We start from the raw sequence: 54,920 nt of genomic DNA, 5'->3' as shown, positions 1-54,920 counted from the left end.
TACCTTCATTCGACATCGATTCACCGGGTGGTGTTGGTTGCCTACAACGACGCTGTTGAATCCGCGTTCCACAAGGCCTTCGACACTCCGCGCACCGAGAGCGAGCTCGTCCACGGGCCATAGCGCCCGTCGGCGCTCCGGCCGCACATGTTTTCCCCAGGGACTCCCCGCGCAATCTGCCCGGGGAGTCCCTGGGGCCATTAAGGGCTCGGCCCGGTTGCTGCGGCACGCGAATCCGCGCGCGCTGGCTCAGCCCAACTTGGCCGCTTCGACCAGCTGCACTTCAAAGCCCGCCTTCAAGCCGCGAATGTAGTCGCTTGCCGGCACCAGCCCACCCAGGACCAATTCGAAAACGATCTCCCTGCCGTCGCGGCGGCTCTTGGCGAGGCCGGCATCGACAAGGATGCGCAGGTGCTTGGCCGTGGCCTGCCGACTGATACCCAGTGGCGCACTCAGTCGCGAGGCACTGCTCGCATTCTCACCTAGGAGCTTGAGCATCCGGCGACGCGTGGCGTCCGAGAGTGCTGCAAAAATCAATTGTGATTCGGCCGCTTCCGGCTGCCCAATCATTTTCCGCCCAGATAACGCTGCGCCGCGAGCATCTCGGCTTCCCACCCGCGGGTGTTGGCACTAATGGCATGCCGATGCGCCTCGGCATCGAAGGCGGCGAATCCACTCTCCATGACCCGCAGCCTTACCGCGCCGGAATGTGTGGGTTCGATCCAGAACTCGACGAGCGTGTTGGGCACCGGATCGTCCCACTCATGACCGCCCAGGGAACGGAACGCCGCGTAGCGCGGGGCATCGAGGGTGACGGTCTCAAATTCGAATTTCCCATAGATCGCGTCGCAAACGGTGGAGAATGCACCGTCGGTTTCGATCCGATGCGTCGTGATGGCCCCGCCGTTGATGAACCACCCCGGTTCGCTGACCAGCCCCCAAACGGATTCGGCAGTGGCATCGATGTCGATGGTTGCCTCGATGGCATCCTGCAGTGTGGCGTCCATGTGCATCCCCTCAAAACGCAAAGCCCTTGTGCAACAAAATGGTTGCACAAGGGCTTTGGTTCCACAAGGGTTACCGCACGGTAGCCGCAATGGGTGCCGGATGGGTCCAGCCGTTCGCGGGACCGGCGAGCATGCCGCTTGTCCCGACGATGATGCCGGCGAGGATCGCCAGCAGGACCAGGGCAGCCAGGATCGCACCGAGTATTGCTGCCTTCTTGGACGGATCCATCCGTGCCTCCGGAGTCCCAGGTTGGTGCGACTGGTCGATTTGGCTACTGCGGGTCGGCCAGTGCCAGGAAGCGCGCGGCGACCTCGGCACCGCCATCAACGTCGCGGGTCACCAGCATGACGGTGTCGTCCCCGGCGATGCATCCCAGGATCTGCGGCATTGTTGAATGGTCGATGGACAGGGCCAGGAAGTTTGCCGCACCCGGCGGGGTGCGCAGCACCACGATGTTGCCCGAGGCCTCGGCGGTGATCAGCAATTCCGCGCATTGCTTGGCCAGCTTGGCGTCGTGGACCTCGTGGCTGACGCCGGCCTGCGGGCTGCGGTCCCCGCCCTCCTGGCGCACCGCGTAGACGAGTCCCCCGTCGGCGCCGCGCACGCGCACCGCACCCAGCTCCACCAGGTCGCGCGACAACGTGGCCTGGGTGACGGCCATGCCTTCCTCTGCCAGCAGGGCCACCAGCTCGGCCTGCGAACGCACGGTGCGGGTCGAGAGGATGGCACTCACCCGCGCCTGGCGGGCGATCTTCGTCGTGGGCTGGAACGATGCGGGAGTGCTCATCGGTTCGGGTTCACTCCCGGCACGACAGCCAGGTCCGACTTGGCCATCAGCCAGCCCATGATGGCCTTCTGGGCGTGCACGCGGTTTTCGGCCTCGTCGAAGACCACCGACTGCGGTCCGTCAATGACGTCCGCCGAGATTTCGTAGCCGCGGTAGGCCGGCAGGCAGTGCAGCACGATGGCGTCCTGGTGCGCGTGCGCCATGGCCGCGGAGTCGACGGCGAATTCGCGGAACAGCTCCATGCGTTCGGTCTTCTCGTCTTCCTGGCCCATGGACACCCAGGTGTCGGTGGCAACCACGTCTGCACCGGCAAGGGCCGCTGCGGCGTCGGTGGTGACTGTCACGGAGCCGCCGGTTTCCGCCGCGCGAGCCTCGGCCGCGGCAATGATGTCCGCGGCAGGCAGGTAGCCCTCGGGTCCGGCAATGCGCACGTGCATCCCGGCCGTGACGCCGGCCAACAGGTAGGAGTTGGCCATGTTGTTGGCCGAGTCGCCGAGGTAGGCCATGGACAGTCCTGCCAGCGTGCCCTTGTGCTCGCGCACGGTGAGCAGGTCGGCCAGCAGCTGGCAGGGGTGGTAGTCGTCGGAGAGGGCGTTGATGACCGGGACGTTCGAATTCTCGGCCATTTCCTCCAGGCCGGCCTGGGCGTAGGTGCGCCACACGATGGTGGAGACCATGCGCTCGAGGACCTTGGCGGAATCGGAGATTGACTCCTTGTGGCCCAGCTGCGATTCGGCGGAGTTGATGATCAGCGGCGAACCGCCAAGCTCCGCGATGCCCGCGGCAAAGGACACCCGGGTGCGGGTGGAGGTCTTGTCGAAGAACACGGCGACGGTCTGCGGTCCGGCGTACGGCTTGTATCCGTACTTGTCCTTCTTCATGGCCAAGGCCAGGTCAAGGACCTCAGTCTGTTCGGCCTGGGTGAGGTCGAGGTCGGTCAGGAAGTGGCGAACTGTGCTGGTCATTTTTTGGTCCTATTCCTGGGTGCCGGCAACGGCCGCGGCATAGATCGCGGGCAACGCTGCTACGAAGGTGTCGAGTTGTTCGGTGGTGATGATCAGGGGAGGCGCAAGGCGCAGCGTGTTGGGACCCGGGGCATTGATGATGAACCCGGCCTCCAACGCCGCGGCCACCACCGCCGGGGCCACCGCGGCGGCCAGGTCGAACCCGATGAGCAGCCCCCGGCCGCGGACGGCCGTGACGAAGTCCAGCGCGGCAAGTTTCGTCCGCACATCCGCGCCCACCCTTCCCACCTGCGCCAGGAGGTCCTGCGACTCGATGACATGCAAGGTGGCCAACGCCGCGGCGGTTGCCACGGGGTTTCCGCCGAAGGTGGTGCCGTGCTGGCCGGGGGTGAGCAGCCCGGTGGCCTCGGTGCCGAAGACGATCATCGCGCCAATGGGGAATCCGCCGCCCAGGCCCTTGGCCAGGGTCATGGCGTCGGGGAGGACCCCGGCGGAGGCGAACCAGGCGCCGGTGCGGCCGATGCCGGTCTGGACCTCGTCGAAGACCAGCAGCGCACCGGCCGCAGCGGTGAGCTCGCGTGCAGCCTGCAGGTAGCCGGGGCCGAATTCGATGACGCCGGCCTCCCCCTGGATCGGTTCGATGAACACCGCGGCGGTGGTCTCGTCGACCGCCGCACGCAGGGCCTCGATGTCCCCGGCCGGAATCCATTCCACTCCCCCGGGGAGCGGTTCGAAGGGTGCCCGGTAGGCCTGCTTCCAGGTCAGGGCCAGCGCACCCATGGTGCGGCCGTGGAACGCGTGTTCAAGGGCGATGATCTTGGTGCGCGGGGCCTCGGGCGTGCCGGCGTTGCGGCGGGCCAGCTTGAAGGCCGCCTCGTTGGCCTCGGTGCCGGAGTTGGTGAAGAACACCTTCGAGCCCGCGGGAGCCTCGCTGAGCCCCAGGAGCTTTTCGGCCAGCGCGATTTGGGTGGGGCTGGTGAAGAAGTTGGAGATGTGTCCCAGGGTGGCCAGCTGGGAGGAAATCACGGAGGTGACCAGAGGGTGGGCGTGGCCCAGGGCGTTGACGGCGATCCCGGAGAGCAGGTCCAGGTATTCCTTGCCGTCGGCGTCCCACACGTGGCAGCCGGCCCCGCGCACCAGCACCTGCTGCGGGGTGCCGAAGACGCCCAGCAACGAATTGTTGTAGCGGGCCAGCAATTCGCTGCCCTGCAGGGCGTCCAGCGCGCCCGTTTCCTGTTCAATGATCTCGTTCATGCCTTGTCCTTGGGAATGACTTGGGTTCCGACGCCGGCGGAGGTGAAGACCTCCAGCAGCATGGAGTGTGGTTGGCGGCCGTCGACGATGTGGGCCTGGCCCACGCCCTCGTCCACGGCCTTGAGGCAGGCGGCCATCTTGGGGATCATCCCCGATTCGAGCTTGGGCATCAGGTCGCGCAGCTGCTCGGAATCGAGCGAGGAGATCAACGAGGACCTGTCGGGCCAGGCCGCGTACAGCCCCTCCACGTCGGTGAGGATCACCAGCTTGGAGGCACCCAGGGCACTGGCCAGTGCCGCGGCGGCGGTGTCGGCGTTGACGTTGAGCACCTGGCCGGTGGGGTTGTCCTTCTCGTCGACCTCCGGGGCGACGGTGGAGACCACCGGAATCTTGCCGGCGGCCAGCAGGTCGAGGATCTGGTCGGGCTTGACCCCCGTCACCTCGCCCACGAGCCCCAGGTCCACGTGCTGACCGGCAATGTAGGTCCCGGTGCGCACGGCGCGCAGCAGGGCGCCGTCCTCTCCGGAGAGTCCCACGGCGTAGGGGCCGTGGGAGTTGATCAGGCCGATGAGTTCGCGCTGAACCTGACCGGTGAGCACCATGCGCACCACGTCCATGGCCTCGGGGGTGGTCACCCGCAGCCCGCCCTTGAACTCTGACTCGATGCCCAGGCGGCTGAGCATGGAGTTGATCTGCGGGCCGCCGCCGTGCACGACCACGGGGTTGATGCCCACGTGGCGCAGGAAGACGATGTCCTCGGCGAAGGCGCGGCGCAGGTCCTCGTTGATCATGGCGTTGCCGCCGTACTTGATGACCATGGTGGTTCCGGCAAAGCGCTGGATCCAGGGCAGTGCCTCGATCAGGGCCTCGGCCTTGCGCTGTGCAACGTCCATTGGCGTGGGCGTGGGTTTGTTCTCAGTCATGCTCTTCGGTGTTTCCTCACTGAAACGTTGGACCGGGTGGTGGTGCCCCGTGGGGGGTGGCAGGTTCGAATCCCGCTAACCCCACGGCGCACCGCCGCCTAGCTGCTGTAGGCCGAATTCTCGTGGACGTAGTCGTGGGTCAGGTCGTTGGTCCACAGGCTGGCTTCCTGCATGCCGGCGTTGAGGTCGATTTCCACCAGGACGTTGCGCCCGGAAAGGTCCACGAGGTTGCGGTCCTCGCCGACCCCGCCCTTGCGGCAGACCTGGACGCCGTTGATTGACACGTTCAGCTCGTCGGGTTCGAAGGCCGCCTGGGTGGTTCCCACCGCGGAGAGCACCCGCCCCCAGTTGGGGTCCTGGCCGAAGATCGCGGTCTTGAAGAGGTTGGAGCGGGCCACGGTGCGCGAGACCTCGACGGCGTCGTCCTCGGTGGCGGCATTGAAGGTGCGGATGGTGATTTCGTGGGCGGCGCCCTCGGCGTCGGAGATCAGCGCCTGGGCCAGCTCGACGCAGACCTCGGTGAGTCCGGTGGTGAATTCGGCGACGTCGGGCGTCGTTCCGCTGGCACCGGAGGACATCAGGATCACGGTGTCGTTGGTCGACATGCAGCCGTCGGAATCCGCCCGGTCGAAGCTGACGCGGGTGGCCTCGCGCAATGCCGCGTCGAGCTGCGCCGGTTCCAGCACCGCATCGGTGGTGATGACCACCAGCATCGTTGCCAGCCCGGGGGCAAGCATGCCGGCGCCCTTGGCCATGGCACCGATGGAGTAGCCGGCACCGGCGAACCCTGCCTGCTTGCTCACGGTGTCGGTGGTCATGATGGCGGTGGCGGCAGCCGCTCCCCCGTCGAATTCGCTGCCGTCGCCCAGGGCCGCGGCGGCCGCGTCCACGCCGGGCAGGATCTTGTCCATCGGCAGCTGCTCGCCGATCAGCCCCGTGGAACAGACCAGCACGTCGCCGCTGGAAAGGCCCAGGACCGTGGCGACATGTTCGGCGGTGGCGTGGGTGTTGGCAAAACCCTCGGGGCCGGTGCAGGCGTTGGCGCCGCCGGAGTTCAGCACCACGGCGTCGGCCCGGCCGTCCGAGATCACCTGGCGCGACCAGTGCACCGGGGCCGCGGCCACGCGGTTGGAGGTGAACACCGCGGCAGCGTCAAAGCGCGGTCCGTTGTTGCGCACCAGGGCAAGGTCCGGGTTCCCCGAGGCCTTGAGTCCGGCGGTGACGCCCGAGGCGCTGAAGCCTGCGGGGAAGGTGATTCCGATGGGTGCGTTGCTCACGGTGCTACTCCTTCGAGTGCCAGGCCGGCGGTTTCCTTCAGGCCCAGGGCGATGTTCATGGATTGGACGGCCCCGCCTGCGGTGCCCTTAGTGAGGTTGTCGATGACCGCGGAGACGATCACGCGGTTGGCGTGCGGGTCGAATGCCAACTGGATCTGAGCGTGGTTGGAGCCCATGACCGAGGAGGTGGCGGGCCATTGGCCCTCGGGCAGCACGTGCACGAACGGTTCGTCCTTGTAGGCAGCCGTCCACGCGGCGCGCAACATGTCCGCGTCCACGCCGGGCTTGACCTTTGCGGTGGCGGTGGTGAGGATGCCGCGGGGCATCGGCGCCAGGGTCGGGGTGAAGGAGATGGTGACCGGGACACCGGCGGCCTTGGACAGGCCCTGCTCCATTTCCGGGGTGTGCCGGTGGGAGCCGCCCACGCCGTAGGGGTTCATGGAGCCCATGACCTCGGAGCCGATCAGGTTCACCTTGGCGCTCTTTCCGGCACCCGAGGTGCCCGAGGCGGCAACCACGACGACGTCGTCGGCTTCCAGCAGGTCGGCGGCGAAACCGGGCACGAGGGCAAGCTGGACCGAGGTCGGGTAGCAGCCGGGCACCGCGATGCGCTTGGCACCGGCCAACAGGTCACGGGCACCGGGCAGCTCGGGCAGGCCATAGGGCCAGGTGCCCGCGTGCGCGGATCCGTAGAACTTCTCCCAGGCCTCCGGCGATTCCAGGCGGTGGTCCGCACCGGCGTCGATGACCAGTGTGTCCGCGGGAAGCTGGGCGGCGATTTCGGCGCTGGCGCCGTGGGGCAGAGCCAGGAAGACCACGTCGTGGCCGCGCAGCTGCTCGACGGTGGTTTCCACCAGCACCCGGTCGGCCAGGGAATGCAGGTGCGGGGCGAGTTCGCCCAGTCGCTGCCCGGCGTTCGAGTGTGCGGTGATGGCACCGATGGTCACATCTGGATGGTTGGACAGCAGGCGCAAGACCTCGCCGCCGGCATACCCACTGGCTCCGGATACAGCTACTGAAATCGTCATGAATCAACCCTACTACGCATTTATGCATGATAACTAATAAATATTCATAATTTGGAGACCCGCGACGCAACATCGCCGCCCGGGACGGGGGTCCGCAGGACCCGAACGCTAGGGTGGAAACAAAGCATTGAGCAGAACCAAAGGAGTCCCACACGTGAGTTCCCAAGCAATTATCGCCCGCCAGGCCGGCGGACCCGAAGTATTCGAGTATGTCGCCTCCCCGATTCCCTCCCCCGGCCCCGGACAGCTGCTGGTCAAGGTCGCTGCCGTCGGCCTGAATTTCATCGAGACATACCAGCGTTCGGGCGTCTACAAGGTCCGCTACCCCTTCACCCCGGGCAGCGAGTGCGCCGGCACCGTCGAGGCAATCGGCACGGGCGTCACCGATTTCGCCGTCGGCGACCGGGTGGCCACCACCGAGGGGTCGCAGACCTATGCCACCCACACACTGCTGGATGCCGACAAGGCCCTTCCCGTCCCGGAGAACGTGTCGCTGGAAACCGCCGGGGCCCTGCCGCTGCAGGGCATCACGGCCCACTACCTGATCAACTCCAGCTACAACGTGCAGCCGGGCGACACCGTGCTCACCTATGCCGGCGCCGGCGGCGTGGGGCTGCTGTTGATCCAGCTGCTCAAGCTGCGCGGGGCCACCGTCATCACCACCACCTCTACGGAGGAAAAGGCGGAACTTGCGCGCGCCGCAGGGGCCGACCACGTCCTGTCCTATGACGAGGTACCCACCCGCGTCCGCGAGATCACCAAAGGGCGGGGAGTCGACGCCGTGTACGACGGCATCGGCAAGGACACCTTCGACGGTTCCCTGGAGGCGCTCAAGATCCGCGGCACCCTGGTGCTCTTTGGCGGAGCATCGGGCCAGGTCCCGCCCTTTGACCTGCAGCGCCTGAACGCGCACGGTTCGCTGACCGTGACGCGCCCCAAGGTCGCCGACTTCCTGCTGGATGCCGAAGAGCGACGCTGGCGTTCCGGCGAACTCTTTGAACTGGTTTCCGCCGGCAAGCTCGACGTCCGCATCGGCGCGCGATTCCCGCTGGCCGAGGCCGGAGCCGCCCACACCGCCCTCGAATCACGCGCCACCACCGGAAAGACCATCCTGGTCCCCTAGCCCGGACCGTTCCATCGCCCGGCCCGAGGGGCTGCTGCCCGGGGATCGCGAGATCCCCGGGCGCACCGCAGCTCGAAGGCGCGCCGGCTCATTCACCGCCCGCCCAACGATGGGTTTCCCGGCCCGGTCGGCGGTTTCTGGCGCAACGCCCGAAGATAGCGGCGGCGGACGATCCGCTGCACCACCAGCAACAGCGGAAAGAGCGCGCGCCAGGGCCGCTGCGGCGCCGCGCGCGTCAGGGAACGCACGGTGAGGCGCACCTCATCCCCGTGGCGGCTCACCACAAAAGCCTCCTCGCCATGCACCGGGTGACCGGGCAGGGTGCGGTAGGAAAACCCGACGCGCTCCAGTTCCTGAACGACGGCAACAACTTCCACCGGCTCAAGGACGCTGATGCCGAACAGTCGCGCCGTGACCTCTACGCGGGCCCCCGGCTCCACCACAGCGGTTGAACTCACCGTAAAGCCGCTGGCGGTCTTCACTCCCCAGCGCAGGACTTGGGCGGCGGCGTGGTCCCACACCTGCTCCCCGACGCCGATCAGCGCGGAGACCTCACTGCGGCGGAAGCCGTCCCCACCGGGCGGCCAATGGCCCAGATCCGGATTCGTCATGCGCCGTTCCCCCTTTAGGCGGTCAACAGGCCCCATTGCAGACCCTGGTCCATTCCTACTACAGTCCCGGGCGCGGAGGCGAGCCACACGTCTGTCGACGCCCGCCTTTCGGCACTCGGCCCGCGGCATTCGGTGCAGGTCCTGCCCTCATGCCGCCACGAGGCAATTGCCTTCAAGAAAAAGGATGACTCATTAATCTTGAGTTAATGTCTTGACCACAAGAGTCCCTGTGACGCACGCTACTAGGCATGAGCGCAGACCAACGCAACTCCACCGCCGGAACGAACCCCGGTTCGCAGTCGGCACTGCGCGGCCTGAACGAAGAGCGGGTCATGGCGATGCTGCGCAGCCACGGGACACTCACGCAGGCGGCGCTGGCCCGCGCGACGGGACTTTCCACCGCCACGATCTCAAACATCGTCAAAAGCCTGGTGGCCGCCAACCGTGTGGAGGCCACCCCCACGACCAGCTCGGGACGCCGCGCGCTGGGCGTCAGCCTCATCGATGCCGCCGACGTGGCCGTTGGCATCGACTTCGGCCGGAGCCACGTGCGGGTCGTGCTCGCCCGCTCCGGATTCCGCCTTCTGGGCGAGAACCACACGGCACTGCCCGTCGGGCACCGTGCCGAGGAAAGCATCTCCGTCGCCGCCGGCATGCTCAGAAAACTCCGTGAGGAACTCGGCATCGAACACGGACAGCTGCTGGGCGCGGGAATCGGCATCCCCGGACCCATCGACCACCGGACCATGACGGTGATCCGCGGCGCGATACTCCCGGAATGGGTGGGAATCGACATCGAATCCCAGCTGCAGGCCGCCCTCGATTTGCCCGTGTTCATTGACAACGACGCCAATCTGGGGGCCCTGGCCCAGATCACCTGGGGCGAGCACCAGGTTTGCCCCAACCTCTGCTTCCTCAAGATCGGAAGCGGCATCGGATCCGGCCTCATCCTCAATGGCTCCCTGCATTACGGGAGCCTGGGGGTCACCGGGGAGATCGGGCATTCAACGATCTTTGACCAAGGCCTCATTTGCCGCTGCGGCAACCGCGGCTGCCTGGAGACGGTGGCCTCGACCGGCATCATCATCGAGCTGCTCAGCCGCGCCCACGGCGCCCCCGTCACGATCGAGGGAATCATCGAACAGGCCCGCGCGGGAGACTCCGCCACTCTGCGCATCATTGGGGACATGGGCGCCGCAGTTGGCCACGCGCTGGCCAATGTCGCCAACCTGCTCAGCCCCGAGGTCATCGTCATCGGCGGGCCGCTTGCACCCTTGGGAGAGATCCTCCTGGAGCCCATCCGGCGCGGCCTGCTGCGCCATGCCATCCCGGTGATTGGCGAGAACACCGTTGTCCGGATGGCGCTGCTCGGTGATCGCGCCGAGGCGCTCGGGGCCGCCGCCCTGGTGCTGCGGCACAGCCATTCCCCGGCGGGGACTGCACCGCAACCTTCCCCGCTTCAGGAAAGTTTGCGTTAAGTAGTTGACGACAAAGTGTGATGCGGGTAACCATTAGGTGATCACCGACACACCTCTCCACAATTCCTCACATTTCCAAACAACCTCTTGGAGGCAGATATGCGACGTCGTCTTACGCTCATCGCAGCGGCAGCAACATTGGGACTCACCCTCGCCGGATGCGGCGGCGGCGGCGAGACGCCTTCCGGATCGGGCGCCCCGGCCAGCGAGGCCACCGGCAGCGTCGGAGTGTTCACCTGGTGGGCCGACGGATCGGAGAAGGTCGGTCTTGACGCCCTGGTCAAGGTCTTCAACGAGGACTACCCGAACCTGACCTTCGACAACCTTGCAGTGGCCGGCGGGGCCGGTTCGCAGGCCAAGAGCGTGCTGGCCGCGCAGCTGAAGGCCGGCAACCCGCCGGATTCCTTCCAGGCCCATGCAGGCGCGGAACTGCAGGACTACATCGATGCCGAACAGCTTGAGGACCTCACCGGCTTCTACACCGAAAACAAGCTCGCCGAGCAGTTCCCCAAGGACCTGGTCGACCGGCTCACCGTGGATGGAAAGATCTACTCGGTTCCTTCCAACATCCACCGCTCAAACGTCGTCTGGGCCAATGTCGAGGTCCTGAAAGATGCAGGACTGGACCCGAACAAGCCCGCCGAGACCCTGGATGCCTGGATCGCGGACCTGGAAAAGGTCAAGGACAGCGGCAAGACCCCGTTGGCCGTCGCCGGATCCTGGACCCAGGTCCAGCTCTTCGAAAACGTGCTGCTCTCCAGCCTTGGCGTCGACGGCTACAACGGCCTCTGGGACGGGACAACGGACTGGAAGGGCGCTGACGTCACCAAGGCCATCGAGTCCTACAAGAAGGTCCTGGGCTACACCAACTCGGACCGCGATTCCCTCAGCGACTGGGCGCCCGCCACGCAGCTGGTCCAGGACGGCGCCGCTGCCTACAACCTCATGGGTGACTGGGCCGAGGCCAAGTTCGCCCAGGACGGCGACGTGGCCGGCACCGACTACGCCTACTTCCCGATGCCCGGCACCCAGGGCGTCTTCAACTTCCTGGCCGATTCCTTCACCCTGCCGATTGGCGCGCCCAACCCGGACGGGGCCAAGGCCTGGCTGACAACCATCGGCTCGGCCGAGGGCCAGACCGCCTTCAACAAGGCCAAGGGCTCGATCCCGGCCAACACGACGGCCAAGACCGATGACTTCTCCGAGTACCAGAAGAGCGCCATCAAGGACTTCTCGCAGGACAAGATCGTCTCCTCGCTGGCTCACGGCGCTGCGGTGCCAGTGGCATGGCTCAACGAGCTCAGCACCGCAGTGAGCAAGTTCGGCGGCGACACCAACGTGGCGACGCTGCAGGAATCCGCTGCGGCCACCGCGGAGAAATTCGGCAACTAGGCACACTCCACCGGACATGTGGGGGCGGTCACGGCCAGCACGGTTGGCGGACACCGCCCCCACATGTTTAAGACGCCAACTTCCCTCCGAGAGGACACCATCTTGCGGCGCCTAAAACACTGGGGACCGGGGCTTTTGCTCCTGGCTCCCACCATCATCCTGGTTGGCGTGTTCGTCTACTGGCTCATCATCGAGAACTTCCGCGTCAGCCTCACCAACCAGCACACCGCCAAGCCGAGCGACGACTACGTCGGCTTTTCGAACTACACGAATCTTTTGGCCGACCCGAACTTCCAGCACTCACTGTGGAACCTGCTGATCCTCACCGTCGTTTTCCTCGCCGGCACCCTGGTCTTCGGCTTCCTCTGGGCCTGGATGCTGGACAAGCCGGCCAAGGGCGAGGGCTTCTTCCGCGCCGTGTACCTCTTCCCCATGTCCGTCTCGTTCATTGCCTCGGGTGTGGTGTGGCGCTGGCTGCTCTCCAGCCTCCAGACCGACCAGCCCGGCGGGGAACGCACCACGGGCCTGAACCGGCTGCTCGATTCGGTGGGGCTGGGATTCATGCAGAACGACTGGTGGTCCAACCCCACCTGGGGCATCGCGGCCATCGCCGTCCCCGCCATCTGGCAGCTCTCCGGCTACGTCATGGCCCTCTTCCTGGCCGGCTTCCGGGGCATTCCCGAGGAGCTGCGCGAGGCGGCACGCATTGACGGCTGCAGCGAATGGAAGCTCTACCGGCACGTGATCTTCCCGCAGTTGAACCCCGTGATGCTTTCGGCGGTCATCATCATCGGCCACATGTCGCTGAAGCTCTTCGACCTGATCCGCGCCATCGTCCCCGACGCCAACACCTACGACGTGCAGGTCCCGGCAACCATGATGTGGGTCAAGTACATCGGCAGCGACTACGCCGACGCCGCGGCGATCGGCATGATCCTGCTGGTGCTCGTGGCACTGGTCGTGGTTCCCTACCTCATGTACACCTCGCGAGCGGAGAAGCGCTAATGGCCACCTCGATCCTTGACCGTTCGGCGAAACCGGCACCGCTGCCCGCGGCGATCGCCCCGAACCCCGGGCGCCGGAGGATGAACCGCACGCTGAAGTACGCCCTGCTGCTGCTCTTCGTGATCGTGGTCCTGATTCCCGCCTATGTCCTGTTCATCACCAGCTTCAAGGGCACCGCCGACGCGGATCCGTCCCGGGCCTGGTTCCTGCCCACCGCCTGGGAAACCGGCGGGTGGACAAAGGCCTGGACCACCCTGGCCCCGGCGCTGGGGCGGACCTTCGCCCTGGTGATCCCGGCCGCCGTCATCTCGGCGACGCTGGGCTCCATCAACGGCTACGTGCTCTCCAAGTGGCGTTTCCCCGGCGCCAACGTGGTGTTCACGCTGATCCTCTTTGGCATGTTCATCCCCTACCAGGCGGTCATGATCCCGCTGACCCAGCTGATGAGCGACATCGGGGTGCCCCAAGGCATCCCCTCGCTCATGGTCCTGCACATCGTCTACGGGCTGCCGATCTGCACGCTGATCTTCCGCAACTACTACGAATCGGTCCCCGGAGAACTCATCGAGGCAGCCCGCATGGACGGGGCGGGAATCCTGCGCACCTACGCCTCGGTGATCTTCCCGATCTCGGCGCCGGGCTTCGTGGTCGTGCTGATCTGGCAGTTCACCTCCGCCTGGAACGACTACCTGTTCGCCGCGTTCTTCTCCTCCGGACGCAACGGGCCCGTCACCATCGCCCTGAGCTTCCTGGCCGGCGGCCAGCTCACCGACTATGCCGCTTCCATGGCCGGTGCCCTGATCGCCTCGGTGCCGACCCTCATCGTCTACATCCTGCTGGGCAAGTACTTTGTCGGCGGGCTGATGAGCGGCTCGGTCAAGGGCTAGGACCGGGGAATCCGACGCCGGACGGGCGGGGCTTGCCGGGATCGGCGAGCGCCGCCCGTTGCGTGTTCAGGCGCCCGGGGCCTGGACGACGGCTCCCACCAGATGGGCAGGCAACACGGCTCCCAGGGAGTCAACGGCCTCGGGCGCCAGTTCCAGCACCCGGATCCCGGGGCCGGAGAGCACCGGGTGGCGGTTCGCCCCGGAGACCACGGGAATGCCGCCCTCCCCCGCCAGGCCCTCCCCGCTGGCCTTGGCCACGGCTTCCTTCAGTGCCCACCACCGCGCCCGAAGACGAATCCTTTCGGCCTCGGGCAGCAATTCGAGTTGTGCGCGTTCCTGCGCGGAATAGGCGTAGCCCTCCAGCAGCTCCCCGTCCCCCGGGGAAAACGCCGGGTCGTCCAGGTCCGCCAGGTCCACGCCGAGCCGGTCGCGGACGGGGGCCACGGCCAGCAGCAGCCAACCCGCGGTCCGTGCATAGGACACCGAGAAGCCCTCCCCGGTCGCCGCGATCCGGAGCCGCGGGGCCCCGTGCGCCCTCGAGCCGCAGTGCGGACAATGCTGGGCGAGTTCGAGCTCACCTGGAAGGATCCGGCGGCCGGGGCCCAACGCACGGTTCAACAACCGGGCGGCGAGCACGCGTACCAGGATCCGCCCGGATGCGAAGTCCTCGCGCGGGCGCCCGTCCAGGTATCCGCCGGCGCGTTCCAGCTCGCCCGGGGGCAGGTGGAGTCCGGTGTGCGCCGCGGCCTCCGCCAACGGGGCGGCCGCCCACTTCAGCGCAGAGAGGCCGGCTTCACGGGAGGTTTCGGGCACATGCCGCATTCGACCTTCCCCCCTTATTCTCAGACATCGGCTGCATCGATTATCGCGCATCCGGGAAGATGGCGGGAATTGCGCCAATCGCTCCCACCTGGCGGAGACACCATGAAACGCCATGAACCGGCCTCCTTCAAGTTCGCCACGGCCACCGGCAGCCTCTCCCTCCTGGAGGTCACCGCCGAGGGCGCGACGCTGACCCGCCTGCCCCGGGAACTGAGCCTTCCAAGCGGTTTTCGTGAGGCATCACACGTCCATGAATGTCCATGTGACGCAGGGTCACCGCGAACCCTGTGAACGGCGTCCCTTGGACACCTTCCGTTAACCTTTCGCGGTTACGGTAACCCCGTACGTGCCGACCGGGCGGGGGCGGACGCCTTGTTGGTGTGCCACCGGACCATGGTTGGGCTCCATCGTCCTGGCCCGTCCCCTACAGGGGGCAGGGCCGAGCACCACTTCCAGAAAGCCACAGTGGAACCGACTCCCAGCATTTCCGACAATGGAACCACCGCCGCCCTGTTCCTGCCGCAATACCCGGGCAGCAACCTGGCTCCGACGCCCCGCACCCTCATGGACATCCTTGAGGCAAGTGCCGTTGCCCACCCCGAGGCCCCCGCCCTTGATGACGGCGAGCGCTCCCTGACCTACGCGGACCTGCTCGTTGCCATCGACGAAATGGCAGGACGCCTGCGGGCAGCCGGACTCGGCGCCGGGGACCGCATCGGCATCCGCGTCCCCTCGGGCACCCGCGACCTCTACATCGGTATCCTCGCCACTATGAAGATCGGCGCTGCCTACGTCCCCGTCGATGCGGACGATCCCGAGGAACGTGCCAAGCTGGTCTTTTCCGAGGCCAAGGTCGCCGCCATCATGGGCGAGAAGGGAAAGATCACCTTCCTGCGCGAGCAGGCGAACCCGGAGCCTGCCCGCGACGCCGGACTGGACGACGACGCCTGGATCATCTTCACCTCCGGATCCACCGGAACGCCCAAGGGCGTAGCCATCACCCAGCGATCGGCAGCCGCCTTTGTCGACGCCGAGGCGCGGATCTTCCTGCAGGGCGAACCGCTTGGTCCCGAGGACCGTGTGCTGGCAGGGCTCTCCGTGGCCTTCGACGCCTCCTGCGAGGAAATGTGGCTGGCCTGGCGCCACGGCTCTTGCCTGGTGCCCGCACCGCGCGCGCTGGTGCGTTCGGGCATGGACCTGGGACCCTGGCTGGTGACCCGCGGGGTCACCGTCGTCTCCACCGTCCCCACGCTCGCCGCGCTCTGGCCAGCCGAGGCCCTGGAAAACGTGCGCCTGCTGATCTTCGGCGGCGAGGCCTGCCCGCCCGAGCTTGCCGCCCGCCTTGCGGTTCCGGGACGCGAGGTCTGGAACACCTACGGCCCGACCGAGGCCACCGTCGTGGCCTGCGCCGCGCAGATGGACGGCACCGATCCGGTGCGCATCGGCCTGCCGCTTCAGGGCTGGGACCTGGCGGTCGTCGATGCCTCGGGCTTCCCCGTGGCCCCCGGGCAGAGCGGTGAACTGATCATCGGCGGCGTTGGCCTCGGACGCTACCTGGACCCGGCCAAGGACAAGGAAAAATACGCGCCCTTCGAGACCCTGGGCTGGGAGCGTGCCTACCGCTCGGGAGACCTGGTGCAGGCCGACCCCGAGGGCCTGGTCTTCCTGGGCCGGATGGACGAGCAGGTCAAGCTCGGCGGCCGACGCATCGAACTGGGAGAGATCGATGCGGCCCTGCAGTCCCTGCCCGGGGTCTCCGGCGCCGCTGCCGCGGTGAAGACCACCGCCGCCGGAAACCAGATCCTCGTCGGATACCTGGCCGCGGCCCCCGACTACGACACGTCCGCCGCGCGCGGCCGGCTGGCCGACATGCTTCCGGCACCGCTGATCCCGCTGCTGGCAATCGTCGACACCCTGCCCACCAAGACCAGCGGCAAGGTCGACCGCAACGCGCTGCCCTGGCCGCTGCCCGGCGCCACCGCCACCGGGCCCGAAGGGGTGCTGCCGGACCTCGGGGAGGACGCTGCCTGGGTGATCGAGCAGTGGACCCGCGTGCTGGGGACCCCGGTCGGCAGCCTTGACACCGATTTCTTCGCCTCCGGCGGCGGTTCGCTCTCGGCTGCCCAGCTGGTCTCCGCCCTGCGCGTGCGCTACCGCACCGTCACGGTGGCCGAGGTCTATTCCCACCCGCGCATCGGGTCCCTGCTCGAGGCCCTGGGCACGGAATCCCGGGAACCGACCGAGGTGCGCACGGTTGAGCGCACCACCCGCCGCGCCCAGGTCTTCCAGACGCTGATGGGCATTCCCACCTTCATCTTGGTGGGCATGCGCTGGCTCGTCTACCTGGCCGCCGGCAACAACGTGCTCGGTGCCCTCGGGGTCTTCGCCGACGCACCGCGGCTCTCCTGGTGGGCGGTTGCCGCCCTCTGGCTCGTCTTTGTCTCCTCCCCCGGGCGCATGGCGCTGTCCGTCATCGCCGCCCGCACGCTGCTGCGCAACCTGAAGCCAGGGAACTACCCGCGCTCGGGCAAGGTGCACCTGCGGCTGTGGATGGCCCAGCAGATCGCCGACCTGGTTGATCCCGTCTCCCTGGGCAGCGCGCACTGGATCCAGTTCTACGCCCGCGCCCTCGGCGCTAAAATCGGCGCCGACGTACAGTTGCACTCGATCCCGCCGGTTACTGGCCTGCTCACCGTGGGCCGCGGCGCCAGCATCGAACCGGAGGTCGATCTCACCGGCTACTGGATCGACGGCGACCGGGTCCATGTGGGTGCCATCGAGGTCGGCGCCGAGGCCACGGTCGGGGCACGCAGCACGCTGATGCCCGGCGCAGTGGTCGCCGACGGCGTGGAGCTGGCGGCCGGCTCAGCCCTGGCCGGCGGCACCCGGGCGTTCTCCGCCTATTCCGGCTCCCCTGCCCAGCGCAGCGGCAAGTCCAAGCCGTCCTGGCCGCAGGAGCCCCTGCCTGCCCGCCGGGTGCGCAACGCATTGTTCGCCGTGGCGTCCTCGGCCCTGGGCGCGATCCCACTGCTCTCCATCCTGGGTGCCATCATCGTGGCGGCCCTGCTGCTGCGCGGGCAGGCCTCGCTGCACGAATCCCTGCTCCGGCTCACGCTGGTGATTCCCGTGGCGGCACTGGTGTGGTTCGGGCTCAACATGCTGTTCGTGCTGGTCGCCACCCGGTTGCTGGGCATTGGGCTGCGCGAGGGCTGGCACCGGGTCGACAGCCGGATCGGCTGGCAGGTCTGGGCCACCGAACGCCTGCTGGACATGGCCCGCGACCTGCTTTTCCCCATCTACGCCTCGCTCTTCACCCCGGTGTGGCTGCGCCTGCTCGGCGCCAAGGTCGGACGCAACGTCGAGGCCTCCACGGTGTTGCTGATCCCCAAGATGACCACCATCGGCGCCGGCGCGTTCCTGGCCGATGACACCATGGTGGCCACCTACGAACTCGGCGGCGGCTGGATGAAAGTGGGCCGGGCCAAGATCGGCAAGCGCGCCTTCCTGGGCAACTCCGGCATCGCCGGGGCCGGGCGCCGCGTCCCGCGCAACGGCCTGGTCGCGGTGCTCTCGGCCACCCCGGCCAAGGCGAAGGCGGGGACCTCCTGGCTGGGCAGCCCGCCGGTGCGCCTGCGCCGCACGGCCGTGGCCTCCGATGACTCGCTCACCTACGCCCCGCCGCTGCGCCTGAAGTTTGCCCGCGCCCTGTGGGAAATCTGCCGCGTCGTTCCCGTCGTCGTCACCGTCGGCGTCGCCGCCCTGGTGCTGGCGCTGCTGGACTTCCTGGCCGCCGAATACGGCTACCTGCTTGCCGCGTTGCTCAGCGGCGCGGTGATGCTTGCCGCAGGTGCCGTCGCCGCCACCTCCGCGGTCGTCGCCAAGTGGCTGCTGGTCGGTCCCATCCGCCCGGGCGAACACGCCCTGTGGAGCTCCTTCATCTGGCGCAACGAGGTCGTTGACACGTTCATCGAGATGGTCTGCGCCCCGTGGTTCGCCCACTCCGCCGCCGGCTCCCCCGCCCTGGTCTGGTGGCTGCGCGCCCTGGGCGCCAAGATCGGCCACGGCGTCTGGTGCGAGAGCTACTGGCTGCCCGAGGCCGACCTGGTCACCCTCGGGGACTCCTCGACGGTCAACCGCGGCACGGTGGTCCAGACCCACCTCTTCCACGACCGGGTCATGTCAATTGATACGGTGGAACTCTCCGCGGGATCGACGATGGGCCCGCACGGGGTCATCCTGCCCGCCGCCTCGCTGGCGGAAGGCGCCACCGTGGGCCCGGGTTCGCTGGTGATGCGCGGAGAATCCGTTCCCCCGTCAAGCTACTGGATGGGCAACCCCGTCCAACCCTGGAGCCAGCCGCGCGCATGAGCCACACCCCACTGAACGCCACCGCCACCGCCGCGGCGGCATCCTTCATCCCGGATGCCTACCTGCCCCGCTCCGGCAGCGCCGACTACCGCGTCGCGCACTACGACCTCGACCTTGACTGCAAGCTCGGCGGCAACCGGCTCGACGGCCGGGCCACCATCACCGCGGTGGCCGTCACCGAGCTGCAGCGCATCGTTCTGGACCTCTCCGGGCTGCGTGCCTCCCGCTGCCAGGTCAACGGCTCCAAGGTCGCCCGCTCCACGCAGAAGGCCGGCAGGTTGGAACTCCACCTGGCGACCCCGGTGCCGGCCGGGGAGCAGTTCAGCGTGGAGATCCGCTACGGCGGTGTCCCCAACGTGCGCCAGGGAACCTGGGGCGAGGTCGGCTGGGAGGAACTGACCGACGGCGTGCTCGTGGCCGGCCAGCCGAACGGGGCACCCACCTGGTTCCCCTGCAACGACCACCCCAGCCAAAAGGCGACCTACCGCATCAGCGTCAACACCGATGCCGGGTACCGCCCCGTCTGCAACGGGCAACTGGTTGACCGCCAACGGCGCTCAAGCCGCGAACGCTGGACCTACGAGGTCAACGAGCCGATGGCCACCTACCTGGCGACTTTGCAGATCGGCCGCTACGAGCTGCGCTCCCTCGCCGGCACCGAGGTCGCCGCAGCCCCGCTGGGCGGACGGCACTCCGGAGCCCCCACGCCGGTGCCGCAACTGGTGGCCGCGAACACCTCCCAGCTGCGCCGGGCCTCGTCCGCGCTGGCCGACCAGCCGCGGATGATGGAAACCTTCATCGAGGCCTTCGGTCCCTACCCGTTTGCTGACTACACGGTCGTGGTCACCGAGGACGACCTGGAAATCCCGCTCGAGGCCCACGGGATCTCCATCCTGGGCAACAACCACCTGCTCCCGGGGTGGGAACAGCAGCGCCTGATCGCCCACGAGCTGTCCCATCAGTGGTTCGGCAACTCGCTGACCGTCGGGTCGTGGGAGGACATCTGGCTGCACGAGGGCTTCGCCTGTTATGCCGAATGGATCTGGTCCGAGGCCTCCGGCGGCCCGAGCGCCGATGCGCGCGCCAGGGAAGCCTGGGCGATGCTCGATTCCCTGGAGCAGGACCTCCCCATCGGGGACCCCGGGCCCCAGGACATGTTCGACGACCGGGTCTACAAGCGCGGCGCGCTGACCCTGCACGCCCTGCGGCTTGCCGCCGGCGACCGCGCCTTCTTCGCGATGCTGCGGGCCTGGACCGGGGCACGGCGCCACGGAACGGTCACCTACGGACTTTTCCGGGACCACGTCGACACCCATTTGCCCACCGCCCTTTCCGCCGAGGCCTTCCTGCGGCCCTGGCTCTTTGAAAAGGCACTGCCGGTGTTGCCGGCCCCGGCCGCAAACTGATCCTGCGGGCAAAGGGCCGGCCGCCTCCGCGGCCGGCCCTTTCATCGGGTGTGACATAGTCGCAACTCCACCCTCCGGTCCCCCAATGTTCATCTCGCGTTCACCGCGTCCGCATACTCTCATCCCATGCAATTGCTTGATTTGGCCGCCCACGGCTACTCCGTCCGCGACGACGACGATGACGACCCGGTGCTGTTGACCTCCGCCGGGGACGTCGTTGACACCTGGCGCGAGGGCTACCCGTACTCCTCGCGCATGGACCGTGCCCAGTATGACCTGGAGAAGCGGCTGCTGCAGATCGAGCTGCTCAAGCTGCAAGTCTGGATCAAGGCCACCGGCCGCCGCCTGGTGGTGCTCTTCGAGGGCCGCGACGCAGCCGGCAAGGGCGGGACCATCAAGCGCTTCACCGAGCACCTGAATCCGCGCGGGGCGCGGGTCGTGGCGCTGGAAAAGCCCAGCGAGCGCGAGTCCACCCAGTGGTTCTTCCAGCGCTACATCGCGCACCTGCCGGCAGCCGGGGAGATGGTTCTCTTCGACCGCTCCTGGTACAACCGTTCCGGCGTCGAGCGCGTGATGCGCTTCTGCACCCGCGAGCAGTTCGACCGTTTCATGCACCAGGCGCCCGCCTTCGAGCGGCAGCTGGTGGACGACGGGATCACCCTGGTGAAGTTCTGGTTCTCGGTCTCCCGCCGCGAACAGCTCACCCGCTTCACCATTCGCCAGATCGATCCGGTGCGGCAGTGGAAGCTCTCCCCCACCGACCTCGCCTCGCTGGACAAGTGGGACGCCTACACCGAGGCCAAGGAAGAGACGTTCCGCAGCACCGATACCGACTGGGCCCCCTGGACCGTGGTGAAGTCCAACGACAAGAAGCGCGCCCGCGTCGAGGCGATGCGCCATGTGTTGAGCCTCTTCGACTACGAGGGCAAGGACCATGAGCTCGTGGGGTCCCCCGATCCGCACATCGTAGGGCCCGCCGCCGCGGTCGTCGCCGACGGCGAGGAGTTCTAGGCTTCGGCGTTTCCCTTTCCGTGGGGCCAATCCGGCTTGGGAAGCCGCGCATTGCGACTGGGGACCTTGGCGCGACGTCCTGCTGCAGAACCTTGTCCACGGCATCCCTGCGGCCGGCAGTCACTTTCGGGCTGACGGGCAGATGGTCTCTGGTGATGGACGCATATCGAATTCACCCGAGCCTGGTCACGCAATGGCCCGATGGCGTTTTGGAACCCTTGCCGGATAGTGCGGCAGCACGTGAAACTGTCTCCTTCGCCTTGCCGAAGGACGAAGACGGATTTCAATACTGGGAGGGTCTCAACGGGAAGATCGAGACCGATGGTTCCGTGGCTGCCTGCCTTGGCGTCCCGAGGTGCACTCCCACAAGGATCGAGAATGGTTCGGACAGCGAATGCACTGCCAAAAATGCGTGCCCCTTACGGTTCCGCTGCCCAGGCGTCGGCCACCGCCGTGCCTTGGGCATCCAGGTACCTGGAGCTGCTTCTCCTGGAAGCCAAGGTCACTCATACGGAGGTTCATGCTCTTTGGGCTTCTGATGTAGATTCGTCGTGAATCCCTGTTTGCCGGCCAGCATCATCCCGGCACCAGCAGGAAGAACCAGGAGCAGGGGAAGCCACTGGGTAAAGGCGAATACAACCAAGACGACCACCACGAGGATCAGCGGAGCACTCTGGTAGATTTTCGTCATTACGACACCTCCGTCGCCTTGGATCGGTGTTGGCCCTTGAGCCTACCCGCAATCCACGCCGGCCGGGTCGGACCCCTGAAATCCTTCTCCACTACGTGTCCGCCCAGGACACCTCCCTCGGATCAGCTGCATTCAGATACCGCCTCGATTGGCCACCAAATGTCGCTCGGCACCCGCTTCCGGGAGGGTGGACTATTTGCGCGGCGCGAGAGGAGTCCGCCGGAACACGAGCAACGCATCGGACACCAGATCGTGGGGGTAGCGATCCCACACGATCTCGGTGACGCCCACGTAGGTGAGGTGCTGCTCGAGCACGCGCGCACAGTCGCGGATCAGGTGCGTGGTGAGGCCCATGTGGTGGATGTCGGCCAGGTTCCACACCACGAAGCCGCCGGGCACAACCGCACGCGCGCACTGCGCGGCGACGAGGCCGAGCTCGTCCAGGTAGCGGCCGTAGTCCCCGTTGTCCTCCTCATAGGCGGTCAGCGGGTCGGCCTCGTGGTTTTCCGCGGTCATGTACGGCGGGGAGGTGAGAATCAGGTCAATGCCCGCCTCGGGTTGGGGCGGTTCGATGCGGCGGATGATCCTTAATAGCTCCCGTGCGTCGCCCTCGACAATGCGCGCGCCGGGCACCCGTTCCCGCAGGTAGTCCACGCGCTCGGGGAGCAGCTCAATGCCAAGGGCCTTCCGCCCCAGCGCGACGGCCCGCTCGATGGTGGTGCCAAACCCTGCGAAGGGGTCGAACACCAGATCGCCGGGCTTGCTGCACCGTTCAATGACGTGATCCACGATGGCCGGGAGCATGTGTACATCTTCGTCGGCACCCGGCGGGCGCTCGGACAGAAACGTGTCGTGCAAGGCAGCCAACCGGGAATCCAGTGGGGACGTGTGGGGCATGCCCTCGTTCAATTCTTTTCCAAGTCCTTCATCATGCGAATTTTACCCGCCGGGGGGCGACCCCGGGCGCATCATCGATCGCGGAAGCGAGGACACGGAGGCAGTTCCATGCCCGCTGGGCCCCGTTCCGGGTCTGTATTTCAGAACGAGTACAACGACACAAGGGGCCAAGCCATACGATGGTTCCGTTGCCCGGACAATAGCCCAGTAGCGGGAATTCGTTGCGCCTCACCACTGGAATAACTCGGTCTGTATTGGTAGCTTTCAACGCATGGCCATCAAACTTGAGAACGTCGGCATCGCCGTCCGCGACTTGGAAGAGGCAATCTCCTTTTTTACCGATCTCGGCCTGACCGTCATCGGTCGTGACACCGTCAGCGGCGAGTGGACAGACACCGCCGTCGGACTCGACGGAAACCACGCCAACATCGCGATGCTCGAGACCCCGGATGGCCAGGGCCGACTCGAGCTCTTCGAATACATCCACCCGGCGGCCATCGAGTCGCACCCCACCCGTCCCAACGACATCGGCATGCACCGCGTGGCCTTCTCCGTGGACGACATCGACAAGGCCCTCGAAATAGCCGCGAAGCACGGATGCCACCCGCTGCGCGGCGTCGCAACCTACGCCGATGTCTACAAACTCACCTACCTGCGGGGCCCGAGCGGAATCCTGGTGATGCTCGCCGAGGAACTGAAGAAGAACTGACACCCCAAGGTCGCGGGTGCCGTCTCTTTTTTGCGTGCAGCACGACGGAAACGAAGCCCAAATCTGCACCCCGGTGGCAAATACGTCGATTGCGGTTATGGTTCAAGGAGACACGCCAAGCCAGGGAGCATGCATCATGACCTCCGAACATTCCTGCCAGAGCTGTGGTCGTGACATCAGTGGCCACGATCGGCACATACGTTTCTCGCTTCCCGACCGTGTCCTCGAAAGCCCTGAACAGCACCACACCCCGGGCGCATGGCTCAGCCACGAGGAACCGACGACGTCGGTCATGATGCAAATTCCAACGCTCGGCGATTTTGTAAGGGCACTTTTGCCGGTGTCCCTCAGCGAGGGACACAAGCTCACCTTTGGGGTGTGGGTGGCCATCAGCACACCCGAACTCCACCGGTCATTGTCGGTCTGGTGGGCACCTGAGTATGCTGACCTGCGCTTGACCGGAACCATCGCGAATACCGTCATGCCTTGGGGCCTGCTGGGGGCACCGGTCAGCCTTGAAGTGAGAAACACCGACCAGACACCATATTGTGCGAGCAGTCCACAAAAAGATCTCGCGGACGTCCTGCAGAAGGAATGGCCACACGAAGTCCTCGACGGGCAATTCCCATAGGGTTCGGGCACCGACCTTGACCACTGGAAGGAACAACAATGAACGGTTCATCACCGCTTGTGTCGACCCATCAAGATCCGGTTTGGCGGGAACGGTCCAATTTCATATTCGGTGCCAACTTGATCGAGGAAGGCCGGTGGGAGCAGCTCTGGGGACGACAAGTCGGCGACTTGAAGTTCGAGATCTGCTGCATCCCTTTTTTCGTCTACGGCATGGCGCTGGGCGATGTGGTTGAAACGGACGAGGACTTCATGGCCTTAGGTGTAGTCAAGGCAGCCAACCGCGCCGTTTTCAGGGTCTGGTTCGGAGGGTCTTCGTACCCGAAGGATGACGTCGAAAACAGGGTCCGCGCGCTCGGCGGTCTTGTCGAATGGTCTTCAAGTAACCTGATGGCCGTGGACGCGGTCGAAGGCGAAATCGCCGAAAATGTCTTCACCCATCTCGCGGCCCACCACGCCCAGGACCATTTGGCGGTCGAGACCGGACGGTGGAATCGCAGGTAGCACGCGCCGTTCATCCCGACGCGGGCACCGGCAATCACCACGTCAGGTGTTAGTCCGCTTTCGACGCCTGAGCAGGGACTACTGGTAGGAGACGAACCACGGCTTCGGGTCGACGTCGAAGGTCTGCTTGGGGGTGAAAGTCGGGGAATCCTCGTCGATGAAGTTCTTCCACGCCATCCTGATCCCGCCGGGCAGGTCGCGGCGGAGGTTGTTCCACGTCGCCATCTTCATCCCGGGCGTGCCGTTGCCGTCGGCATGCACGAGTATCGCCAGCTCGGGGTGCGAGGTGTCCAGCGCGGAACGGTTGCGGATCATGCTCTGCGTGAACTGGTGCAGGATCACAACCTTCTGCGGAAGACGGTGCTTGCGCGTCAGCTCGGCCAACCACGCGTTGGCGCGGTTGAGTTCGGCGGCATCCACGGAACCGATCTGGGCCATGTGTCGCTGGCCGGGCTTGAGCCTCCATTCGGGGTCATAGGCGATGCCGACGTTCGGGTAGGCCAGCAACTTCTCGTAGTATTTGGCCTGGGTCAGGAAGTCGTTGCGACCCGGCTGCAGGTCGAGCACCACGTAGACCCCCGCCTTCTGGGCCGCCTTCACCCAGGATTCGAGGCGCTCCACGGGAACGTAGCTGGAGTATTTCCCGTCCTTGCCGGCGGACGCCGAAGCGACAGTCGCGATGATCTCGAAGGCCGGCTGCACCTTCTCCTTGCTGTGCGCCTGGTAGTCCGCGGCATACTTCTTGGCGCGCTTGATGGCCCCCTCGACGTCCTGTTCGCCCAGCAAACCCAGTGAAGACGTCCCGGGCGTGCCGTACAGGGCGACCATGCGCCGGTCCGGGAACACGATCTGCCCGCCGCCGGGAAGCTGCTGTCCGCCGGCCGCCGTTTCCGCCATCGCGGCGAAATCCGTGGCATTGCCAAACCCGTTTCCGATCGCGTACAGGTCCGCGTCGGCGTGGTGCTGGAAGAACTTCTGGTTCGTCGCGGCCCGAGGGTCGGCCGATTCCATGGTGTGGATTTCCGCCCCTGCGGCCTGGGCCGTGGCCAGTGCGGGACCCGATGCTTCCGCTTCCTTGTCATCCGGGCGAACGACGACCGCGAAGCCGGAATCCGCGGCGGCTTCGGCCGGGTCGATGTCGGGCAAGCCGGAATCGGGGGTGGATCCGTCGACGACGTCCAGGCTTCCCGCCAGCGATTCGGGCACGGCTCCGTGGGTGATGAGGGTACGTGCCCCCAAACGCTCCAGCTCGGCAGCAAGGCCATCCTGCTTCGACGAATCCACGGGTGCCACGAGGAGCGGGACGCCAAGTTCCCGGGCCTGCCCGATGGCCGCAGATTGTTCTCCGCCGTCGCCCAGCAGGACGACGGCCGGGGCCTTTTCGAAGAACGCCCGGCTGGACTCCAACGCCATCTCCTCGGAGCCGCCGCCGATTCGGCCAATGCCCGACTCGGGTTGGGCCAGCACCACGCGGTTCTGGTTCTCCTGTGCCTGGGCACCGGATTTGTTGATTCCGTCGGCCTGATCGGCCGCGGTGCACCCGGTTGCGACCAAGAGGAAAGCCAGCCCGGTAGCGGCCGCCGCGAGGCGGCCCTTGTGCCGATACATCATGTTTTTCATTACTCGTCGCCCGCCATCCACAGATTCTTGCCGGCAACGCCTATCGTCCCGCCGTACGGAAAACGCCTCGGATCCGGTCGTTCGGCACCGGATACGGATTCCGCCGCGACCGAGTGTTTCCCATCAACGACCCTAGCAACAACTTCCCGTCGATACCCGCACTACCCTTGCCGGAGACTTCATGGCTACCTCCATGTCCGGCTTATTGGCCAACGGTGTCCGTTATGGAGAGATCCGCAACATTCACGCGGGCAATGGAAAGGTCCCGGTTTAAGACATACGCCCGATCTTGGTCGCGACTGAAGACGATTGCCTGGCGGGGCTCCTTGAATCCCTCAATCTTCTTAACGATCGCGTTTTCGGTAACGTCTATGACGTCAATAGTGTTGTCTGCCTTGTTGCTGGCAAAAAGCAATTTGCCGCCCGGCGACAGGGCAGCCCCATACGGTTCGCGACCGACTTTGATTTCCTTCGTCGCGGCGCCCTTCCCCAAGCCGACCACTGAGATACTGTTTCGCCCGCTGTTTGCGGCATACAGCGTGTTCCCGTCGGCCGCCACGGAGATTCCCCGGATCTTGGAGAATCCGGCCAATTCGCGGAGAATCTTCCTGCTGTCGGCGTCGAAAACGGAGACCTTGTCGCCCTCGAAGTTTGTCACAAAAACGTGCTTACCGTCCTGAGACACCTTGATGCCTTGCCTGGGCCGGGAAAAACCCGTGATGACGTCGGTCGGTTTGCGCTCCTCGAGATCGACGACCGTGACGGTGCTATGCGCCTGGTTGTTCACATAAAGGGTCTTTCCATTTGGACTTACCGCGGTTCCGAATGCTCCGGGGCCCACCACGACCTCATCCTGCAGCGTGTAATCTGCCGAGCTGTAGAAACGGAGGGTGCCGAGGCTGCTGTCAGAGACGACAAATTCCGAGCCGTCATTAACGAACACAATGTTTCGCGGGGTGCCGAAGCCTCCGATCTTCTTGCGCAGCTCACCTTGGGCCAGGTCATAGACCAGGACTGACTTTTCGCGGCTGTCCGAGACCACTGCGGTTTTCTCATCCGGGCTCACCGCAAGCGAATTGTTGGTAATGTCCGCATCGAATCCGGATTTATTGTCTTTGAGGGCCGCCGGGGCCGAGTTGGTCGCGGCACCTGCGGACGGGGATTCTGCGCCGCGGGCGGTATCTGTTGCCGTGTCGCATCCGGCAAGGGCCAGCGCGATCAAGGAGAGCGCTGCCATGGTTGTACCAATTCTTTTGTTCATGAAATGTGGCTCCTCTGGGAGTTGGTTCTTGAAATCAGGACCTGGGTGTTGTCTGGGGCGCGACAGGAAAAACGGCTGACGTCCTTCATCGATTCCGGAGGGGATTCATGGCCAGTTCCGGCCCAGGAACCCAACCATCGCGCCCAGGTTCCCCGCAGAGTCAAGGTCGGGGGCAGTCTGGCGTTTAGGCATTTTCATCAAGATTCATCCTCGACTCGGTTTACAGGTGGTGAGGGGGATCTGGCGGCACCAAAGACCGGCCCCGTCAACTAAGACGAGGGGGTGGGTCGATTCGTTCATTCCACGGCAAACTTCTCTCCGCCATACCCGGACCACTAGGGCACCGTCCAATAGGCTCTGTGACCACTGAAGAGGACCGTCTGCCCAGGTCGCGGCCAATCCCTGGCTCGCGAAAGCGAGTCTCCGTGGCACAAGAACCGTGCCACTGCCCCAGCTCAAGTGCATCCGCAACTACCGATATTGCAGGACTTTGGCACTCCGTGCGGTCGACCCGGGCAAACGTCGGAGGAAACGGACCATGATGGTCGCGATGAGCTGAACCGCGGGGCCCCCAGCAGTCATTCAAACGTCCGGGCAAGCGGTACCCGCATCAAGACCAGGCGTCCACCAATGGTTCACTACGCGGTAGATCCCGGCCAACCATTGCCTGATGACGAGGGCAACATGCTTTGCCCCCTGGATGCCAAACATGAACGACCGCTATCGACCGGGCAACCCGGGGCCGAACCAGAATGTGAGCGCTTCCTCCAGGCCTTGAGCGGAGCCCTGGCCCACCCATGCAACATAGCCGTCCGGGCGGATCAGCACCGCGGCGGGAGGTGTCACCTCGCCGAGGAGTGGCAGGCTCCATGCGCCGGAGTACCGGGCGTCGACCCGACGGATTCGATCCGCCCAGGGTGCGATCCCGAGGTTGCCCGGCCCGGCGAGGTTCAGCAGCACCGGCTTGGCGTCGTTCAGCAGCGTGTAGACGCGGGTCGGTCCGTCATTTGTCTCGAGGTCCAGGTCCGGCATGCGGCGCCCGAGCAGCGGGTGCCCCTCCCCCAGATCGTAGGCGATGTCCAGGCCATGGATCAGCGCGGCGACGTGCCGGCGGGGCCCGTCCATGGACATCAATTCATCCACGGTTTCGGCGAGCGCCGCGGTCCGCGGGTCATTGCGCTGCAGGGCCGTTTGCGCCATCGAATGCTGGAGCGCGCGGGCGCCGACCGGGTGCCGCTCCGAGTGGTACGTATCCAGCAAAGACTCCGGCGAGATGCCCTTGACCACCTGGGCAAGCTTCCATCCAAGGTTGACGGCGTCCTGCAGGCCCAGGCCGATTCCCTGGCCGCCGGCGGGATAGTGGATGTGCGCGGCGTCCCCGACCAGCAGCACCCGGCCCTTGCGGTAGGTCGCCGCCTGCCGGGTGGCGTCGGTGAACCTGGAGATCGAGGTCGGCGAGTGCACCCCGAAGTCCGTTCCGTAAGCCGCGGTCAGGGAATCGCTCAGGTCGCCCAGCCCGGGTTCCTCCCGCGAGCCGAGTTGCCGCTCCGTCGTGATGACACGATAGGTGCGCCCGTCGCCCAGCAGGGAGAAGCCGTGGACCCCCGACTCGTCCAGGTGCGTTCCGGAGGGAGGTTCCTCCGTTGCCTCCACCTCGGCGATCAAGTTGCTGCGGGTTGCATCCCAGCCGGGGAAGTCGATACCCGCGCTCTTGCGGACCAGGCTGCGGCCGCCGTCGGCTCCGATCAGGTACCTCGACCGGAGATTCCCGCCATCGGCGAGCTCGACATCCACGCCGGATTCATCCTGGCTGATTCCGACGACCTCGCGACCGTGATGGACGGGCACCCCGAGCTGGCCGATCCAGTCCTCGAGGATCGGTTGAATGCGGCTCTGCCACAGGCCAAGGCCGTACGGGTGCCGCGTCGGAAAGTCACTGATGTCCAGGAGTGTGCGGCCGAACCGTGCCGTCTGCACCGTGGTCCCCTCCGCCAGGAATCGGTCGGCTATCCCCCGCTGGTCGAGGACCTCGATCGTGCGGCAGTGGAAGCCGCCGGCACGGGATTCGGCCAGGGCCCCCGGGGGTCGCCGCTCCACGACCGCCACCTCAATGCCAGCCAGCGCCAACTCACCGGCGAGCATCATTCCCGCAGGTCCGCTGCCCACCACAATCACATCCGGCATCCCGTCCTCATTTCCCTGATGCTTCCCCTAGGGGAACACCCGAGCAGTGTATGGCACGGCACGGGTCTTGCGGCAAGACCCCCTGGCTGCCCTATCCTGAAAGTGGCGGGCGCCCCCATGCACGTGGTCACGTCGGCGGCCTCAGCTACAGCCCGTTGGACCCCGGAGACGCGGCGGCGGGCACCGCATCCCTAGTACGCAACCGTGAAGTGGCGCACCCCGGGTTCGGGTTCCTCGATCTCGTCCAGTGCGGCAACGGCAAGGTCTTCGGCAGATATCAGTGATTCTCCGCGTGGGTCGATGAGGATCCGGTTTCCTCCCCGCCGGTAGGTCCCCGTCCGGGTGCCGGGTCCGAACAGGGCCGGCGGGCTCAGATAGGTCCAGTCCGCGGGATGCGTGGCGCAGGCGTTGAACTGGTCGACGCTGAGCTGTGCGATGGAACGCCATTCCGGGGGGACGAAGCGCGGATCGTCGATGACGCGTTGGTCCGAGTTTGGTCCCCGGAGCGGGCCGGCGCCGCCGATCACGATGACGCGCCGTCCGAACTCCAGCGCCGCGCCCAGCACCGCGGCCACCGGGGAGCAGACATCGTCGTCCGCGCCGGGGGCAGGCCTGGTGGCCAGCACGATCACGTCGTGCCCTGCAGCGATGCGTCCCATGGCCTGCGCGTCGGCCGCATCGGCGGTGAACACGGCGAATTCCCCGCGGTCCCGTTCGTCGCTGCCTATAGATCGCGAGAAGCCGGAGACGGCGTGGCCCCTGCGGACCGCCTCTGCTGCGATGCGGGAGCCTGCCATTCCCGTGGCCCCGATAACGGCGATCCTCATGATGCCCTCTTTCCCTGTGCGGCGGCCATCGCCGGCTGCCTGGCGTCGGTGTTCGTGGACGTGGGCGGTTTCCCGCCGGGGACGACCTGGCCGGCGGCGATTGCCGCCAGCGAAAGGGCAAATCCGACCAGCTGGACTGCGCCGAGGGATTCGCCCAGGAGCCACGCCCCGAGGCCCGCCGCGACAAGTGGCGAGAGCAGTCCCAGCACGGCGGCCGAGGCGACAGGCAGCCGGGCGATGCCGCTGAACCACAGCGTGTACGTGAGCAGCCCGCCGACGAGGCCCAGCCAGAGGTAGCCGGCCAGCGCGCTGCCGTCGATGCTCGCGGGCATCCCCTCGAAGAGCAGCGTGACAGGCAGGAGGAACAACCCTCCGGCGGCAAGTTGCCATCCGGCCACGCCCATGGCGGGCACCCCCGCGGGCCTGCCCCATTTCTTGGAGAGGGTGACGCCGAAGCCCATGGACACCGCTCCGAGCAGGCCCGCTGCCACGCCGGCCCCGTCGAGGGTGGCGGTGGAACGCAGGACCACCAGGGCTACACCGGCGATTCCAACGATCCCCCACGCCAGGCGCCACGCGGAGAACCGCTCACGCAGGATGGCCACGACGAGGATGGCGACGACCAGCGGCTGCGCGGCACCGAGGGTCGCGGCCAGGCCACCCGGAAGGTGGGAGGCGGCAATAAACAGCAGCGGGAAGAAGGCGCCGATGTTCAGCACGCCCAGCACTGCCGATTTCCACCACCAGGCACCCGTGGGAAGCGCGCGGGTCAGCACGATTGCGAGCACGCCTGCCGGCAACGCCCGAACCAGCGAGGCGAAGAGCGGGTGCCCCGGGGGCAGCAGCTCTGTCGTCACGACGTACGTCGTGCCCCACACCGCGGGTGCAATCGCGGTAAGCAACGTGGTCCGCACTCTGCCCATGAAAAACTCCTTAGCGTTAAACTATTCAACGATGAGCAGAATACGGTGATAATCTGATCCATGTCAAACAGTTCAACATTAAGAGGTTTAAGTGGAAGACAGCGTCGACCGCATCATCGCCCAATGGGCGCAGGTGCACCCGGAATTCGATGTCAGCGCGATGGGCGTGCTCGGCAGGCTCTCCCGCCTCACGCGCCTGTTCGAGCGCGAGCTGCAGGCCGTCTTCTCCGAGCACGGCCTGCAAGCCGGGGAGTTCGACATCCTGGCGACCCTGCGGAGGGCCGACACCGACGGGCACGGCCTGACCGCGGGACAGCTTGCCGACAGCGCCATGGTCACCTCCGGGGCGATCACCAACAGGCTTGACCGGCTCCTCGCCAAGGACCTCATCACCCGCGAGACCGACCCGCGCAGCCGCCGCACGATCCGCATTTCCCTCACGCAGCGGGGACGGGCGGTACTCGAGGCGGCCCTGCCCGACCACGTCGGCAACGAGGAACGCCTGCTCTCCGCCCTGGCGCCCGGCCAACGCGAACAGCTCGAAGGCCTGCTCCGCGTCCTGCTCAAGGACCGCGAGAGCCAGGGCTAGCGGCCGGCGGGCCCGGGGTCGGGGAAAGTGCCGGCCCCGTCCAACCAGCCCATCACAACGTCGGCAAATTCGCCCGGCCGCGTCGCATGGACGTTGTGACCGGTGGGCATGGTGACGAGTGTGCATTCGGGGATGAGCCCCGAGACCTCCACGAGCAGCTCCTGCGGAATGGTGCTGGTGGGACCGCCTCCGACAAGCAGCGTGGGAGCGGTGATCTCGGGCAGCAGCCTCCACCAGCGGCGGGTGGGATCGTTGACCTGCCCAACGATGGCCGGCACGACCGCCCAATCGAACTCCAGTGCTCCCTCGGGGCGTTCGGGAACCGGCCGCGTGCGCGGGAACGGCGGCGGGACGTCCTCAACCACGAGCCGGGCGATGCGATCCGGCTGTGCCTGGGCAACCAGGTATGCGACGGCGCCGCCCATCGAGTGCCCGATCAGCACCACCTCACGCAGGTCCATGATCTCAAGGACCTCGATGACGTCGTCGCGCATGAGTTCGAACGTGTAGAGGCCCGGTCGGTCGCTGTCACCATGTCCGCGCAAATCCAGACCCACCACACGAAACAGCGAAGCGAACCGCGGCTCGACCCCGGACCAGTTGGCCGCCCGTTCCCCGAGCGCGTGCAACAGGACCATCGTTGGCCCCTGGCAGCGCCGGAAATGCGGCAGCCGATGCGGATTCCGCTGCCGAGTTCCACCAACCGCTTTTCCACCTGCGAACCGTGGCCGCGCCCCAATGGATCGTCGGGGTTGTACGAAGAGGGATTGCCCGGTTTTTGTTGGTACCTCACGGCTCCGGCTCGTATCCGATGAGCCAGTGCAGCCCATGGCGGTCGATGATCTGGCCGTCGGATGCTCCCCAGGGCTTGGGGGAAAGCGGATCGAGCACCTTCCCGTCAACCGCGAGCTTGTCGAACCACCCGTGGAGGATGGCCGGTTCGGCGGTCCCCAGCAACGAGAGCATGAGCCCTTCGAACCGGACGCTCTTGCCGCCCTCGGCGGCATCCGATCCCGCCAACGCCACCAGGCCGTCGAGGACTCCATGGGCTATGGCCTCCGGGGGACCGTCCTTCCGGCCAAATTCTTCATAGGTGTACAGGGAGAGTTTTCCGCCGAATACCTCCGCATAGAAGCCGAGCGCCTCGCGCGCCGTGCCGGGGAAGCTGACATAGATCTGGGGAGCGGTCATGTGCACAGCCTACGAAAAAGGTTCTCCGGCCGCCATGGTTCGCAGCCGGGCATCGATCCTACCGGTCGCGGTCCGCAGCGGATCCGCCCAGCATCCGGCTTGCCAGGTCCTGGTGGGCCAGGCGCCGCATCGCGGCCAGGATCGGTTCGTAGACCGCGGTGCCGAGCACCGAGTACTCCACGGCCCGGGGCGTGTCGGCGCCGGGCAGCTGGGCCAGGTCGATCTCGGCGATCGCCATGATGTGCCGCGCATAGCCGCGCAGCCGTTCGCGCCCCATCGGCAGGCCGACGGACTCTGCGGCGGCGAGCCCGCGTTCGAGTTGGGCCACCGCCGCGTAGCCGGGGTCGTAGAGCTGGCCGATCTCCTCCAGCGCCGCCCGCGCCCGCGGATAGTCGCCGTCCGGGTCCGCCTCCACGGCGGGCGGAAGCACTTCGATCGCGCGTCCCAGGGTGCCGAAACGGTCGGCCTCCGGTTCGTCGATGAGGCCGACGATGGTCCGCACGCCCGCGATCGGCAGGCCCACGACCTCCGTGAGCGCGCGGATCAGCGCCAGCCGGCGCACGTGCTCCTCGCCGTAGTCTGCCATGGTCGCACCGACCGTCTCCCCCGGGGCCAGCAGGCCCTCGCGCAGGTAGTACTTCACGGTCGCCAGCGGCATCCCGGACCGCTTCAGAAGTTCGGACATCCGCATGGCGCAACCCCTTGTATTGGATAGTTTTCGTATCTACCTTGGATAGTACAGCTATCCAATCGGGTTCGAAAGGAATCACCCCATGGAACCGAGCACGCTGGTCCTCGCCGGAATCCTGCTTCTGGCGCTCATTACGGTCGAATCGGGAGGCGCCTTCCTCGTCCGCGTCGCCGCCGGCGGGGTTCCCGCCAACGACCTGCAAAAATCCTGGTACCGGGCGGGGCACGCCCATGCCGCGGTCCTGCTGGTCCTGTCCCTCGCGATCCTCGCCTTCGCCGACCATCTCGACGTCCCGGCCTGGGTCGACTGGATCGCCCGCTCGGGTGTCCCGGTCGCGGCAATCCTCATGCCCGCCGGGTTCTTCCTCTCGGTGGCCGGGAAGAATCCCGCGAAGCCGAACCGGCTCTCGCTGCTGATCGGCCTCGGCGCAGCGTCGCTCACCGCGGGCCTGCTGGCCGCCGGGATCGGGGCCATCGCAACCGGGGCCGGGAACGCCTGAGGGAACGCTGAAGGCCGACCACTCCCCCAACTCACCGGGGTGCGGGCGGTTTGTTCCCGGGCATTCGACTGGGCGGATTGACTACTTCTCCACAACCCTGCAGGCCACGGGTCCACCGACCCGCGGATCGGTCCATGCTGGGATTCCCGCACCGAATCCCCAAGGATGGACATGACCACGACGAGCAAGCAATTGCGCCGCAAGCACCGCAAATCACCGAAGCCACGGCAGCAAGGCCACCACCCGTCGCGCGCCTCGGGACTGGAACGGCTTCACGCCCTGGAACCTGCCTACATCGCCTGGAGATCCCGCACCGTGACGCACGGCCGGGCCCACGAAGACTGGGCAGGGCTGCTTGTGCTGCTGGAGTCCTACGCCAAAATCGGGCCATTCAACGCACCCGACGCCCTGGTCCCGCGACACTTCTCTTTGATGCTGAACACCATGCGCCGCTTACCCGGCGTCGTGGCCGGCCAGGCCATGGACCGATTGGATGGCTACCTTCACTTCCTGAAGGACAACGGCCGCTGGCATCGCGGGGACGAGGTGTTCGACTTGTTGCATATGCTGGTGCTGATTCGCGTTCCCGGCCGGGCGCATCGAAGCACACCCCACGAATGCCCCTACGACATCGCACTGCCCCACGGGCAGGGCATAGCGCTCGTGCAGTGGGCCGCCTTCCTGCTTGACGGGATGCTCGAGGGAAGGTTTAGCCCCCGCGCCGTCGAGTCACTCGCGTTTCCTGTCGCGGACCCTGAGGGCCCCGTCCTGCTGGCGCCGGGACTCCACCCGCTTCCGCTCTCGAGGTTTCTGGACCTTTACGCCGCCATGGGCGAAGCCGATCTCTTCGAAACCGCTGGGGACGAAGCCCCCGGGGACGTGGACGAATATGTCGAAGAAGCGTGGGAGAACAACGGCGAACCCTATCCCACGCATTCGGGGATGGCCCTGCTGCAGGACGATCATCCCCGAAACCACGATGCCATCCGCAGCCTACTGACTGCCTACCTGCGAATCCTGGCCATGGCGGATGCCACACCCGCATCCGGCATGGCAGGGCTGCGGCGGGCCCACAGGTTCATGTCTGTGCTCGCTGACGTGGCCACCGAATCATCCACTGCCAAGGCCCACGGGGAAACCAACTTGCTGAGTCTCGGACAGGACATCCAGGACCGGCTGGCGGACCGTTTCGGGGAAATATCCGACGCCATCCTCGCTTGTCTGGAGCCCGGAGTCGTGGAATACACCGCCGGAACCCTCGTCGCCCAGTCCGTGGTCCGCGAGGCCATCAAGGATCTGCACGATGAGTATGTTGGTTGAACGTCTGGGCCTGCCCACTGGACTCTGGACACTCCACGACCTGAAACTGGGCAGGAACCCGGCGGCTGTTCTGTTTTCCGACACCGCTCCCCGGCGCTGCCTTCAGCGGGGCCCGTCAGCCCATGCGTGGGCCCGGAATCCGGCGGAGCCCTAAGGAATCCCGCGAGCGCAGTGCGTCCGCGCAATGAAGCTTCGCTGGCAGCAACGCCGTCAGGCCACGGACTCGAAGCGGAACCTGAGCCCCAGGGCGTTGACGACCTTGACGATGGTGGCGAAACTCGGGTTGCCGTCGGCCGAAAGCGCCTTGTACAGACCTTCACGGCTCATCCCGACGCGGCGTGCCAATTCGCTGAGGTTGCCGGAACGTGCGATTGTGCCAAGCGCCTGCGCGACCATCGCGGGGTCACCGCTCTCTTCAAACACCGCCTCGAGGTAAGCCGCAGCGTCCCCTAGATCGTTGAGGTAATCCGCACCGTCATAGCGGCTAAAGCTTTCAGTTGTCTTACCCATTGCTTTTCCATTCGTCGGCGATTCTGTGCGCTTCCTTGATATCGCTCCGCTGACTTGATTTGTTGCCTCCACAGAGCAACAAGACCAATCGATCGCCATCCTGGAGGTAATACACCCGGTACCCCGGCCCAACATCAATCCGCAGTTCCGAGATCCCCCGCCCGACAGACTTCACGTCACCCGGATTTCCCGCGGCCAGGCGATCGATCCTTGCCGTGATGCGGGCAGCAGCGCGACGGTCCTTCAGACCGGATCGCCACTTGTCGAATGTCTCACTCTAGAGAATCTCGATCACATGTCAACTGTAGTTCTCATATTATCTCGGAGGCAACGGTTCTCACGCTCCAAGTTCCGCTTCTATCCATGTTGTTTTTCTTCGGTTGCAGCCAGCCCAGGAATCAGGCCGTGGCATTCTGGACCGCAACTTCGGGATACGCAGCCGGCAGGTCCGTCGGGTTCGCTGTCGGCGCTGAATACCTCCGCCAAAAGAAGCACCAGGAACCTACAAAAGCACTCCGACCCGTTGAACTAAAGACAGCAGGGGGCCGGCATGCCCACCACATACGTGGTGAACGAATGCCGACCCCCTACCGGATCAGATGTTGCGTATGTTAGCGCTGCACGGCGCCGAAGCGGTCGGCCGCCAGTGCAACCGCGGCGGCACGCGCCTCGGATGCCTCATCGGCGGTCAGCGTGCGGTCGTTGGCACGGAAGCGCAGGCCGAAGGCCAGCGACTTCTTGCCCTCCGGAATGCCGGTGCCGGAGTACACGTCGAAGAGCGCGAGGTCCTCGAGCAGTTCGCCGGCGCCTTCGCGCAGGGTCTCGAGCACCTCGGCCGCGACCACGCTGGAGTCAACCACCAGGGCCACGTCCTGGGTGGAGATCGGGAAGGTGGAGATCTCCTTGGCCACGATCACGTCTGCAGCGGCCTCGAAGAGCTCGTCCGCGTTGATTTCCATCGCGACGGTGCGCTCGGGCAGGTCCAGCTCGGCCAGCAGCTTCGGGTGCAGCTCGCCGGCGTAGCCGACGTGCGTGCCGTTGCGCAGCGCCAGGGCGGCGGTGCGGCCGGGGTGGAACGCCTGGTGCGAACCCTGGGAGACGACGACCTCGACGCCCAGCACGTCGCCGACCAGCTTGGCGGCATCCAGCGCATCGGCCCAGTCGTAGACGCGCGGGGTGTGCGCGGCGGCTACCGGCGAATCGTGCCCGGTCAGCACGGCGGCAATGTGCGTCGGCTGGTGCGGCAGGCCGTTGTACAGGGCCTCGAGCTCCTCCTCGGAGGGGCGTGCCCCCAGCGGCGGGATCGTGGCGGTGCCCAGGGTGTCGCCCGGCAGGAAGACCTGGCCGGCCTCGTACAGGGCCAGGTCGCGGAAGCCGCGGCCGTGGTTGCGCCGGGCAATGCCCAGCAGGCCCGGCAGGATCGAGGTGCGCATGAACCCGAATTCGCTGGACATGGGGTTGTTCAGCTTGACGGCCTTCACCTCCCCGGCCTCGGCGGCACCGAAGGTGTTGTTCTGCACCTTGGTGACGAACGGGTAGGACAGCACCTCGGTGAGCCCGGCGTCGGCCAGGGCCGCGACGACGCGGCGGCGCTGGCCCTGCACGCGGCTCAGGCCGCGGCCCGGAGGGGCGGTGGGCAGCGTCGCCGGAATCAGGTGGTAGCCGACCAGGCGGGCGATTTCCTCCACCAGGTCCTGCTTGGTGGAAAGGTCCGGGCGCCAGGACGGCGCGGTGACCCGGTAGCCGCCGGCGACGTTCTCGATCGTCGCACCGATCTCGCCCAGGGCCCAGGTGATCTGTTCCTCGGTGTAGTCGATGCCGATCAGTGCCGAGGCGAACCCGGCCGGCAGGTCGATGACCACGGCTTCGGGTGCGGTGCCCTCGTCGGTGATCTCGGTGGTGGCGGTGCCGCCGGCCAGCAGGACCAGCAGGTCCACGGCGCGCTGGGCGGCAACGTCGGCGATGTTCCAGTCCACTCCGCGCTCGAAGCGCTTCGAGGCCTCCGAGGGCAGCTTGTGCCGGCGGCGCGAGCGGGCAATGGAGATCGGCTCGAAGTGTGCGGCCTCGATGAGCACGGTGCGTGTCGAGTCGGAGACCTCGGTGGCCGATCCGCCCATGACCCCGGCAATGCCGATGGCACCGGATTCGTCGGTGATCAAAAGGTCCTCGGCGTGGAGCTTGCGCTCCTTGGCGTCCAGGGTCTTCAGCGTCTCGTCCGGGTTGGCGCGGCGCACCGTGATGGCGCCGGTGAGCTTGTCCGCGTCGTAGAAGTGCAGCGGCTGGCCGAGCTCGAGCATCACGTAGTTGGAGATGTCCACGACCAGGGAGATCGAGCGCATCCCGGCCAGGTTCAGCCGGCTGGCCATCCACGGCGGGGTGGGCAGTGCCGGGTTCACGTTGGTGACCTTGCGGGTGAGGAACCTGTCGCAGCCGTCCTTGCCGTAGATGCCGGCGGCATCGGACAGCTTGACCTCGTGGCCCGGGGCGGTTGCCTCGTCCACCGCGACCAGCGATGCCGGGTCGGTGTAGGGGGTGCCGGTGGCGTGCGCGTATTCGCGTGCCACGCCGCGGATCGAGAACGCGTAGGAGCGGTCGGGGGTAACGTTGATTTCGGCGGCCTGGTCGTAGAGGCCGAGCAGTTCCATCGCGTCGGCGCCGATCTCCGGGTCAAGGCCCAGACGGGAGAGCACGATGATGCCGTCGTGGTCGTCCCCGATACCCAGCTCGCGGGAGGAGGCGATCATGCCGGCCGAGAGATGGCCGTAGGTCTTCCGGGCGCTGATGGCGAAGTTGCCCGGCAGCACGGCGCCGGGAAGGGTGACCACGACCTTGTCGCCCTCGACGAAGTTGTGCGCTCCGCAGATGATGCCCTGCACGCCGCTCGGGTCGATGCCCTCGAACGCCAGGGTCTGGGGCTGGCCCTCGGGCACGACGCGGACCTGGCACCAGTTGATGGTCTTGCCGTTGGTCTGCTCCTCCTTGACGATGGAGAGCACCTGCCCGACCACGATGGGGCCGGAGATCTCGTCGGCGGGACGGTGCACGTCCTCTTCCTCGAGGCCCACCTTGACCAGTTCGGCCATGACGTCTTCGGCCGAGGCATCGGCCGGTACCTGCGCGTATTCGCGCAGCCATGAAAGGGGAATACGCATAACTTAGATCTCCATCCCGAAGTGCTCGCTGAAGCGGATATCGCCCTCGATCATGTCGTGCATGTCGGGGACCTCGTTGCGGAACATGAGCGTGCGCTCCACGCCCATGCCGAAGGCGAACCCGGAGTATTCCTCCGGGTCGATGCCCGCGGCGCGCAACACGTTGGGGTTGACCATGCCGCAGCCGCCCCACTCGATCCAGCGCGGCCCGCCCTTGGCACCCGGGTGCCAGATGTCCAGCTCGGCGCTGGGCTCGGTGAACGGGAAGAAGTTCGGGCGCAGGCGGATGGAGGCGTCCTCGCCGAACATCTGCCGGGCGAAGTGCTCCAGGGTGCCGCGCAAGTCGGCCATGGTCAGGTTCCTGTCGATGGCCAGGCCCTCGAACTGGTGGAACACCGGGGTGTGGGTGGCGTCCAGCTCATCGGTGCGGTACACGCGTCCCGGGCACAAGACGTAGATCGGCAGTTCGCGCTCGAGCATGGAGCGGACCTGCACCGGGGAGGTGTGGGTGCGCAGCAAAAGGTGAGAATCCACCGGATCGATGAAGAAGGTGTCCTGCATTTCGCGGGCCGGGTGGTCGGGCGCGAAGTTCAGCGCGTCGAAGTTGAACCACTCGGACTCGATCTCCGGGCCCTCGGCGATTTCCCAGCCCATGCCCACGAAGATGTCGGACACGCGGTCCTGCAGCGTGGACAGCGGGTGGCGCGCACCTGCGCGGCGGCGGCGCGGGGCCGCGGTGACGTCCACGGTTTCCTCGACGAGGATGCGGGCGGCGTCCTCGGCCTCCAGGACGGCGGTGCGTCCGGCGAGCGCCTTGTTCACCCGGCCGCGGGAGGCGCCAAGGAGCTTGCCGGCGACTGCCTTCTCGGACTTGTCGAGGCGGCCGATTTCACGGTTGGCCAGCGACAGCGGGGACTTTTCCCCGGTGTGCGCCAGGCGGGCAGCCTTCAGCTCGTCCAGGTTCTGCGCGGCGGCAAAGGCGGCCAGGGCAGCTTGCACCGCAATGTCGATGCCGGCCTCGTCGGTGGGATGCGGGACGACCGGCGCATGGGCGTCATTGGCGTCCATTTCCGGGCTCGTGGGTTCAGACATGGGGTTCTACGGCCCTTTTCACTGTTGATTGTGTCTCTGGTTCTGCATCCCATTCTAGGTGCACCGCCCCGCGGGCCGGGAATCGCGACTCGGCCCCCCGCGGCCCCGCGGTTGTGGACAGCGCGGGAGGCTTGGGCAATAGTTAGTCCCATGTCGCGAGTTATTCGAACTTTTGCCCTGCCTGCCGCCGCCTTGTTGATGATCGGCTCCCTGGGGGCCTGCTCCGCGCCGCCCTCGCCGAATGCCACGGCCGAACTCCTGGCCGGTTCGCTGCAGGGCCTGGACCTTGCCTCCGTCCCGCTGGCCGGCCAGGACGCCGCCACCGCGGGTGCCGAACTGTCCGAGACGCTCAAGCCGCTGGAGTCGATCCCGCGCACCGTCACCCTGGCCTCGGTCACCGAGGACGAAGGGTCCGAGGGCCCCAAGACCGCCACCGCCGTCTACAACACGGTGTGGGACATCGATTCAACCGACACCGACTGGACCTACCAGACCCAGGCGACGCTGGAACTCGATGACCAGACCAAGACCTGGGCGGTGCGCTACTCCCCCGCCCTGGCAGTGCCGGGACTGGAGGCCGGCCAGTACGTTGCCAAGCGCAGCGCCCCGGCCAAGCGCGGGGAGATCCTGGGCAACAAGGCCCAGACCCTGGTGACCGACCGGCCGGTGCTGCGCATCGGGATCAACAAGGAAGCGATCGGCGAAGAGGCCTGGGAGGGCTCGGCAACCAAGCTGGCCAAGGTGCTGGACATCGACGCCGAACCGTACGCCAAGAGCGTTGCCGCCGCCGGCCCGCGTGCCTTCGTCCAGGCCATCACGCTGCGCGACGACATCAACCGCACCGTCACCGACGAGCAGCTCGAGGCCATTCCCGGGGTCCTGGCCCAACCGGGCTCCCAGCCGCTTGCCCCCAGCAGGAGTTTTGCCCGGGCGATCCTGGGATCGGTGGGCGAGGCCACGGCGGAAATCGTCGCCGAATCCAAGGGCAGCATCGGCGCCGGGGACCAGGTCGGGCTCTCGGGCCTGCAAAAGGCCTACCAGGACGAGCTGGCAGGCACCAAGGGCTACAGCATCAACATCTACGACAAGGACCGGGCCGAGGTCTCGACCCTGGTGTCGCGGGAAGCGGTGGACGGCCAGGACGTGAAGACCACCCTCGACCGCGACCTGCAGACCCTTGCCGAGTCGCTGATTGCCGATTCGGACAGCGACAGCGCCCTGGTCGCCATCCGCCCCTCCGACGGGGCGATCCTCGCCGCCGCCGCCGGGCCCACCGACAACGCACAGAACACCGCGCTGCTGGGCAAGTACGCCCCCGGCTCCACGTTCAAGGTCGTCACTGCGCTGGCCATGCTCCGCTCCGGGGACACCCCGGCGACGAGCGTGGAGTGCCCGGCCACCATGACGGTGGATGGCAAGGCGTTCAAGAACTACGACGGCTACCCCTCCAGTGCGTTGGGAAGCATCCCGCTCTCCGAGGCGGTGGCACAGTCCTGCAACACCGTCTTCCTCGAGGGTGCCTCGAAGGTCAAGGCGCCGGCCCTCGCCGATGCTGCGGCCTCCCTGGGGCTGAACCTGAGCCCCTCCACGGGCGCCGCCTCGTTCCTGGGCTCGGTCCCGGAGGACTCCACCGGCACCGAGCTGGCGGCCAACGGCATCGGACAGGGTGTCGTCGAGGCCTCGGCGCTGGGCATGGCCACGGTGGCTGCCTCGGTCAAGAACGGCGCCACCGTCAGCCCCCACCTGGTGGCCAGCCCCAAGCCCGACGCCGCACCGAAGCCCAAGAACCCGTTGACGGCGGCCGAGGCCAAGGCGCTTTCGGGCATGATGGCGCAGGTGGTTGACCACGGCACCCTGAAGGACCTCAAGAACGTCCCCGGACCCGTGATCATCGGCAAGAGCGGCACGGCCGAATACGACGCCGAGCGCAACGCCCACGCGTGGACCATCGCCGCCCAGGGCGACCTTGCGGTGGCGGTGTTCGTGGGCGACGGCAGCGGCGGGGCGCAGACCGCCGGACCCATCCTTGCCGAATTCCTGACCGAGGCACAGTAGCCGCCGCTCCCCTCCCGGCCGACATGCCAAAGGGACCGCCAAGCCCGGGTTCATCCCGGTCTGGCGGTCCCTTTGTCGTTATCCGGCCGAACCGCGTGGTTCGGCGTCCTGCGGTGTTAGGCGTGCACGTTTTCGGTTTCCTCGGCGCGGCGCATCGTGGCGACCGCGACGACGGCGCCCAGCAGGCCAAGCGCACCGAAGCCGAGGGAAAGGTACATCGCCGAGTTGTCCTTGGGCTTGGCCACGGCGGTCATCTCGCCGCTGGACTCGCGCATGTCGAAGCTCACGGTATTGCCCTCGATGTGCGCCCCGGCGCTGGCGCTCGTGACCTCGCCCGGGAAGGTGACCGTCATCGTGGCTTCGCTCAGGGACGAGGTGTCGGTCCCGGCAAGACCCTGGGCCGAGAAGTGGTACATCTCCCCGCTGTAGTCGACGTCGATCTTCGGGCCCAGCTTGCCGGAGATGTCGCTGATCTCGGTCAGCGACTTGTCCGCGACGGTGAAGGTGTAGCCCCGGAAGTTGTCCTGGTCGTAGGGCGTCTTCTCAGCTTCCTCCGGCATGCTCTGGAAGAACTCGTCCTCGGTCATTCCCATCTGGGCCAGCAGTTCGTCGGTGCCCACGTCTCCGGCAACGCCCTTGTCGAAGGCCATCACCATCTCCAGCGTTGCTTCCTCCGGGCTCGAGATGACCAGGTCGGCCTCCATCTTCACGCAACCGGTCAGGCTCAACACCAGCGCGACCATGACACCAATGACGGATACGGTCTTCTTCATGAATTCTCCTCCACGTGCGGGGCATTGATCGGCGACGGTGCTCCCGGTTCACCCTTCAACACTAGTGGGTGGGTCGCCCGGGCCAAGAATTGTTCCTTCGGCCTCGGGCCCCCATTGCCGGCCCCCCGGGCCTACACTTGGGAACCATGAACACCTGGGAGCGCACCCGCGAGGTCGCCAATTGGCTGAATTTGAGCACCATCAGTGGACTGGCGCTGGCAGCCGCCAGCGGATGCAGCATCTCGCGCGGGGCGCGGGGAATCCTCTACGCGCGAAACTACACCCCGGCGCTCCCCAAGGCAGGGGCATTCACCGTGGGAAACGTCGTCTTTTTTCGTCCTTCGCTCAGCGGCCAGGTCCTGCACCCGCAGTTGCTCTCCCATGAGGAGACGCATTGCACGCAATATGCCCTGTGCCTGGGATTGCCCTTCCTCCCCCTGTATTTTGCGGCCGCCGGCTATTCGTGGCTGCGCACCGCGGACCCTGCCTCGAGGAACTTTTTTGAGCGCGCTGCCAACCTGCAGGCCGGCGGTTACCGGGAAAGGCCCGTCCGCAAGCTGTTGCCCGTGCTGGCAGCCGGCCTGCGCCGCGGGCTCCGCGGAACCCCGGCAGGTGCACGCCCGGTTGACGGGCCCGCGGCATGAACCGCCCGGCCGCCATCACGGTGCACGGGACCGCATCCGCGCCGGCCGTCCCCGATGTCATGGCAATCTCCCTGACCATCCACCTGCACCACGGGCAGGCGGCGGAGGCCTTTGATCTTGCCGCCGTCCGGGCGCGGGAGGTCATCGCGGCGGTATTGGTCGCGGCACCCGGGGCAAACCTGGCAACCACGGGAATCGGGCTCATGGCCAGGACCTCCTGGCGGAACGAGGAATCCGTGGCCGACGGCTACGACGCGGAAACGACCATCGAGGCCCGGGAGCTGGCGGTGGACGCGGTCACCTGGGTGCTGGCGGCCGCCGTTGCCGCAGGCGGGGATGCACTGCGGATCCATTCGCTGCGGGCGGAGGTATCCGATCCCGGCACCGCGTTGAAGGCCGCCCGGGAATCGGCCTTCGCCGATGCACGCTCCAAGGCCGCGCACCTGGCCGCGCTTGCCGGCGCGCGCCTCGGGGCCGCGCTGCTGATCCGCGAAGTGGGCGACGCACCCGTGGAGCCGCTGCAACGTGCCAAGGCCGTCGCGTTGGCCGCCGAGTCGATGCCGGTGGTTGCCGGCCGGCGGGAGCTTTCGGTGACGCTTGAGGTGCAGTGGGAACTGCTCACCCGGGACAGCGGCCCCGCCGCGGGATCCTAGTATTCGGTGCCCGCGGCCAGGGCCGGTTCGGGGCCTGGGTCCAGCGCCAGCCGTGCCAGGGCGGCCACCGCGCGTGCATGGTGCCCGATCCCCGGGTCCGCGTCGCGCATCGGGGGAACATGGACGAACCCGGCGCTGACCCCCGGCACCGCATGGGTGTGGTGCATCAGGGCGTAGAACACCTGGTTGCAGACGAAGGTCCCGGCGGAATAGGAGATCTCGGCAGCGACATGGCCGTTTCCGGCGGCCGGGTCCCGCAATGCCTGCAGGGCTGCCTTCAGCGGAAGGCCGGAGAAGTACGCTGCAGGCCCGCCGGCAACGACCGGCAGGTCGATGGGTTGTTTCCCGGCGTTGTCGGCGATGCGGGCGTCCAGGTGGTTGATCGCCACCTTTTCCAGGCCCAGGGTGCTGCGCCCCGCGGCCAGCCCGAGGGCGATCACCACGTGCGGCCGCCGGGCGGCCAGGAGGCCTTCGAGCACTGCCGGGGCGGTGGCGAAGACGCAGGGCAGTTCCGCGGCCGCGGCCCGGAGGCCCTGTTCTTCGAGGATCAGCGCGGCTTCCCGCGCGACGGCGAGGGAGGAGTTGGACTCCGCCCCGCCGAACGGTTCAAATCCGGTCAGCAGGATCACCGGGTGGCACCGGCCAGGGTCTCCGCAAGCACCGCGCGGACGATGGGCAGGTCGGCAGGGATCCAGGCCAGGGCCTCGAGGGCCCCGCGTTCCAGGTCAACCCAGGCGAGCTGGTCGTGGTCCTCGAGCGTCTCCGGGGTGCCGCCGGTGATCTCGGCAAACCAGACGCGCATCGCCGCACGATCGTTGAGCACCCAACCTTCGGGCACGGGACCGAAGACCTCGCTGCCCAGGGCCACCTCGACACCGAGCTCCTCGGCCAGTTCGCGCCTCACGCCCTCTTCACAGCTCTCGTCCGGCTCGAGCTTCCCGCCGGGGAACTCCCACAAGCCTGCGAGTTCCGGCGGGGCGGTGCGCCGTGCGGCAAGCAGCCGGCGCGGGGAGGAAAGGGAGTCCAGGATCGCGGCGGCGACGATCTGCTTGTAGGCCATCGCCACTATCCTTCCTGGGGCAGCGTCTTGGCCGCCCCCAGGATGTCCGGTTCAATGTAGATCACGCATTTGAGCGGCACGGCGGCGCGAATTCGTGCTTCGGCGTCGTCGATGGCGGTGGCGATCTGCTCCCCCGTGGCGTTTTCCGGCACCGACACCTTGGCGGCGACCAGGAGTTCCTCGGGGCCCAGGTGCAGGGTCTTGAGGTGGATCAGCTTGGCGCCCCGGGCGGTGAGGGCGGCCGAGATCTGCTCGACGTGCTCGACCCCGGCGGATTCGCCCAGCAGCAGCGACTTGGTTTCCATGGCCAGCACGATGGCGATGGCCACCAGCAGCAGCCCGATGCAGGCGGTGCCCGCCGCGTCCCAGACGCCGTTGCCGGTCAGCAGGGTGAGGCTGACGCCGCACAGGGCAAGGACCAGGCCGAGGAGCGCGCCGAAGTCCTCCAGCAGGATGACCGGCAGTTCGGGGGCCTTGGCGGTGCGGATGAACTTGGCCCAGGACTGGGTGCCGCGCACCAGGTTGGATTCGATGATGGCGGTGCGGAAGGAGAAGGACTCGGCGATGATTGCGCCAATGAGCACTGCCAGCGGAACCCACCACCACTTGCCTTCGATGCCGTGGGGGTGCTGGAACTTCTGCCAGGCCTCGTAGAGGGCGAAAAGCCCGCCGACGCTGAAGAGCACGATGGAGACAATGAACGAATACACGTAGCGTTCGCGCCCGTAGCCGAAGGGGTGCTGCGCATCGGCCTCCCGCCTGGCCTTCTTTCCGCCGACGAGCAGGAGAACCTGGTTTCCGGAGTCGGCCACCGAGTGGATGGCCTCGGCAAGCATTGAGGAGGAGGCCGTCACGGCCCAGGCCACAAACTTGAATACCGCAATGGTCAGGTTGGCCGCAAGCGCCGCGACCACTGCCTTCGTTCCGCCGGATGCTGCCATGGCGCCCCTACCTTCTTTCGCCCGTGATTCGTCGACACCCGTGTACCAGTCCGCCCGGCAAGGGCAGACCTCGCGTGCAGGAGGTATCGGCATGGTATTTGAGCACTATTTTCTCATCCTATGCCACCGGATTTTCGCCGTTGCGCAGCTGCGCGGCGCCCGCCTCAGGCGCGTCGTTGCGCGCGTGCCGAGGCGTAGAGGCACACCGTGGCGGCAGTGCCGACGTTCAGCGATTCGGCGATCCCGTACAGCGGCACGGCCACACGGTGGTCGGCGCCGGCCAGTTCGTCCTCATTCAGGCCCTGGCCCTCGTTTCCGAAGAGCCACACCGTGGGGTCCTCCAGGGCCGGCTGTCCCTGGGCGGCTTCCCCCGGGCTTCCCGCGCGGCGCGCGGCGCTGGCGTCCTGGAGCGCATCCAGGTCCGCGGCACCGTAGCCGTCGGCGGCAAGGACGGTGCTGCCCTGGGCCTTGAGCGTGGCGATGGTTTCACCGAAATCGACATTGGTGATGATGGGCAGGTGGAAGACGGAGCCCACGGTGGAGCGCACGGCCTTGGGATTGTAGATGTCCACGCTGCCTGCGGTGAGCACCACGGCGTCGGCGCCCGCGGCCACCGCCGCCCTGATGATGGTTCCGGCGTTGCCCGGGTCCTGCACGCGGCACAGCACCGCCACGAGTCGCGGCTTGGCCGCGGCCACGTCCTGCAGGCTGGTTTCGGGAATGATGCACACGGCCAAGATTCCCTGCGGGGTCACGGTGTCGGCCATTGCCGCCAGGACCTCCTGGCTGACCAGCCGGGTGTGCACGCTCTCGGCCTGGTTGGCCATTACCTCGAGTTCCGGATACCGGTCCAGGCAGTCCTCGGTCGCATAGACGGCACGAACAACGGCGGCCTTTCCCTGTTCTGCATTTTCCAGCTGCAGGCGCAGGGCCTCGCGGACGGCCTGCGGGCCCTCGGCTAGGAACTCGCCGCTGCGGGCGCGCCCCGTGCGGGTGGCCAGTCGGGCCACTTCTCGAACCTTTTCGGCACGGACGTTGGTCATGGTCACTTCGTTGTCTCCGGCAAGATTCATGAGAATGACTTTACCGGGGATACGCCAAAGGGACGGAATCGCAAGCGATTCCGTCCCTTTGGACCAGAGCTTTAAGCGCTCAAGGACTAGGCGTCCTTGATCTGCTGGCGGGACTCGCCACCTGCAGGCTCGAAGCCGGCAGCCTTGGCTGCTTCAATGCTGTTGAACCAGTACTCGGCGTCGGTCTGGTCGTACCAGGTCGAGCCCGGGACGTGGTACTTGTTCGACTGGGCGTTGCCCTTGATGATGAAGCCCTCGGGAGCGGCTTCGCCTTCGACGGCCTTGACGGCGCCTTCGATTTCAGCCTTCTCGGCGGCCGGAGCGGCAGCCTTCTTGGCCGGAGCCTTCTTGGCGGCCGGAGCAACCGGAGCTGCGGCGGCGGCCTTCGGGGCGTTGACATCGGCCGGGAGGGCCTGCTTGGCAACGGCAACGAGCACGGCGAATGCCTTGGCATCCGACACTGCCAGCTCGGCCAGCATGCGGCGGTCAACCTCGACCGATGCAGCCTTCAGGCCCTGGATCAGGCGGTTGTAGGTCAGGTCGTTGGCGCGGGATGCAGCGTTGATGCGCTGGATCCAGAGGCGACGGAAGTCACCCTTGCGCTTGCGGCGGTCGCCGTAGCTGTAAACGAACGAGTGGAGCAGCTGCTCCTTGGCCTTGCGGTACAAGCGCGAGCGCTGACCGCGGTAGCCCTTGGCGCGTTCAAGAATGACGCGACGCTTCTTATGGGCGTTTACTGCCCGCTTCACACGTGCCACGTGTGTACTCCTTTGTTTCTGTTCCGCCTGGCCTCAAATATTGGGCCGGCAAAAAATCTTTAAGTGGTCGGGAATCCAGGACAGGATTCCCAAGACGGACTGGTGTTAGAGACCGAGCATCCGCTTGATGGTCTTGACGTCCGCCTTGGCGACCAGCTGGTCAGAGGCCAGGCGACGGGTGATGCGGGAGGACTTGTGCTCCAGGTAGTGGCGGCGGTTGGCCTGCTGGCGCACGAGCTTGCCGCTACCGGTGAGCTTGAAGCGCTTCTTGGCGCCACTGTGGGTCTTGAACTTCGGCATATCCGCCGTTCTCCTTACTTGCTCCCGGGATCCTTTCGGACCGGGGATCTTGCGAACTCCCGCGTTTGGGGGAATCCGTGGTTCTGGTGTTGCTCTTGCGAGCGTGCCCTGCTCGGGGTGACCCTACTTGGTCGTCCCGGGCTTGGCTGCGCGGGTTGCGGGCTTGGGACCCGGCTTGCCCGCAGGCTTTGGTGGCATGGCCATCGGCTTGGGAACGGCCATTGGCTTCGGGGCCGCAACGGGCTTGGCTGCGACGACCGGCTTGGGAGCCGCTGCCGCTGCCGGCCTGCTGGCCGCCGGACGTGCTGCTGCCGGTGCCTTTGAGGCTGCCGGACGGCTGGAGGCCTCGCGAGTCGGTGCCGACCTGACAGGGGCCTTGGCCGCTGCGGGGGCTGTCCGGACCGGGGCCACCTTGGGTGCTGCAGCTGCTGCGGCCTCTTCGGCTGCTGCCTCTGCACGGACCTTGGCAAGCTTTTCCATGATGTCCGACTCGATGACATCGGCAACCGAACCGCCGATGTCGCCCTGGGGCTCCGAGGTGTCCATCTTTGCCTTGGGGTTCGCTGCCTTGGCCTTGTCGGCATCGCGCTGTTCCAAGCGACGGGCTTCGGCCTTGGCCTCTGCCTTGTTCTTCAGCGGCCCGACGACCATGACCATGTTGCGGCCATCGATGCGGGGAGTCGACTCAACGACGCCCACTTCGGCAACTGCCTCGGCGAACTTGTTGAGCAGGCGAATGCCCATTTCCGGACGCTGCTGCTCACGGCCACGGAACTGGATCATGGCCTTGACCTTGTCACCGGCTCCAAGGAAGCGAAGTGCGTGTCCGACCTTGGTTTCGTAGTCGTGCGTGTCGATCTTCAGACGGAAACGAATTTCCTTCAGCACGGTGTTCGTCTGGTTCTTGCGGGTTTCACGTGCCTTGACTGCAGCCTCGTACTTGTACTTTCCGAAGTCCATCAACTTGCACACGGGAGGCTTCGCGGTGGGCGCGACCTCCACGAGATCAAGGTCGGACTCGACGGCAAGACGAAGTGCATCCTCAATACGGACAATGCCAACCTGTTCACCGGCAGGGCCGACAAGCCGCACCTCTGGGACGCGGATTCGATCATTAATGCGTGGATCGCTAATGTGTTGCTCCTGAGTAGTTCGAAGTTCGAGGCCACCGCAGCAAAAGGAAAGGCCCTCGGCTGCAAGTGCAGGCGAAGGCCCCAGATTCGATCGATGAATAAATCATCCAGCCGACATTCCCCGCGGGGTCATCGGCACCGAACTTACCCGGCCGCCTGAATCGGCTGCTGCGGGTGGGAGTGGCCTCCACTTGCGTACTGATCCATGGCTCCTTGGTCACATCCACCCGTTGGGCGACGCTTCCAAATACACGGATTCAGTCGGTCTATGGAAAGCTTAGCAGTATGAGCACTCCTGAAACCAATCCGGTCTCCACCGACGCCACCAACGAGATCCGCGACATCGCCGAAGTGGCTGCCGTTGAAATCATCACCACCGCCGCCGTTCACCTGATGAGCGCCGCCGCCGTCAAGTGCGGCCTGGCCGCAGGCGACGACGCCGAAGAGCTGAAGGACCTCGACGAGGCCCGCAAGCTCATCACCGCACTGGCCGGCCTGGTCACGTCCGCCGCCCCGGAAATCGGCTCCCAGCATGCAGGTCCGTTGCGCGACGGCCTGCGCTCGCTGCAGCTGGCATTCCGCGAGGCCTCGACCTTCCCGGACGAGCCGGGCAAGGGCCCGGGTGAAAAGCTAACCGGCCCGGTGAACTAGCCCACCGCGTTTCCCGCGTAACACTGCAAGATTTTGGCGGCCTGCCGCCGAGAGGTTTCTCACAGGATGGTTCCGGAGAATCCGAACCACCGGGATCCACCCGGCCGCATTGCTGATCAAGTGCCCCGCTTCACGGCGGGGCACTTGTTTTTTGTCCGCCGAACCCTCAGCCGGCCCTAGGCATCTTCGATGAGCGTGCGTGCCCGCGTGGTCGCACGGTGCCGGCGCACCTGCTGTGCCACCAACGCCACGGCACACACCAGGGCGCCAATGGCTCCGACCATGAGGAATCCGGAGTAGGCGCCGAAGGCGTCAACCGTCGCGCCGGTGATCGGCGAGCCCAGGGCCGTGCCGCTGGTCAGCGCCGAGCCGTACCAGCCCATGGCCTCCCCGCGCCGCTTTTCCGCCACCAGGTCGGTCAGCCATTCGGAGGCCGCCGACAGCACCGGGGCGCACAACATGCCGGGCAGGATCGAGAGCAGCGCCAGCGACCAGGTGTTGGTGGCGAACGCCATCGGCAGCGTGAGCACCGCCATGGCCAGCAACAGCACGATCGGCGAGATGCGCCGGTTCTGGCTGCCGTAGAGAAGTCCTCCCACGAGCGAGGCGCCGCACCAGAAGAGGAACACGATGCCCAGCTGTCCCTCGCTGTGCTGCTCGTCAAGCAGCGACAAGATCCCTACCTCGGTGCCCGAGAGCACCAGTCCGGCGCCGGAGGCGGCAATGAACACCGCGATCACCGAGGCGCTGACCCAGCCGAATTTGTGGCGGAACTCCCGTCCGCGGGCGGCGACGCGCGCCCGCGCGGACTTGGAACCGGCAAGGATCAATTCGCCTTCGACGTCGGCCAGGCCGCCGGGCCCCGCGGCAATGAGCGAGGCCTCGGCCCCGAGGCGCTCCTCGTGCGGGTTGGGCTTCTGGGCCACCGCCCCGGGCTGGCCCGAGCGGGTGGGCGGATTCAGGATCATCAATGCCACGCCGCTGAGCGAGGCCGCCGCGGCAATGCCGATCATCCCGACGGTGGTGTCCAGGGACGTGGCAACGATCCCGGCGGTCGCCGGCCCGACGATGAAGACCAGCTCGGTGCCCATGGCATCCAGGGCGAAGGCGGATCGGCGGGTCTCCCCCGTGGTCATCACGCCCAGCGCCGTGCGCACCACGGAGAACACCGGAAGGGAAAAGAGCCCGCCGGCGAACACCAGCGGCAGCACCCAGTAAAACGAAACCTGCGGCACGATGCTCCACACCACGGCCTCGGCGATGATGGAGGGAATCAGCGCCCGGCGCAGCCCGTACATGTCCACCACATGGCCGCGCCACGGCGCACCCAGCGCGATGCCGATGGTCATCAGGCCAACCACCAGGCCCGCGGGTCCCCAGTCCATGCCCAGCTCGTTGACCAGGTGCAGCAGCAGGAGCATGCCGACCGTGGCGTGCGGCAGCCTGGCCACCATGCCGATCAACAGCAGCGGCGCGATCCGGGGCTGGCGCAGCAGTTGGCCGTAGCGACCGAATTTCACGCCCACGTGCCGGGGTCTGCGGAGGGTCCTGCCTTCAAGGCAACCTCGAGCGAGTCGACGTTTTCGGCAAAGTCCTGGTTGGCGGAGAGCCGGGCGTGGATCCGTGAGACACACTCGCGGGCCGCCGCCTCGTCGGTACCCGGGCGGAACGTGAATTCCAGGCGCAGTTCCGGCCCGGATCCCCCGCCGGCCACGGAGGCACCGGCGGCCGTGCGTGTTCCCACCCCGCGGCCCGGGGCAATCTGGATCGAGGCAAGAGCCTTCTCGTCACTGGCCTGCTCGGCCACCACCGCAGCAAGGTCCTCGCTGAGGTAGCTGGGAATCCACTCCTGTTGCCGGGCGAGGGCCCACATGCCCGGGCGGCGCAGCACGAAGGTGAAATCGGCTCCGGGGTCCAGGACCAGCATCTGGGCGTCCTCGCTTACCGCCGAGAGGGCTGCCCGCGGCGCGTAGACGGCCACCGGGCGGGCCTCGGGGTGCCAGGCCTGGAGGTTGTCGACGCTGCTGAACACCGGCAGGGCCTTGCGCCCGTCGGGGGCATTGAGGGTGACAAGTGCCATGTCGGCTTCCTTGTCCTCGGCAAAGCCGTGCTCCCCCATGCCGCCGTCGGCCAGCTGCGCCACGACGGCGATGTAGACGCGGGCGCCGGCCAGGGCGGCGTGGACCTGCTGCTCGCCGCCGCTTCCGGCGATCAGTCCGTCGAATGCCGCCCGCAGGTTTTCATCGATCAGGCCGTTGTCGTTGTCGAAGTTGTGCAGCGGGTTTCCTTCCCCACTGAGGTCCCGCCCTTCCCATTCCTGCCCGGCGGAATCGCCGGATCCGCCGGCGCGCGCCAGGGCCGCGGCGATGTGTCCGGGCAGGTGGCGTTCGGCGCCCTGGCCGGCGGGGGAAGAAGGAGAATTCGCGCTCATATCCACATGCTATCTTGCGCCCACGTCAGCGGCGGATCGCGCGTATTGGCGCCTTGCCGCCGGTGCCCATGTGCCGGGCCGGTTCGCCATGTGCCAACGCCGAAGTGGGTGTGGCGAAGCTCGCCCGCCGGCGCCGCCGCAGGGCCTTGGTCGGCACCTCGCCCGAACATGGAAGGGGGCAGGTCCGCCGCGCGGCCCTGCCCCCTTTCCATTCAACGCTTGACGCCGGTCAACGGCGCAGGCGGCTGTGCCCTAGCGGCGCCCTGCCACGTCCAGCGCCTCGGCCATGGTGAACTTGCCCGCGTACAGGGCCTTGCCCACGATTGCGCCCTCGACGCCGGCCGGGACCAGTTCGCGCAGCACGCGCAGGTCCTCGAGGCTGGAGATGCCGCCGGAGGCGATGACCGGCTTGGCGGTGCGCTTGCACATCTCGGCCAGCAGTTCCACGTTGGGTCCGCGCAGCGTTCCGTCCTTGGTCACGTCGGTGACGACGTAGCGGGCGCAGCCGGCGTCCTCCAGGCGTGCGAGCACGTCCCAGATGTCGCCGCCTTCCTTGGTCCAGCCGCGGCCCGAAAGCACGGTGCCGCGCACGTCAAGGCCGACGGCGATCGCCTCGCCGTGGCGGGCAATGGCACGGGCGGTCCATTCCGGGTTTTCCAGGGCCGCGGTGCCCAGGTTCACGCGGGTTGCACCGAATTCGAGGGCGCGTTCGAGGGATTCGTCGTCGCGGATGCCGCCGGAGAGCTCGACCTTGATGGTCAGTTCCCTGGCGATGCGGCCCAGCAGCTCGGTGTTGGCGCCACGGTCGAAGGCCGCATCCAGGTCCACCAGGTGCACCCATTCGGCGCCGGCTTCCTGCCAGGCCAAGGCGTTCTCGAGCGGATCGCCGTAGCTGGTCTCGGAGCCGGCCTCGCCCTGCACCAGGCGCACGGCCTGGCCGTTCACCACGTCGACGGCGGGCAGCAGCTCGAGGATGTTGTTTTGGTTCTCGGACATGATCGATCCTTAGGGGTCAATCCCGGGCCGGCGCCGGGTGCGGCCGGCGGTGCCCGGAAGGAGGAAGGTGGTTAGAGCGTCAGGAGGTAGGCGCAGAAGAGCGCAGCCCCGGCCAGCACCCAGGCGGTGATGATCCAGGAGATGTGGGCGCGCTGCTGGCGCAGCGAGAGCGCGCCGCCGGCGAGGATGCCGGCGACGCCCATGAGGACAATTGACCAGATCAGCATCCCTAGAGGCTCGCCAACCAGTTGCGCAGCAGCTTGGCCCCGGCTTCCCCGGACTTCTCCGGGTGGAACTGCAGGGCGCACAGCGGGCCGTTCTCGATCCCGGCAATGAACGGAACCCCGTGCTCCGCCCAGGTGACCTGCGGCGGGATCATCTTGGGCTGGGCGACGTCGAAGTTCCATTCCTGCACCGCGTAGGAGTGCACGAAGTAGAACCGTTCGTCCTCGATCCCGGCGAAGAGCTTGCTTCCTGCCGGAGGGGTGACGGTGTTCCATCCCATGTGCGGGATGACCGGGGCCTTGAGCAGTTCCACGGTGCCGGGCCATTCGCCCAGTCCCTCGGTGCGGATCCCGTGCTCCACGCCCTCGTCGAAGAACACCTGGTGTCCCACGCAGACCCCGAGCACCGGCCGCCCGCCGGCGATGCGGCGGCCGATCCAGCGGATGGCGCCGACCTCCTTGAGCGCCTCCATGACGGCGGCGAAGGCGCCCACGCCGGGCACGAAGAGCCCGTCGCATTCCAGGATGTCCTCGGGCTTGGCCGAGAGCTTGACCTGGGCGCCGGCGGCCTCAAGGGCGCGGACGGCCGAGCG

Annotated in this window: 56 protein-coding genes and 1 pseudogene (2 of these 57 cut by a window edge); 19 read left to right on the top strand and 38 right to left on the bottom strand. The window is 66.8% G+C overall.

The annotated features are described in order from the left end of the window. Positions 1-123 carry the final stretch of an O-acetyl-ADP-ribose deacetylase gene (locus AC6CHY_RS06640; protein ID WP_217390610.1) on the top strand. 438 nt of this gene lie to the left of the window's left edge, so the window shows 123 of its 561 coding nt (coding positions 439-561); its start codon lies off the left edge, out of view; it ends in the stop codon at positions 121-123. Positions 124-249: 126 nt separating this feature from the next. Here the strand turns inward: AC6CHY_RS06640 and AC6CHY_RS06635 are convergent, their stop codons facing one another. From AC6CHY_RS06635 to argC, 9 genes are all read right to left on the bottom strand, one after another. Continuing rightward, complete coding sequence (locus tag AC6CHY_RS06635) at positions 250-570, bottom strand: ArsR/SmtB family transcription factor (RefSeq protein WP_498226179.1); 321 nt, start codon at positions 568-570, stop codon at positions 250-252. After that, positions 567-1,007, bottom strand: a complete 441-nt coding sequence (locus AC6CHY_RS06630; protein ID WP_217390608.1) for an SRPBCC family protein — start codon at positions 1,005-1,007, stop codon at positions 567-569. Before AC6CHY_RS06630 ends, AC6CHY_RS06635 begins: the two co-directional genes overlap by 4 nt. Positions 1,008-1,077: 70 nt before the next feature. Then, complete coding sequence (locus AC6CHY_RS06625; RefSeq protein ID WP_498226177.1) at positions 1,078-1,236, bottom strand: hypothetical protein; 159 nt, start codon at positions 1,234-1,236, stop codon at positions 1,078-1,080. A gap of 43 nt (positions 1,237-1,279) precedes the next feature. After that, positions 1,280-1,795: an arginine repressor gene (locus AC6CHY_RS06620; RefSeq protein ID WP_217390606.1), complete on the bottom strand. Its 516-nt coding sequence runs from the start codon at positions 1,793-1,795 to the stop codon at positions 1,280-1,282. Further along, a complete protein-coding gene (gene argF, locus AC6CHY_RS06615; protein ID WP_498226176.1) occupies positions 1,792-2,760 on the bottom strand; it encodes an ornithine carbamoyltransferase in 969 nt (322 codons plus the stop codon). Before argF ends, AC6CHY_RS06620 begins: the two co-directional genes overlap by 4 nt. A gap of 9 nt (positions 2,761-2,769) precedes the next feature. Continuing rightward, positions 2,770-4,014: an acetylornithine transaminase gene (locus tag AC6CHY_RS06610; protein ID WP_498226175.1), complete on the bottom strand. Its 1,245-nt coding sequence runs from the start codon at positions 4,012-4,014 to the stop codon at positions 2,770-2,772. Beyond that, on the bottom strand, positions 4,011-4,937 hold the full coding sequence (gene argB / locus AC6CHY_RS06605; RefSeq protein WP_217390603.1) for an acetylglutamate kinase: 927 nt from the start codon (positions 4,935-4,937) through the stop codon (positions 4,011-4,013). The genes AC6CHY_RS06610 and argB overlap by 4 nt, the downstream gene beginning before the upstream one ends. Before the next feature lie 98 nt (positions 4,938-5,035). Beyond that, positions 5,036-6,199 (bottom strand): bifunctional glutamate N-acetyltransferase/amino-acid acetyltransferase ArgJ, encoded by a 1,164-nt coding sequence (gene argJ / locus AC6CHY_RS06600; RefSeq protein ID WP_217390625.1) that lies wholly within the window; start codon positions 6,197-6,199, stop codon positions 5,036-5,038. 11 nt (positions 6,200-6,210) lie between these two features. Further along, positions 6,211-7,242: an N-acetyl-gamma-glutamyl-phosphate reductase gene (gene argC, locus AC6CHY_RS06595; protein WP_217390602.1), complete on the bottom strand. Its 1,032-nt coding sequence runs from the start codon at positions 7,240-7,242 to the stop codon at positions 6,211-6,213. 154 nt (positions 7,243-7,396) lie between these two features. Here argC and AC6CHY_RS06590 point away from each other — a divergent pair, with 154 nt between their 5' ends. After that, the gene (locus AC6CHY_RS06590; RefSeq protein ID WP_217390601.1) at positions 7,397-8,365 is read left to right on the top strand and encodes a quinone oxidoreductase family protein; all 969 of its coding nucleotides are present in this window, start codon (positions 7,397-7,399) and stop codon (positions 8,363-8,365) included. Between the two features lie 92 nt (positions 8,366-8,457). On the opposite strand, the gene AC6CHY_RS06585 is transcribed toward AC6CHY_RS06590, so the two are convergent. Next, a complete protein-coding gene (locus tag AC6CHY_RS06585; RefSeq protein ID WP_498226172.1) occupies positions 8,458-8,976 on the bottom strand; it encodes a DUF1990 domain-containing protein in 519 nt (172 codons plus the stop codon). Positions 8,977-9,224: 248 nt separating this feature from the next. On the opposite strand from AC6CHY_RS06585, the gene AC6CHY_RS06580 reads away from it, so the two are divergent. The 4 genes from AC6CHY_RS06580 to AC6CHY_RS06565 all read left to right on the top strand — a co-directional run bounded on the left by AC6CHY_RS06580 (position 9,225) and on the right by AC6CHY_RS06565 (position 13,738). Beyond that, complete coding sequence (locus tag AC6CHY_RS06580) at positions 9,225-10,454, top strand: ROK family transcriptional regulator (protein WP_217390599.1); 1,230 nt, start codon at positions 9,225-9,227, stop codon at positions 10,452-10,454. Positions 10,455-10,553: 99 nt separating this feature from the next. Beyond that, complete coding sequence (locus tag AC6CHY_RS06575; protein WP_498226170.1) at positions 10,554-11,846, top strand: ABC transporter substrate-binding protein; 1,293 nt, start codon at positions 10,554-10,556, stop codon at positions 11,844-11,846. A gap of 99 nt (positions 11,847-11,945) precedes the next feature. Next, entirely contained in the window at positions 11,946-12,851 is a 906-nt protein-coding gene (locus tag AC6CHY_RS06570) for a carbohydrate ABC transporter permease (protein ID WP_217390624.1), read from the top strand. After that, a complete protein-coding gene (locus AC6CHY_RS06565; protein ID WP_498226169.1) occupies positions 12,851-13,738 on the top strand; it encodes a carbohydrate ABC transporter permease in 888 nt (295 codons plus the stop codon). Before AC6CHY_RS06570 ends, AC6CHY_RS06565 begins: the two co-directional genes overlap by 1 nt. Before the next feature lie 66 nt (positions 13,739-13,804). Here the strand turns inward: AC6CHY_RS06565 and AC6CHY_RS06560 are convergent, their stop codons facing one another. Then, the gene (locus AC6CHY_RS06560; RefSeq protein ID WP_498226168.1) at positions 13,805-14,551 is read right to left on the bottom strand and encodes a 4'-phosphopantetheinyl transferase family protein; all 747 of its coding nucleotides are present in this window, start codon (positions 14,549-14,551) and stop codon (positions 13,805-13,807) included. Between the two features lie 573 nt (positions 14,552-15,124). Here AC6CHY_RS06560 and AC6CHY_RS06555 point away from each other — a divergent pair. The 3 genes from AC6CHY_RS06555 to ppk2 all read left to right on the top strand — a co-directional run bounded on the left by AC6CHY_RS06555 (position 15,125) and on the right by ppk2 (position 21,345). Continuing rightward, the gene (locus AC6CHY_RS06555) at positions 15,125-18,928 is read left to right on the top strand and encodes a Pls/PosA family non-ribosomal peptide synthetase (RefSeq protein WP_498226210.1); all 3,804 of its coding nucleotides are present in this window, start codon (positions 15,125-15,127) and stop codon (positions 18,926-18,928) included. Then, entirely contained in the window at positions 18,925-20,334 is a 1,410-nt protein-coding gene (locus tag AC6CHY_RS06550) for a M1 family metallopeptidase (protein WP_498226166.1), read from the top strand. The genes AC6CHY_RS06555 and AC6CHY_RS06550 overlap by 4 nt, the downstream gene beginning before the upstream one ends. 126 nt (positions 20,335-20,460) lie before the next feature. Then, positions 20,461-21,345: a polyphosphate kinase 2 gene (gene ppk2, locus AC6CHY_RS06545; RefSeq protein ID WP_217390592.1), complete on the top strand. Its 885-nt coding sequence runs from the start codon at positions 20,461-20,463 to the stop codon at positions 21,343-21,345. Positions 21,346-21,847: 502 nt separating this feature from the next. Here ppk2 and AC6CHY_RS06540 read toward each other — a convergent pair. Beyond that, on the bottom strand, positions 21,848-22,036 hold the full coding sequence (locus AC6CHY_RS06540) for a hypothetical protein (RefSeq protein ID WP_498226164.1): 189 nt from the start codon (positions 22,034-22,036) through the stop codon (positions 21,848-21,850). A gap of 192 nt (positions 22,037-22,228) precedes the next feature. Next, positions 22,229-22,933: a DNA methyltransferase gene (locus AC6CHY_RS06535; protein ID WP_498226163.1), complete on the bottom strand. Its 705-nt coding sequence runs from the start codon at positions 22,931-22,933 to the stop codon at positions 22,229-22,231. A 271-nt stretch (positions 22,934-23,204) separates the two neighbouring features. On the opposite strand from AC6CHY_RS06535, the gene AC6CHY_RS06530 reads away from it, so the two are divergent. From AC6CHY_RS06530 to AC6CHY_RS06520, 3 genes are all read left to right on the top strand, one after another. Beyond that, the gene (locus AC6CHY_RS06530) at positions 23,205-23,642 is read left to right on the top strand and encodes a VOC family protein (protein WP_498226161.1); all 438 of its coding nucleotides are present in this window, start codon (positions 23,205-23,207) and stop codon (positions 23,640-23,642) included. 136 nt (positions 23,643-23,778) lie between these two features. Next, entirely contained in the window at positions 23,779-24,273 is a 495-nt protein-coding gene (locus AC6CHY_RS06525; protein ID WP_498226159.1) for a DUF2199 domain-containing protein, read from the top strand. A 38-nt stretch (positions 24,274-24,311) separates the two neighbouring features. Beyond that, positions 24,312-24,776, top strand: a complete 465-nt coding sequence (locus AC6CHY_RS06520; protein ID WP_498226158.1) for a DUF4265 domain-containing protein — start codon at positions 24,312-24,314, stop codon at positions 24,774-24,776. Positions 24,777-24,854: 78 nt separating this feature from the next. Here AC6CHY_RS06520 and AC6CHY_RS06515 read toward each other — a convergent pair whose 3' ends face one another. From AC6CHY_RS06515 to AC6CHY_RS06495, 5 genes are all read right to left on the bottom strand, one after another. Next, positions 24,855-26,396 (bottom strand): hypothetical protein, encoded by a 1,542-nt coding sequence (locus AC6CHY_RS06515; protein ID WP_498226157.1) that lies wholly within the window; start codon positions 26,394-26,396, stop codon positions 24,855-24,857. Positions 26,397-26,598: 202 nt separating this feature from the next. Then, positions 26,599-27,657: a YncE family protein gene (locus AC6CHY_RS06510; protein ID WP_498226156.1), complete on the bottom strand. Its 1,059-nt coding sequence runs from the start codon at positions 27,655-27,657 to the stop codon at positions 26,599-26,601. Between the two features lie 720 nt (positions 27,658-28,377). Further along, entirely contained in the window at positions 28,378-29,841 is a 1,464-nt protein-coding gene (locus AC6CHY_RS06505) for an FAD-dependent oxidoreductase (protein ID WP_498226154.1), read from the bottom strand. Positions 29,842-30,032: 191 nt separating this feature from the next. Continuing rightward, on the bottom strand, positions 30,033-30,668 hold the full coding sequence (locus AC6CHY_RS06500; RefSeq protein WP_498226152.1) for an NAD(P)-dependent oxidoreductase: 636 nt from the start codon (positions 30,666-30,668) through the stop codon (positions 30,033-30,035). Then, complete coding sequence (locus AC6CHY_RS06495; RefSeq protein WP_498226150.1) at positions 30,665-31,591, bottom strand: EamA family transporter; 927 nt, start codon at positions 31,589-31,591, stop codon at positions 30,665-30,667. Before AC6CHY_RS06495 ends, AC6CHY_RS06500 begins: the two co-directional genes overlap by 4 nt. 91 nt (positions 31,592-31,682) lie before the next feature. Between AC6CHY_RS06495 and AC6CHY_RS06490 the strand changes: the two genes are divergently transcribed. Next, complete coding sequence (locus AC6CHY_RS06490) at positions 31,683-32,180, top strand: MarR family winged helix-turn-helix transcriptional regulator (RefSeq protein WP_498226148.1); 498 nt, start codon at positions 31,683-31,685, stop codon at positions 32,178-32,180. Here AC6CHY_RS06490 and AC6CHY_RS06485 read toward each other — a convergent pair. The 3 genes from AC6CHY_RS06485 to AC6CHY_RS06475 all read right to left on the bottom strand — a co-directional run bounded on the left by AC6CHY_RS06485 (position 32,177) and on the right by AC6CHY_RS06475 (position 34,056). Beyond that, positions 32,177-32,818, bottom strand: a complete 642-nt coding sequence (locus AC6CHY_RS06485) for an alpha/beta fold hydrolase (RefSeq protein ID WP_498226147.1) — start codon at positions 32,816-32,818, stop codon at positions 32,177-32,179. The genes AC6CHY_RS06490 and AC6CHY_RS06485 overlap by 4 nt on opposite strands. 151 nt (positions 32,819-32,969) lie before the next feature. Continuing rightward, positions 32,970-33,371: a VOC family protein gene (locus tag AC6CHY_RS06480; RefSeq protein WP_498226145.1), complete on the bottom strand. Its 402-nt coding sequence runs from the start codon at positions 33,369-33,371 to the stop codon at positions 32,970-32,972. Between the two features lie 58 nt (positions 33,372-33,429). Next, on the bottom strand, positions 33,430-34,056 hold the full coding sequence (locus tag AC6CHY_RS06475) for a MerR family transcriptional regulator (protein ID WP_498226143.1): 627 nt from the start codon (positions 34,054-34,056) through the stop codon (positions 33,430-33,432). Between the two features lie 88 nt (positions 34,057-34,144). Here AC6CHY_RS06475 and AC6CHY_RS06470 point away from each other — a divergent pair, with 88 nt between their 5' ends. Together AC6CHY_RS06470 and AC6CHY_RS06465 are read left to right on the top strand one after the other, a co-directional pair. After that, positions 34,145-34,561, top strand: coding sequence for a hypothetical protein (locus tag AC6CHY_RS06470; protein ID WP_498226141.1), 417 nt, complete (start codon positions 34,145-34,147; stop codon positions 34,559-34,561). Between the two features lie 171 nt (positions 34,562-34,732). Next, the gene (locus tag AC6CHY_RS06465; protein ID WP_498226139.1) at positions 34,733-35,881 is read left to right on the top strand and encodes a hypothetical protein; all 1,149 of its coding nucleotides are present in this window, start codon (positions 34,733-34,735) and stop codon (positions 35,879-35,881) included. A gap of 210 nt (positions 35,882-36,091) precedes the next feature. Here the strand turns inward: AC6CHY_RS06465 and AC6CHY_RS06460 are convergent, their stop codons facing one another. The 4 genes and pseudogenes from AC6CHY_RS06460 to pheS form a co-directional block, all read right to left on the bottom strand. Next, positions 36,092-36,391, bottom strand: coding sequence for an addiction module antidote protein (locus tag AC6CHY_RS06460; protein WP_217390576.1), 300 nt, complete (start codon positions 36,389-36,391; stop codon positions 36,092-36,094). Then, positions 36,384-36,653 (bottom strand): annotated as a pseudogene (locus tag AC6CHY_RS06455) (type II toxin-antitoxin system RelE/ParE family toxin); the annotation flags it as partial. The pseudogene AC6CHY_RS06455 and the gene AC6CHY_RS06460, both read right to left, overlap by 8 nt. Before the next feature lie 349 nt (positions 36,654-37,002). After that, the gene (pheT, locus tag AC6CHY_RS06450; RefSeq protein WP_498226137.1) at positions 37,003-39,543 is read right to left on the bottom strand and encodes a phenylalanine--tRNA ligase subunit beta; all 2,541 of its coding nucleotides are present in this window, start codon (positions 39,541-39,543) and stop codon (positions 37,003-37,005) included. Positions 39,544-39,546: 3 nt separating this feature from the next. Beyond that, positions 39,547-40,635, bottom strand: a complete 1,089-nt coding sequence (gene pheS / locus AC6CHY_RS06445) for a phenylalanine--tRNA ligase subunit alpha (protein WP_418888850.1) — start codon at positions 40,633-40,635, stop codon at positions 39,547-39,549. Positions 40,636-40,785: 150 nt separating this feature from the next. Between pheS and AC6CHY_RS06440 the strand changes: the two genes are divergently transcribed. Next, positions 40,786-42,690, top strand: coding sequence for a penicillin-binding transpeptidase domain-containing protein (locus AC6CHY_RS06440; RefSeq protein ID WP_498226135.1), 1,905 nt, complete (start codon positions 40,786-40,788; stop codon positions 42,688-42,690). Between the two features lie 116 nt (positions 42,691-42,806). On the opposite strand, the gene AC6CHY_RS06435 is transcribed toward AC6CHY_RS06440, so the two are convergent. After that, on the bottom strand, positions 42,807-43,463 hold the full coding sequence (locus AC6CHY_RS06435; protein ID WP_217390573.1) for an LppM family (lipo)protein: 657 nt from the start codon (positions 43,461-43,463) through the stop codon (positions 42,807-42,809). A gap of 146 nt (positions 43,464-43,609) precedes the next feature. Here AC6CHY_RS06435 and AC6CHY_RS06430 point away from each other — a divergent pair, with 146 nt between their 5' ends. Next, the gene (locus AC6CHY_RS06430; RefSeq protein WP_217390572.1) at positions 43,610-44,107 is read left to right on the top strand and encodes a hypothetical protein; all 498 of its coding nucleotides are present in this window, start codon (positions 43,610-43,612) and stop codon (positions 44,105-44,107) included. Beyond that, positions 44,104-44,760 (top strand): SIMPL domain-containing protein, encoded by a 657-nt coding sequence (locus tag AC6CHY_RS06425; RefSeq protein ID WP_217390571.1) that lies wholly within the window; start codon positions 44,104-44,106, stop codon positions 44,758-44,760. The genes AC6CHY_RS06430 and AC6CHY_RS06425 overlap by 4 nt, the downstream gene beginning before the upstream one ends. Here the strand turns inward: AC6CHY_RS06425 and AC6CHY_RS06420 are convergent. The 7 genes from AC6CHY_RS06420 to infC form a co-directional block, all read right to left on the bottom strand. Continuing rightward, positions 44,757-45,389, bottom strand: coding sequence for a pyroglutamyl-peptidase I (locus tag AC6CHY_RS06420; RefSeq protein ID WP_217390570.1), 633 nt, complete (start codon positions 45,387-45,389; stop codon positions 44,757-44,759). The two genes, AC6CHY_RS06425 and AC6CHY_RS06420, sit on opposite strands and share 4 nt — an antisense overlap. Beyond that, positions 45,386-45,820: a (deoxy)nucleoside triphosphate pyrophosphohydrolase gene (locus AC6CHY_RS06415; RefSeq protein ID WP_217390569.1), complete on the bottom strand. Its 435-nt coding sequence runs from the start codon at positions 45,818-45,820 to the stop codon at positions 45,386-45,388. The genes AC6CHY_RS06420 and AC6CHY_RS06415 overlap by 4 nt, the downstream gene beginning before the upstream one ends. Positions 45,821-45,825: 5 nt before the next feature. Next, positions 45,826-46,761: a cation diffusion facilitator family transporter gene (locus tag AC6CHY_RS06410; RefSeq protein WP_217390568.1), complete on the bottom strand. Its 936-nt coding sequence runs from the start codon at positions 46,759-46,761 to the stop codon at positions 45,826-45,828. A gap of 164 nt (positions 46,762-46,925) precedes the next feature. After that, on the bottom strand, positions 46,926-47,834 hold the full coding sequence (locus tag AC6CHY_RS06405; protein WP_498226133.1) for a TrmH family RNA methyltransferase: 909 nt from the start codon (positions 47,832-47,834) through the stop codon (positions 46,926-46,928). 86 nt (positions 47,835-47,920) lie between these two features. Further along, positions 47,921-48,592: a 50S ribosomal protein L20, sunset domain variant gene (rplT, locus tag AC6CHY_RS06400; RefSeq protein WP_498226131.1), complete on the bottom strand. Its 672-nt coding sequence runs from the start codon at positions 48,590-48,592 to the stop codon at positions 47,921-47,923. A gap of 105 nt (positions 48,593-48,697) precedes the next feature. After that, positions 48,698-48,892 (bottom strand): 50S ribosomal protein L35, encoded by a 195-nt coding sequence (gene rpmI / locus AC6CHY_RS06395; protein ID WP_217390565.1) that lies wholly within the window; start codon positions 48,890-48,892, stop codon positions 48,698-48,700. Between the two features lie 123 nt (positions 48,893-49,015). Further along, on the bottom strand, positions 49,016-49,984 hold the full coding sequence (gene infC, locus AC6CHY_RS06390) for a translation initiation factor IF-3 (protein WP_418888849.1): 969 nt from the start codon (positions 49,982-49,984) through the stop codon (positions 49,016-49,018). A gap of 326 nt (positions 49,985-50,310) precedes the next feature. On the opposite strand from infC, the gene AC6CHY_RS06385 reads away from it, so the two are divergent. Then, entirely contained in the window at positions 50,311-50,676 is a 366-nt protein-coding gene (locus AC6CHY_RS06385) for a DUF1844 domain-containing protein (RefSeq protein ID WP_217390564.1), read from the top strand. Between the two features lie 176 nt (positions 50,677-50,852). Here the strand turns inward: AC6CHY_RS06385 and AC6CHY_RS06380 are convergent, their stop codons facing one another. The 5 genes from AC6CHY_RS06380 to hisH all read right to left on the bottom strand — a co-directional run. After that, on the bottom strand, positions 50,853-52,202 hold the full coding sequence (locus tag AC6CHY_RS06380; protein ID WP_498226129.1) for an MFS transporter: 1,350 nt from the start codon (positions 52,200-52,202) through the stop codon (positions 50,853-50,855). Next, positions 52,193-53,107, bottom strand: a complete 915-nt coding sequence (locus AC6CHY_RS06375) for an SseB family protein (protein ID WP_498226127.1) — start codon at positions 53,105-53,107, stop codon at positions 52,193-52,195. Before AC6CHY_RS06375 ends, AC6CHY_RS06380 begins: the two co-directional genes overlap by 10 nt. Positions 53,108-53,359: 252 nt before the next feature. Next, complete coding sequence (priA, locus tag AC6CHY_RS06370) at positions 53,360-54,103, bottom strand: bifunctional 1-(5-phosphoribosyl)-5-((5-phosphoribosylamino)methylideneamino)imidazole-4-carboxamide isomerase/phosphoribosylanthranilate isomerase PriA (protein ID WP_498226125.1); 744 nt, start codon at positions 54,101-54,103, stop codon at positions 53,360-53,362. Between the two features lie 71 nt (positions 54,104-54,174). Next, entirely contained in the window at positions 54,175-54,330 is a 156-nt protein-coding gene (locus tag AC6CHY_RS06365; RefSeq protein WP_217390560.1) for a CG2302 family histidine operon protein, read from the bottom strand. A 2-nt stretch (positions 54,331-54,332) separates the two neighbouring features. Next, on the bottom strand, positions 54,333-54,920 hold the 3' portion of the coding sequence (gene hisH, locus AC6CHY_RS06360) for an imidazole glycerol phosphate synthase subunit HisH (RefSeq protein ID WP_217390559.1). The gene runs 48 nt beyond the window's last position; 588 of the gene's 636 nt are visible here — the last part of the coding sequence; its start codon lies beyond the right edge, outside the window; the stop codon is at positions 54,333-54,335.

Source organism: Paeniglutamicibacter sp. GQ140, assembly GCF_059759235.1.
The sequence above is the reverse complement of the archived record's forward strand: the minus strand, read 5'-3'. Positions and strand labels throughout refer to the sequence as shown.

What these genes read in the sequence shown, in the direction of transcription:
- AC6CHY_RS06635 (WP_498226179.1), bottom strand. Translation starts at nt 570, where the DNA reads ATGATTGGGCAGCCGGAAGCGGCCGAATCACAATTGATTTTTGCAGCA.
- AC6CHY_RS06630 (WP_217390608.1), bottom strand. Translation starts at nt 1,007, where the DNA reads ATGGACGCCACACTGCAGGATGCCATCGAGGCAACCATCGACATCGAT.
- AC6CHY_RS06625 (WP_498226177.1), bottom strand. Translation starts at nt 1,236, where the DNA reads ATGGATCCGTCCAAGAAGGCAGCAATACTCGGTGCGATCCTGGCTGCC.
- AC6CHY_RS06620 (WP_217390606.1), bottom strand. Translation starts at nt 1,795, where the DNA reads ATGAGCACTCCCGCATCGTTCCAGCCCACGACGAAGATCGCCCGCCAG.
- argF (WP_498226176.1), bottom strand. Translation starts at nt 2,760, where the DNA reads ATGACCAGCACAGTTCGCCACTTCCTGACCGACCTCGACCTCACCCAG.
- AC6CHY_RS06610 (WP_498226175.1), bottom strand. Translation starts at nt 4,014, where the DNA reads ATGAACGAGATCATTGAACAGGAAACGGGCGCGCTGGACGCCCTGCAG.
- argB (WP_217390603.1), bottom strand. Translation starts at nt 4,937, where the DNA reads ATGACTGAGAACAAACCCACGCCCACGCCAATGGACGTTGCACAGCGC.
- argC (WP_217390602.1), bottom strand. Translation starts at nt 7,242, where the DNA reads ATGACGATTTCAGTAGCTGTATCCGGAGCCAGTGGGTATGCCGGCGGC.
- AC6CHY_RS06585 (WP_498226172.1), bottom strand. Translation starts at nt 8,976, where the DNA reads ATGACGAATCCGGATCTGGGCCATTGGCCGCCCGGTGGGGACGGCTTC.
- AC6CHY_RS06580 (WP_217390599.1), top strand. Translation starts at nt 9,225, where the DNA reads ATGAGCGCAGACCAACGCAACTCCACCGCCGGAACGAACCCCGGTTCG.
- AC6CHY_RS06575 (WP_498226170.1), top strand. Translation starts at nt 10,554, where the DNA reads ATGCGACGTCGTCTTACGCTCATCGCAGCGGCAGCAACATTGGGACTC.
- AC6CHY_RS06565 (WP_498226169.1), top strand. Translation starts at nt 12,851, where the DNA reads ATGGCCACCTCGATCCTTGACCGTTCGGCGAAACCGGCACCGCTGCCC.
- AC6CHY_RS06555 (WP_498226210.1), top strand. Translation starts at nt 15,125, where the DNA reads ATGGACATCCTTGAGGCAAGTGCCGTTGCCCACCCCGAGGCCCCCGCC.
- AC6CHY_RS06550 (WP_498226166.1), top strand. Translation starts at nt 18,925, where the DNA reads ATGAGCCACACCCCACTGAACGCCACCGCCACCGCCGCGGCGGCATCC.
- ppk2 (WP_217390592.1), top strand. Translation starts at nt 20,461, where the DNA reads ATGCAATTGCTTGATTTGGCCGCCCACGGCTACTCCGTCCGCGACGAC.
- AC6CHY_RS06540 (WP_498226164.1), bottom strand. Translation starts at nt 22,036, where the DNA reads ATGACGAAAATCTACCAGAGTGCTCCGCTGATCCTCGTGGTGGTCGTC.
- AC6CHY_RS06535 (WP_498226163.1), bottom strand. Translation starts at nt 22,933, where the DNA reads ATGCCCCACACGTCCCCACTGGATTCCCGGTTGGCTGCCTTGCACGAC.
- AC6CHY_RS06530 (WP_498226161.1), top strand. Translation starts at nt 23,205, where the DNA reads ATGGCCATCAAACTTGAGAACGTCGGCATCGCCGTCCGCGACTTGGAA.
- AC6CHY_RS06525 (WP_498226159.1), top strand. Translation starts at nt 23,779, where the DNA reads ATGACCTCCGAACATTCCTGCCAGAGCTGTGGTCGTGACATCAGTGGC.
- AC6CHY_RS06520 (WP_498226158.1), top strand. Translation starts at nt 24,312, where the DNA reads ATGAACGGTTCATCACCGCTTGTGTCGACCCATCAAGATCCGGTTTGG.
- AC6CHY_RS06515 (WP_498226157.1), bottom strand. Translation starts at nt 26,396, where the DNA reads ATGAAAAACATGATGTATCGGCACAAGGGCCGCCTCGCGGCGGCCGCT.
- AC6CHY_RS06510 (WP_498226156.1), bottom strand. Translation starts at nt 27,657, where the DNA reads ATGAACAAAAGAATTGGTACAACCATGGCAGCGCTCTCCTTGATCGCG.
- AC6CHY_RS06505 (WP_498226154.1), bottom strand. Translation starts at nt 29,841, where the DNA reads ATGCCGGATGTGATTGTGGTGGGCAGCGGACCTGCGGGAATGATGCTC.
- AC6CHY_RS06500 (WP_498226152.1), bottom strand. Translation starts at nt 30,668, where the DNA reads ATGAGGATCGCCGTTATCGGGGCCACGGGAATGGCAGGCTCCCGCATC.
- AC6CHY_RS06495 (WP_498226150.1), bottom strand. Translation starts at nt 31,591, where the DNA reads ATGGGCAGAGTGCGGACCACGTTGCTTACCGCGATTGCACCCGCGGTG.
- AC6CHY_RS06485 (WP_498226147.1), bottom strand. Translation starts at nt 32,818, where the DNA reads ATGGTCCTGTTGCACGCGCTCGGGGAACGGGCGGCCAACTGGTCCGGG.
- AC6CHY_RS06480 (WP_498226145.1), bottom strand. Translation starts at nt 33,371, where the DNA reads ATGACCGCTCCCCAGATCTATGTCAGCTTCCCCGGCACGGCGCGCGAG.
- AC6CHY_RS06475 (WP_498226143.1), bottom strand. Translation starts at nt 34,056, where the DNA reads ATGTCCGAACTTCTGAAGCGGTCCGGGATGCCGCTGGCGACCGTGAAG.
- AC6CHY_RS06470 (WP_498226141.1), top strand. Translation starts at nt 34,145, where the DNA reads ATGGAACCGAGCACGCTGGTCCTCGCCGGAATCCTGCTTCTGGCGCTC.
- AC6CHY_RS06465 (WP_498226139.1), top strand. Translation starts at nt 34,733, where the DNA reads ATGACCACGACGAGCAAGCAATTGCGCCGCAAGCACCGCAAATCACCG.
- AC6CHY_RS06460 (WP_217390576.1), bottom strand. Translation starts at nt 36,391, where the DNA reads ATGGGTAAGACAACTGAAAGCTTTAGCCGCTATGACGGTGCGGATTAC.
- pheT (WP_498226137.1), bottom strand. Translation starts at nt 39,543, where the DNA reads ATGCGTATTCCCCTTTCATGGCTGCGCGAATACGCGCAGGTACCGGCC.
- pheS (WP_418888850.1), bottom strand. Translation starts at nt 40,635, where the DNA reads ATGTCTGAACCCACGAGCCCGGAAATGGACGCCAATGACGCCCATGCG.
- AC6CHY_RS06440 (WP_498226135.1), top strand. Translation starts at nt 40,786, where the DNA reads ATGTCGCGAGTTATTCGAACTTTTGCCCTGCCTGCCGCCGCCTTGTTG.
- AC6CHY_RS06435 (WP_217390573.1), bottom strand. Translation starts at nt 43,463, where the DNA reads ATGAAGAAGACCGTATCCGTCATTGGTGTCATGGTCGCGCTGGTGTTG.
- AC6CHY_RS06430 (WP_217390572.1), top strand. Translation starts at nt 43,610, where the DNA reads ATGAACACCTGGGAGCGCACCCGCGAGGTCGCCAATTGGCTGAATTTG.
- AC6CHY_RS06425 (WP_217390571.1), top strand. Translation starts at nt 44,104, where the DNA reads ATGAACCGCCCGGCCGCCATCACGGTGCACGGGACCGCATCCGCGCCG.
- AC6CHY_RS06415 (WP_217390569.1), bottom strand. Translation starts at nt 45,820, where the DNA reads ATGGCCTACAAGCAGATCGTCGCCGCCGCGATCCTGGACTCCCTTTCC.
- AC6CHY_RS06410 (WP_217390568.1), bottom strand. Translation starts at nt 46,761, where the DNA reads ATGGCAGCATCCGGCGGAACGAAGGCAGTGGTCGCGGCGCTTGCGGCC.
- AC6CHY_RS06405 (WP_498226133.1), bottom strand. Translation starts at nt 47,834, where the DNA reads ATGAATCTTGCCGGAGACAACGAAGTGACCATGACCAACGTCCGTGCC.
- rpmI (WP_217390565.1), bottom strand. Translation starts at nt 48,892, where the DNA reads ATGCCGAAGTTCAAGACCCACAGTGGCGCCAAGAAGCGCTTCAAGCTC.
- AC6CHY_RS06385 (WP_217390564.1), top strand. Translation starts at nt 50,311, where the DNA reads ATGAGCACTCCTGAAACCAATCCGGTCTCCACCGACGCCACCAACGAG.
- AC6CHY_RS06375 (WP_498226127.1), bottom strand. Translation starts at nt 53,107, where the DNA reads ATGAGCGCGAATTCTCCTTCTTCCCCCGCCGGCCAGGGCGCCGAACGC.
- priA (WP_498226125.1), bottom strand. Translation starts at nt 54,103, where the DNA reads ATGTCCGAGAACCAAAACAACATCCTCGAGCTGCTGCCCGCCGTCGAC.
- AC6CHY_RS06365 (WP_217390560.1), bottom strand. Translation starts at nt 54,330, where the DNA reads ATGCTGATCTGGTCAATTGTCCTCATGGGCGTCGCCGGCATCCTCGCC.